This is a genomic window from Spirillospora sp. NPDC000708 (assembly GCF_040299565.1).
GTDB lineage: Bacteria > Actinomycetota > Actinomycetes > Streptosporangiales > Streptosporangiaceae > Spirillospora.
Window position 1 is genome coordinate 1 of the sequence record NZ_JBEPCJ010000003.1, and the last position, 56,835, is coordinate 56,835.

General features: G+C 72.4%; 51 protein-coding genes and 1 pseudogene (1 of these 52 only partly in view). 30 read left to right on the forward strand and 22 right to left on the reverse strand.

Annotation, left to right across the window (positions count from 1 at the left end; translation table 11 throughout):
- Nucleotides 1–93: 93 nt before the first annotated feature.
- A pseudogene (locus tag ABT299_RS02920) lies at nt 94–252 on the forward strand (transposase); the annotation flags it as partial.
- A gap of 64 nt (nt 253–316) precedes the next feature.
- On the opposite strand, the gene ABT299_RS02925 reads toward ABT299_RS02920, so the two are convergent.
- Nucleotides 317–538, reverse strand: a complete 222-nt coding sequence (locus ABT299_RS02925; protein ID WP_500249719.1) for a tyrosine-type recombinase/integrase — start codon at nt 536–538, stop codon at nt 317–319.
- Between the two features lie 115 nt (nt 539–653).
- Between ABT299_RS02925 and ABT299_RS02930 the strand changes: the two genes are divergently transcribed.
- Nucleotides 654–914, forward strand: a complete 261-nt coding sequence (locus ABT299_RS02930; protein ID WP_500249574.1) for a hypothetical protein — start codon at nt 654–656, stop codon at nt 912–914.
- Nucleotides 915–1,339: 425 nt separating this feature from the next.
- On the opposite strand, the gene ABT299_RS02935 is transcribed toward ABT299_RS02930, so the two are convergent.
- Together ABT299_RS02935 and ABT299_RS02940 are read right to left on the reverse strand one after the other, a co-directional pair.
- The gene (locus ABT299_RS02935; protein ID WP_500249575.1) at nt 1,340–4,054 is read right to left on the reverse strand and encodes an ATP-dependent DNA helicase; all 2,715 of its coding nucleotides are present in this window, start codon (nt 4,052–4,054) and stop codon (nt 1,340–1,342) included.
- Between the two features lie 133 nt (nt 4,055–4,187).
- Nucleotides 4,188–4,388, reverse strand: coding sequence for a helix-turn-helix domain-containing protein (locus ABT299_RS02940; RefSeq protein WP_500249576.1), 201 nt, complete (start codon nt 4,386–4,388; stop codon nt 4,188–4,190).
- 1,066 nt (nt 4,389–5,454) lie between these two features.
- Here ABT299_RS02940 and ABT299_RS02945 point away from each other — a divergent pair.
- The gene (locus ABT299_RS02945) at nt 5,455–5,994 is read left to right on the forward strand and encodes a hypothetical protein (protein WP_500249577.1); all 540 of its coding nucleotides are present in this window, start codon (nt 5,455–5,457) and stop codon (nt 5,992–5,994) included.
- A gap of 209 nt (nt 5,995–6,203) precedes the next feature.
- Here the strand turns inward: ABT299_RS02945 and ABT299_RS02950 are convergent, their stop codons facing one another.
- On the reverse strand, nt 6,204–7,514 hold the full coding sequence (locus tag ABT299_RS02950; protein WP_500249578.1) for a hypothetical protein: 1,311 nt from the start codon (nt 7,512–7,514) through the stop codon (nt 6,204–6,206).
- Nucleotides 7,515–7,964: 450 nt separating this feature from the next.
- Between ABT299_RS02950 and ABT299_RS02955 the strand changes: the two genes are divergently transcribed.
- A complete protein-coding gene (locus tag ABT299_RS02955; RefSeq protein ID WP_500249579.1) occupies nt 7,965–9,545 on the forward strand; it encodes a hypothetical protein in 1,581 nt (526 codons plus the stop codon).
- A 153-nt stretch (nt 9,546–9,698) separates the two neighbouring features.
- On the opposite strand, the gene ABT299_RS02960 is transcribed toward ABT299_RS02955, so the two are convergent.
- The 3 genes from ABT299_RS02960 to ABT299_RS02970 all read right to left on the reverse strand — a co-directional run bounded on the left by ABT299_RS02960 (nt 9,699) and on the right by ABT299_RS02970 (nt 14,119).
- A complete protein-coding gene (locus ABT299_RS02960) occupies nt 9,699–11,057 on the reverse strand; it encodes a tyrosine-type recombinase/integrase (protein ID WP_500249580.1) in 1,359 nt (452 codons plus the stop codon).
- 318 nt (nt 11,058–11,375) lie between these two features.
- Nucleotides 11,376–12,998, reverse strand: a complete 1,623-nt coding sequence (locus tag ABT299_RS02965) for a thiamine pyrophosphate-binding protein (protein WP_500249581.1) — start codon at nt 12,996–12,998, stop codon at nt 11,376–11,378.
- Entirely contained in the window at nt 12,995–14,119 is a 1,125-nt protein-coding gene (locus ABT299_RS02970; protein ID WP_500249582.1) for an FAD-dependent oxidoreductase, read from the reverse strand. The genes ABT299_RS02965 and ABT299_RS02970 overlap by 4 nt, the downstream gene beginning before the upstream one ends.
- Before the next feature lie 423 nt (nt 14,120–14,542).
- On the opposite strand from ABT299_RS02970, the gene ABT299_RS02975 reads away from it, so the two are divergent.
- Nucleotides 14,543–15,061, forward strand: coding sequence for a hypothetical protein (locus ABT299_RS02975; RefSeq protein ID WP_190856000.1), 519 nt, complete (start codon nt 14,543–14,545; stop codon nt 15,059–15,061).
- A 51-nt stretch (nt 15,062–15,112) separates the two neighbouring features.
- Here ABT299_RS02975 and ABT299_RS02980 read toward each other — a convergent pair whose 3' ends face one another.
- From ABT299_RS02980 to ABT299_RS02990, 3 genes are all read right to left on the reverse strand, one after another.
- Complete coding sequence (locus ABT299_RS02980) at nt 15,113–15,655, reverse strand: Pycsar system effector family protein (protein WP_500249583.1); 543 nt, start codon at nt 15,653–15,655, stop codon at nt 15,113–15,115.
- Nucleotides 15,656–15,805: 150 nt separating this feature from the next.
- Nucleotides 15,806–16,552, reverse strand: coding sequence for a hypothetical protein (locus ABT299_RS02985; RefSeq protein WP_500249584.1), 747 nt, complete (start codon nt 16,550–16,552; stop codon nt 15,806–15,808).
- On the reverse strand, nt 16,549–16,848 hold the full coding sequence (locus ABT299_RS02990) for a helix-turn-helix transcriptional regulator (RefSeq protein WP_190855998.1): 300 nt from the start codon (nt 16,846–16,848) through the stop codon (nt 16,549–16,551). The genes ABT299_RS02985 and ABT299_RS02990 overlap by 4 nt, the downstream gene beginning before the upstream one ends.
- A gap of 67 nt (nt 16,849–16,915) precedes the next feature.
- Here ABT299_RS02990 and ABT299_RS02995 point away from each other — a divergent pair, with 67 nt between their 5' ends.
- The 4 genes from ABT299_RS02995 to ABT299_RS03010 are packed head-to-tail and all read left to right on the forward strand — an operon-like array spanning nt 16,916 to nt 23,774.
- Nucleotides 16,916–17,839: a hypothetical protein gene (locus tag ABT299_RS02995; protein ID WP_500249585.1), complete on the forward strand. Its 924-nt coding sequence runs from the start codon at nt 16,916–16,918 to the stop codon at nt 17,837–17,839.
- Complete coding sequence (locus ABT299_RS03000) at nt 17,827–18,747, forward strand: ABC transporter ATP-binding protein (RefSeq protein WP_500249586.1); 921 nt, start codon at nt 17,827–17,829, stop codon at nt 18,745–18,747. Before ABT299_RS02995 ends, ABT299_RS03000 begins: the two co-directional genes overlap by 13 nt.
- Nucleotides 18,734–19,531: an ABC transporter permease subunit gene (locus ABT299_RS03005; protein ID WP_500249587.1), complete on the forward strand. Its 798-nt coding sequence runs from the start codon at nt 18,734–18,736 to the stop codon at nt 19,529–19,531. The genes ABT299_RS03000 and ABT299_RS03005 overlap by 14 nt, the downstream gene beginning before the upstream one ends.
- Nucleotides 19,532–19,565: 34 nt before the next feature.
- Entirely contained in the window at nt 19,566–23,774 is a 4,209-nt protein-coding gene (locus tag ABT299_RS03010) for a hypothetical protein (protein ID WP_500249588.1), read from the forward strand.
- On the opposite strand, the gene ABT299_RS03015 is transcribed toward ABT299_RS03010, so the two are convergent.
- Entirely contained in the window at nt 23,771–24,532 is a 762-nt protein-coding gene (locus ABT299_RS03015; protein ID WP_500249589.1) for an SDR family oxidoreductase, read from the reverse strand. The two genes, ABT299_RS03010 and ABT299_RS03015, sit on opposite strands and share 4 nt — an antisense overlap.
- A 132-nt stretch (nt 24,533–24,664) precedes the next feature.
- On the reverse strand, nt 24,665–25,222 hold the full coding sequence (locus ABT299_RS03020) for a hypothetical protein (protein WP_190855994.1): 558 nt from the start codon (nt 25,220–25,222) through the stop codon (nt 24,665–24,667).
- Between the two features lie 99 nt (nt 25,223–25,321).
- On the opposite strand from ABT299_RS03020, the gene ABT299_RS03025 reads away from it, so the two are divergent.
- The 6 genes from ABT299_RS03025 (at nt 25,322) to ABT299_RS03050 (ending at nt 32,622) form a co-directional block, all read left to right on the forward strand.
- Nucleotides 25,322–26,005, forward strand: a complete 684-nt coding sequence (locus ABT299_RS03025; protein ID WP_190855993.1) for a response regulator — start codon at nt 25,322–25,324, stop codon at nt 26,003–26,005.
- On the forward strand, nt 26,002–27,309 hold the full coding sequence (locus ABT299_RS03030) for a sensor histidine kinase (protein WP_387025582.1): 1,308 nt from the start codon (nt 26,002–26,004) through the stop codon (nt 27,307–27,309). Before ABT299_RS03025 ends, ABT299_RS03030 begins: the two co-directional genes overlap by 4 nt.
- A gap of 57 nt (nt 27,310–27,366) precedes the next feature.
- Entirely contained in the window at nt 27,367–28,509 is a 1,143-nt protein-coding gene (locus tag ABT299_RS03035) for a hypothetical protein (protein WP_500249590.1), read from the forward strand.
- Between the two features lie 13 nt (nt 28,510–28,522).
- Entirely contained in the window at nt 28,523–29,332 is an 810-nt protein-coding gene (locus ABT299_RS03040) for a hypothetical protein (protein ID WP_500249591.1), read from the forward strand.
- Entirely contained in the window at nt 29,329–30,825 is a 1,497-nt protein-coding gene (locus tag ABT299_RS03045) for an NADH-ubiquinone oxidoreductase-F iron-sulfur binding region domain-containing protein (RefSeq protein WP_500249592.1), read from the forward strand. Before ABT299_RS03040 ends, ABT299_RS03045 begins: the two co-directional genes overlap by 4 nt.
- A 123-nt stretch (nt 30,826–30,948) precedes the next feature.
- Complete coding sequence (locus ABT299_RS03050; protein ID WP_387025590.1) at nt 30,949–32,622, forward strand: catalase; 1,674 nt, start codon at nt 30,949–30,951, stop codon at nt 32,620–32,622.
- An 80-nt stretch (nt 32,623–32,702) separates the two neighbouring features.
- Here ABT299_RS03050 and ABT299_RS03055 read toward each other — a convergent pair whose 3' ends face one another.
- Both ABT299_RS03055 and ABT299_RS03060 read right to left on the reverse strand, forming a co-directional pair.
- Nucleotides 32,703–33,170 carry an RsbRD N-terminal domain-containing protein gene (locus tag ABT299_RS03055; protein WP_190855987.1) on the reverse strand — a complete coding sequence of 156 codons (468 nt, stop codon included), beginning with the start codon at nt 33,168–33,170 and terminating at the stop codon, nt 32,703–32,705.
- A 126-nt stretch (nt 33,171–33,296) separates the two neighbouring features.
- Nucleotides 33,297–34,271 (reverse strand): GlxA family transcriptional regulator, encoded by a 975-nt coding sequence (locus ABT299_RS03060; protein WP_500249593.1) that lies wholly within the window; start codon nt 34,269–34,271, stop codon nt 33,297–33,299.
- A 119-nt stretch (nt 34,272–34,390) separates the two neighbouring features.
- Here ABT299_RS03060 and ABT299_RS03065 point away from each other — a divergent pair, with 119 nt between their 5' ends.
- Nucleotides 34,391–35,293, forward strand: coding sequence for a helix-turn-helix domain-containing protein (locus tag ABT299_RS03065; RefSeq protein ID WP_387025596.1), 903 nt, complete (start codon nt 34,391–34,393; stop codon nt 35,291–35,293).
- A gap of 27 nt (nt 35,294–35,320) precedes the next feature.
- Here ABT299_RS03065 and ABT299_RS03070 read toward each other — a convergent pair whose 3' ends face one another.
- Nucleotides 35,321–36,436: a pyridoxal-phosphate dependent enzyme gene (locus ABT299_RS03070; protein WP_500249594.1), complete on the reverse strand. Its 1,116-nt coding sequence runs from the start codon at nt 36,434–36,436 to the stop codon at nt 35,321–35,323.
- 87 nt (nt 36,437–36,523) lie between these two features.
- Here ABT299_RS03070 and ABT299_RS03075 point away from each other — a divergent pair, with 87 nt between their 5' ends.
- From ABT299_RS03075 to ABT299_RS03085, 3 genes are all read left to right on the forward strand, one after another.
- Entirely contained in the window at nt 36,524–37,453 is a 930-nt protein-coding gene (locus ABT299_RS03075) for a LysR family transcriptional regulator (protein ID WP_500249595.1), read from the forward strand.
- A gap of 329 nt (nt 37,454–37,782) precedes the next feature.
- On the forward strand, nt 37,783–38,046 hold the full coding sequence (locus ABT299_RS03080; RefSeq protein ID WP_500249596.1) for a hypothetical protein: 264 nt from the start codon (nt 37,783–37,785) through the stop codon (nt 38,044–38,046).
- A 55-nt stretch (nt 38,047–38,101) separates the two neighbouring features.
- Complete coding sequence (locus ABT299_RS03085; protein WP_500249597.1) at nt 38,102–38,260, forward strand: hypothetical protein; 159 nt, start codon at nt 38,102–38,104, stop codon at nt 38,258–38,260.
- 19 nt (nt 38,261–38,279) lie between these two features.
- On the opposite strand, the gene ABT299_RS03090 is transcribed toward ABT299_RS03085, so the two are convergent.
- On the reverse strand, nt 38,280–39,242 hold the full coding sequence (locus ABT299_RS03090) for a helix-turn-helix domain-containing protein (RefSeq protein WP_500249598.1): 963 nt from the start codon (nt 39,240–39,242) through the stop codon (nt 38,280–38,282).
- A 106-nt stretch (nt 39,243–39,348) separates the two neighbouring features.
- Between ABT299_RS03090 and ABT299_RS03095 the strand changes: the two genes are divergently transcribed.
- The gene (locus tag ABT299_RS03095) at nt 39,349–40,362 is read left to right on the forward strand and encodes a saccharopine dehydrogenase family protein (protein ID WP_500249599.1); all 1,014 of its coding nucleotides are present in this window, start codon (nt 39,349–39,351) and stop codon (nt 40,360–40,362) included.
- A gap of 16 nt (nt 40,363–40,378) precedes the next feature.
- On the opposite strand, the gene ABT299_RS03100 is transcribed toward ABT299_RS03095, so the two are convergent.
- Nucleotides 40,379–40,537 carry a hypothetical protein gene (locus ABT299_RS03100; RefSeq protein WP_241755489.1) on the reverse strand — a complete coding sequence of 53 codons (159 nt, stop codon included), beginning with the start codon at nt 40,535–40,537 and terminating at the stop codon, nt 40,379–40,381.
- 126 nt (nt 40,538–40,663) lie between these two features.
- Between ABT299_RS03100 and ABT299_RS03105 the strand changes: the two genes are divergently transcribed.
- The 4 genes from ABT299_RS03105 (at nt 40,664) to ABT299_RS03120 (ending at nt 45,556) form a co-directional block, all read left to right on the forward strand.
- Complete coding sequence (locus ABT299_RS03105) at nt 40,664–41,425, forward strand: MerR family transcriptional regulator (protein ID WP_387025612.1); 762 nt, start codon at nt 40,664–40,666, stop codon at nt 41,423–41,425.
- Nucleotides 41,426–41,494: 69 nt separating this feature from the next.
- Nucleotides 41,495–42,475, forward strand: coding sequence for a serine hydrolase (locus ABT299_RS03110; protein WP_500249600.1), 981 nt, complete (start codon nt 41,495–41,497; stop codon nt 42,473–42,475).
- 33 nt (nt 42,476–42,508) lie between these two features.
- A complete protein-coding gene (locus ABT299_RS03115) occupies nt 42,509–44,272 on the forward strand; it encodes a S9 family peptidase (RefSeq protein ID WP_500249601.1) in 1,764 nt (587 codons plus the stop codon).
- A gap of 207 nt (nt 44,273–44,479) precedes the next feature.
- Nucleotides 44,480–45,556, forward strand: a complete 1,077-nt coding sequence (locus tag ABT299_RS03120; protein WP_500249602.1) for a hypothetical protein — start codon at nt 44,480–44,482, stop codon at nt 45,554–45,556.
- A gap of 68 nt (nt 45,557–45,624) precedes the next feature.
- On the opposite strand, the gene ABT299_RS03125 is transcribed toward ABT299_RS03120, so the two are convergent.
- Nucleotides 45,625–46,293, reverse strand: a complete 669-nt coding sequence (locus ABT299_RS03125; protein WP_151542571.1) for a TetR/AcrR family transcriptional regulator — start codon at nt 46,291–46,293, stop codon at nt 45,625–45,627.
- 93 nt (nt 46,294–46,386) lie between these two features.
- On the opposite strand from ABT299_RS03125, the gene ABT299_RS03130 reads away from it, so the two are divergent.
- A complete protein-coding gene (locus ABT299_RS03130; RefSeq protein ID WP_500249603.1) occupies nt 46,387–46,815 on the forward strand; it encodes a nuclear transport factor 2 family protein in 429 nt (142 codons plus the stop codon).
- Here the strand turns inward: ABT299_RS03130 and ABT299_RS03135 are convergent.
- Both ABT299_RS03135 and ABT299_RS03140 read right to left on the reverse strand, forming a co-directional pair.
- Nucleotides 46,805–47,905, reverse strand: coding sequence for an aspartate-semialdehyde dehydrogenase (locus ABT299_RS03135; RefSeq protein WP_500249604.1), 1,101 nt, complete (start codon nt 47,903–47,905; stop codon nt 46,805–46,807). The two genes, ABT299_RS03130 and ABT299_RS03135, sit on opposite strands and share 11 nt — an antisense overlap.
- A 260-nt stretch (nt 47,906–48,165) precedes the next feature.
- Nucleotides 48,166–49,440: an aspartate kinase gene (locus ABT299_RS03140; RefSeq protein ID WP_151542569.1), complete on the reverse strand. Its 1,275-nt coding sequence runs from the start codon at nt 49,438–49,440 to the stop codon at nt 48,166–48,168.
- Nucleotides 49,441–49,632: 192 nt separating this feature from the next.
- On the opposite strand from ABT299_RS03140, the gene ABT299_RS03145 reads away from it, so the two are divergent.
- Complete coding sequence (locus tag ABT299_RS03145) at nt 49,633–50,448, forward strand: alpha/beta fold hydrolase (protein ID WP_500249605.1); 816 nt, start codon at nt 49,633–49,635, stop codon at nt 50,446–50,448.
- A gap of 58 nt (nt 50,449–50,506) precedes the next feature.
- Here ABT299_RS03145 and ABT299_RS03150 read toward each other — a convergent pair whose 3' ends face one another.
- The gene (locus tag ABT299_RS03150; RefSeq protein ID WP_500249606.1) at nt 50,507–51,547 is read right to left on the reverse strand and encodes a LacI family DNA-binding transcriptional regulator; all 1,041 of its coding nucleotides are present in this window, start codon (nt 51,545–51,547) and stop codon (nt 50,507–50,509) included.
- Between the two features lie 187 nt (nt 51,548–51,734).
- Here ABT299_RS03150 and ABT299_RS03155 point away from each other — a divergent pair, with 187 nt between their 5' ends.
- The 4 genes from ABT299_RS03155 to ABT299_RS03170 are packed head-to-tail and all read left to right on the forward strand — an operon-like array spanning nt 51,735 to nt 56,337.
- Nucleotides 51,735–52,649, forward strand: coding sequence for a nitrilase family protein (locus tag ABT299_RS03155; protein ID WP_500249607.1), 915 nt, complete (start codon nt 51,735–51,737; stop codon nt 52,647–52,649).
- Nucleotides 52,650–52,659: 10 nt separating this feature from the next.
- The gene (locus ABT299_RS03160) at nt 52,660–53,862 is read left to right on the forward strand and encodes a hypothetical protein (RefSeq protein ID WP_500249608.1); all 1,203 of its coding nucleotides are present in this window, start codon (nt 52,660–52,662) and stop codon (nt 53,860–53,862) included.
- 29 nt (nt 53,863–53,891) lie between these two features.
- The gene (locus ABT299_RS03165; protein WP_500249609.1) at nt 53,892–55,301 is read left to right on the forward strand and encodes an amidase; all 1,410 of its coding nucleotides are present in this window, start codon (nt 53,892–53,894) and stop codon (nt 55,299–55,301) included.
- A gap of 10 nt (nt 55,302–55,311) precedes the next feature.
- Nucleotides 55,312–56,337 (forward strand): alpha/beta fold hydrolase, encoded by a 1,026-nt coding sequence (locus tag ABT299_RS03170; protein WP_500249610.1) that lies wholly within the window; start codon nt 55,312–55,314, stop codon nt 56,335–56,337.
- Between the two features lie 105 nt (nt 56,338–56,442).
- Here the strand turns inward: ABT299_RS03170 and ABT299_RS03175 are convergent, their stop codons facing one another.
- Nucleotides 56,443–56,835: the final stretch of a DUF4132 domain-containing protein gene (locus tag ABT299_RS03175; RefSeq protein ID WP_500249611.1), read on the reverse strand. Its footprint extends 2,883 nt past the window's final position; 393 of the gene's 3,276 nt are visible here — the last part of the coding sequence; the start codon falls outside the window, past its right edge — the gene reads right to left on this strand; the stop codon is at nt 56,443–56,445.

A 56,835-nucleotide genomic window follows, 5' to 3' on the forward strand; every position in this document is an offset into this window, starting at 1 on the left:
CGCAAGGCCCGCTGCTCACCAAGCCGCCTGACCGCCATCGTCCAGGCGATCCTCGCCCTGCACCATCACGCCAATTGAGGTTGGAAAGACCTCACGGGTGAGATCCGTGCGCACCTGGCCGAGATCTACCAGGTCCAGGTCTCGCGTGACCTGATCTCGCGGGTCACCGACAAAGTCGTGGAGGAGATGGAGGCCTGGCGGGCTCGGCCGCTCGATGCGGTGTATCTGGTCGTGCTGATCGACGCCCTCTACCGTTGTCCACGGCCATCGTGTTCTCTTCTCCTTCGGCCTTGGTCAGGATCACGCTATGGCCATCTCACGTCACGACGCCATACCATTTGACCAGGTCAAACTCATACACCACCTCCATGGACGCAACCAGATCGACTCCGGCATCCAGCTTGGTGGTCACGAAGGTGTGGCGGAGCATGTGCGGGTGCATCCGCGGCAGTCGGATGACGGATGCGGCGGCGAGCCGGCGCAGGCGGCGGGTGGCGGCGTGCCGATCCATCCGGGGCCCGCGGGTGTTGAGCAGGATCGACCCCGGCCGTCCGGTCGCAAATGGCGCGGTCGATCCCTCTGCCGACCGCCGGCGGGAGAGTTATCAGGACGATCCGTGTGCCCTTGCCGACGACGCGTAGGACCCAGTGGCCGTGTTCCTCGCCCAGATCGTCGATGTCGGCGCCGGTGGCCTCGAAGATCCGCAACCCGAGCAGCCCGAGCATCGCCACCAGCGCGAAATCGATGGAATGGGACGATGCGCGTGCGGCCGACAGCAAAGCCTCGAACTGCAGATGGAGAGTCCGAGCGTGGGGAAATTCGGGTGGGATGTTGGGGCGGCGGACGTGGTCGGGGGGCGAGTGCTCGAGAATCCCGTCGATCACGCAGGTGCGGTAGAAGCCCGCCACTACTGACAGGCGTCGGGACACGGTCGAAGGCCGGAGCCGGCGGACCTCCTGCAGCAACCGCACGTACATCTCCACCTGCGCGCGCCGTACTGCCAAAGGCTCCAGCCGCCGTTCGGCGCACCAGGCCAGGTAAATCCGCAGGTCCGACTCGGTGTGCATGCGTGAGTCGCCCTTGTAGCGGGCCAGGTAGGCGAGCATTGCTAGCCGCAGGACGTCCCACTCGCGGTTCCGGCACCGGGCGGCGTGCCCAGAAGCTCATCGAAGGAAGTCATACTTGCGACGCTGCGCCAGCATCAGACCCAAGACCAGACCAACCACACGCGGCATAAGCGGATGTTCCTGCTGGTGAACGTCGCTGGCCGTTCCCTTTCTAGGTTCCGTACCTCGTTCTCCCGGTTCCTACCTGTACCCCTGCCTGGGTGTTCCTCGACTCATGGAGAACGCCGGGGCCCACCGACGGGCGTAAGTCCACGGCGCTTCGACAGAATTGCGACGTCCTTTGGGCTTCTGCCTCGCTGAAGATTCTTCAGTACAGACTGCTGCGTCTCTGGTGTCCAGAAGATCTTGAGGCTCTCCCGTGCTCGAGTGACGGCCGTGTAGAAGATGCTGTGTGTGATGTCGTCCTCGTTGGCATCGGTGATGACGATCTTCACTGAGTCGTACTCGAGGCCCTGCGCCCTATGTATCGAGACCGCGTAGGCGACCTGGAACGGCACGGAGGTGTTGAGTGAATCGTCGTCCTCGTCGCTGATGTCGTGGTCGTAGACGGAGAAGCGGACGGTCGAGCCCTCCACCCACTCCAGATCTCCGCCGCCGACGTCGATTTCCTTGAGCGGCCGGTCCAAATCGACATCGAACTGGATCTGGCCTCGCGCGACGTTGATGTGGACGATCCGGCCCTTTAGATTGTTGGAAATCACCGGACGGAACCGCTCGGTCTCATGGAACAGGACAGGATCGCCGACCTTGTAGGTGGAGACACGCCAAGTCGTCGCCGGGTTCGGGTTGCTGCTCTGAAGGAAGCGGTTGACGTTGTTGATACCGTACAGCCCGTCGTAGTTCAGGCAGAGGATGATCTCATCGAGACGCTGAGGCTCGAACAGAGACTTGTTGAGCACGGTCGAGTAGCCGTTACGGGCGATGGCCTCGGCGATATCGTTCTCGAGGTTGCGCACCTTGCCCCAGAAACCCAGGAGCGACTCGCTGGTGGTTCGGAACGGAGTCGTTAGCTCGAACACCGAAGCGCTAGGGATGAACGAACGGATGATGCTGAACCAGTTGCCGAACTGGATTGACTCGATCTGGTAGACGTCGCCGACCAGGACGAGCAACTTAAAGGACGTCTTCTCCAACACCTTGAGCAGGTCAGCGTTGCTAACGGTGCTGCACTCGTCGATGACCAGAAGGTCGTACTCCAGATCCGAGGCAGCCTGGTAGATCTGGCTGCTGATCGTCCGGAAGGTCGAGCCCTCGGCAGTGACTCTGCGCTTTAAGTTGTCGATCGCCGGGTTGGTGTGAGCCAGGAAGAGCTTGGTCTGGTCGTTGAAGTAGTTCGCGATATGATCGACCATCGTTGACTTGCCCGTGCCAGCCGCGCCGTAGACCAAGGCCACCTTCGACTGGCTGAACAGACGTGTGAGCGCATCCCTCTTGGCCTCGTCATCGATGCCGCGAGGTGCCTCATTTAGCCAGCTTTCGACGGCTACCGTGTAGCCGTCGATCCCGGACGAGGCATACTTCTGTAGCTTCTCGACGATGGCGACAGTGTCGTCCTCGTATCCGCGGATGAAAACCTGGCCCTTGTCCTGCAGCAGCTGGCGCCCACGGTGCTTGTAGTAGAGCAAGCTGTTGTAGGTGGCGATCAGCTCGGCGGCGTCTCCGAACTCCTCGAGATCGGCGTTGGGCGTGTAGAGCATTCCGTGGCGGTCGACGTTGTTTCGCACTCGCCGAGCGAGCAACTCGTGGTTTCGGTCGGTCGTGTCGAGGCTCTCAACGAGGTCCCAGTAGCGCGGGTTGTGCCCCGGCAGTGAGGTGCAGAAGGGCATCTGGTCGAACGGGATGCAGCCGTAGAGCAGGTTCAGGCCGGACAGACGTTCACAACTCTCCCAGTTGTACTGCAACCTGAGAACCTGATTGTGCATCCGAAGCATGAGGTAGCGGATGACGTTGTGTCCCGGAGTGGCCGACCGCACGATGCGACGTGCCTCGTCCAGTACCGGGAAGATTTGCGCCTTGATGACACCGACCGTGCCCTCGGCCTTGATCGCCGTGTACTTGTCACCGGGCATGTCGATTAGATCGAGCAAGCTGTCCGAGCCCACGGTCAGAGCCCGCATCAGATAGCCGTACTCGGTGGAATTGGTCCGGACCTTGGTGGTGATGCCCAAGAGACGCGCGAAGTTGTCGAATTCGCAAGGCCGAATCGACACCTCCCATTCACTGATGAGCGTGATCGGCATCGTCTGGTCGAGGACGGTGATCGAGTCACGCTGGAGCGTCAGGATCGCCGAGTACTTATCGGTCATGTCGATGTCAGTGAACGCGATCATGCGGTCAAACTTGCTGACATGGTTGACAGCTCGGTAAAAGGTGACCTCGTAGTAGATACGTCCGCCAACGAAGAACGGGCGCGTCTTATGGATGTAGTAGCGATGCCGCGCTCCACTGCCTGACGCCGTCGAACGCAGTACCTCGATCCGAGCAGCGATCTTCTCGTGGTACTCGCGCAGCGACGGGTCGAGATCGACCGGGAACGACTCCAGGTTCGCCAGCACGGCAATCCTGCAGCTGTCCCATAGCAAGGTGCGGATGCGCAGGAGGTACTCGTAGTACTTGAGCATCAGGCGCTCGGAGGCATCCCCGTCCAGTGTGTAGTGCGACGCACTGATCTGGATGAGCTTGTGGAACTTCCCGAGGAAGTTCAGTTTCGCCTTGGCCTTGACGAAATCGAGTCCCGGATCGATTGCCGCGTAGTTGTACTCAGCGTCATCCGTGCCCGTGTGCAGACGGACGGCGGTGCCTTCGATCAAGTTTCGAAGCTGAGCAAGGACGTTCTGTGACAGTAGAGCGCGCTGATCCGGCAGCGAGTCGATGTTCCGACAGATCGCCGCATCTGTGCTCTGGATGTGCTCCACGACCGTGGTCATGAACCTTCACCTCTTTGCTTCGCCGACCGTCTCGTCGAATGCCTGCTGATCTGTTCCAACTCACGCCTGTTCAGCGCAGGGGCGGACAGCCCCTCGGCCGCCACTGCGAGCAGGTGGCCCGGACTCACGATGCTCACGCAGACGGAGCAGGGCGACGCAAGGCAGCACTGCCAGAACCGGAGGGGTTCGGGAGCGTCTGCCGGGCACCTACCGACAAGGCGCGATCCCACGCTGAGCGCACGAGGCGCGGCGCGAAGAACCCACATACGGCCATAACAACATCCGCATCGACGGTGCCCAGCACGCCCGCACGTGCTCCCACGTGAACGCCCACCGGCCCAGCCCGAACTTCCGTCCGGCCTCAGCGAATATCGCCTCGCCCCCAGAGCCGCAGCCAGGGCGATCGCCTCAGTAAAGCGCGCGCCCGTTCCTCAGGGGCAGCGCAGGATCATCAGCAATCGCCATGGCCAAGAGGCTGGCAGGCCACCCGCATGAGGTGCAACGCCATTTTACAGAGGGGGGGCCACTCCCCGGACCCAATCACAAGATGTTGCAGATCATCACTTTCTGTAACGCTGGCTCGTGGTACGACCGGAGGACACGGCATCAGGTGGACGGTCTGGCTGCATGAGAGTGCATCCGCCGGCTGCTATCAATGACAGCTGGCCGTCACCTACGGCGTCAGCCGCGAACTAGTGAACTCATTTCATCCTTGAGTGGTGTGGGTAGTGCGGTGGTTCTCTAGAACGGCGATGGCTTTGACGAGGTGGGGTGGCCAGCCTAGTTCGGGCGGCAGCGCAGTTTGCGTAGGATCCGCCATGAGTTGAGCTGGGCATTGCGTTCGAGGCCCGCGGGAGCTTGACGCGTGCCCGGTTCGCCCGCTGCTGCGACCTCGACCCGTCCTTGCCCTTTTGGTCGTGATCACCACCGACACCTCGGCTCCTTGGTAGGCATTGTCGGCCAGTATGAGGATGTCGGCCTTCTCCAGCTACCGCTGGATGCCCGGCTCGCGGGCGGCGGTCAGGTAGCGGGTGTAGTCGTGGTGATCAGCCTGTCTACCAGGGGTTCTTCTGCTTCGAGCGCTAACCTTCAGGCTGCTATTAGGGCCATGACCTCAACACGCCTTTACCAGGGGATGAGAGGGGTCTAGTGCGGCGGCCGGATTGGGATGCAAATCTCATCTCCCTCGGCTGTCCAACGCCGCACGGATGCATCGAGAATGTCCGCTCATCGGCATGAGCGGACGTTCCCCATCCGGAGTTCGTACGCGACGTTGATCTCGCTGGGGCTGGAGTTGCCGGAATCACGGTGACGACGGATGTCGGCCTGCACGCAATGACCGCATCTCTTCCAGAGCTGATTAGAGGCTGTCTACCTACGCGATGGGGCGGACCGGAGGAGTGAGCGCGGTGCTGATGGTTCGGGCGAAGCCGGCACGTCACCGGGCCGGCGTCATCGCGATGGTGACTGCCCGTGCCGCGTGGGGGCGCGAGCGGCAACTCCGAGTCTCCGACGATGTCGCCGCGACGCTGGCCAGCCAGCTCGGAGAAGCCGAGTGGCCGGTGTGGGTGCTGGAGGACGAAGGGACTGTGCTCGGCTGCACTACCGTGCTGGAGGAGTGCCCGGCATGGGCCTACACCGACGCCGAGCGCGCCGAGTCTTCGTACTTTCTGGCGTCGACCTGGACCCGGCCCACCGACGGTGCCCGGCTCGGGCACGTGATCGCACGATGGGCATTGGACCATGCCGCCCGGACTAGCCGGTCGCATGTGCGACGCGGTGCGTTTCATGCGCGGCTGGCGGACTACTACTGCCGGGAGCAAGGGTGGCGGCTGCTGCGCGAGGTCGAGCGGCGGGGCCGAACCGCCTACATCATGTCCAGGCCCGCGGAGCAGCAGCCGGACCTGCCGGTGCTGACCCAGACCGCCCAGACCGAGTGAGGGAACGCAATCCCGCCTCCAGCATCAGCGGTTGGTACAGACCAAATCGCTGACAAGTAGTGGAGGCGTGCCCGGCATCCTTAATTCTCTCAACCGGGCGGCTTATGCGCGCGAACAGCGGGACTCAAGGTCGCGAGGCTAGGAAGCGGGAGCAAGGAGGAATCGAGCGGTCTCACACGACGCACCAACTAAGCGCGAGCACGCCAAACCTATGCCGGCAGCGCCGGGAACACGACCACCGCGCCGTCCTTATCGCGAGCGATCTCTATCGCCACGTCCGTCGCGCGGCCGTCAAACGTAACGCCGTCGCCCAGCTTGCGAACCCTGTGCGCCGCGCGCATCAAGCGCTCGACTTCACTGGTCGTGAAGACGGGCCGCAGACCGGACGGGCGTGCCAGCTCCAACGCCGACAGGCGTACGAGGACACCGGCGATGCCCAACTCCAGGTCGTCGAGGCGCTGCTGGTGATCCCTGAGGTTGCGGATGAAGTTCTCGAACGGGTTGCCGGGGTCGCTCTGAGCATGCTCGACGGCCTGGAGGACGATGACTCGCCGCTCCAGCGCGATCGCGAGCGCGGCGAGTTCGAGGTGGGCGCGGAATATGCCGCCACGGTCGTCGGTGAGACCGGGGAACGACTTGGTCAGTGTGCCAATTTCGACGGGCGCGCCGTCGGGCAGCGCGTCGAGGGCGCTCCGCCACTTGGCGAGGCGGCGTTCGGCGGCGACCAGCGCCGTGCTGATGGCGTATGACGCGGAGTCCAGCCCCAGCGAGACACCGAGCTTGCCCTGGTCGAGCAGGATGGCGGTGGCTTTGTCGATGGCGTCGCGGCAGCCGTCGAGCTGGTTGCGTTCGTCCTCGAGCTTGTCTTCGTGCAGTTGCTCCAACAGTTCTGTGATGTGCTCGATGGCCTGCTGGCGTTTGTAGTCGGCGTGCGCGCTAATCCCCACCGCTACGGCCATAAGTACGAGCGGCGCAGCCACGGTGAACGCCGCGCTACCTCCGACCGCGACGCCGGCTGTGGTACCGGCTCCGCCGGCTGCGCCTGCTGCTGCCGCTTTACCGACTGGCACGAAAGTCGCGCCGCCGACGATGCCGGTTGAGTTCACGAGTGGACCACGGATTCCACCGGCCACCGCCTTGGATGCCATCGGGCGAACGATGCCCTGACCGAGCTGGGCGGCGAACTTCGCCGGAACCACCATGCGATACAAGGCCTCACCGGAGGCGGTCGCCGTGGCCGCCCCGGAGGAACGCTGCGCTGATTGCGTGATGAGCTGCGACAGGTGCTGCGCCAAGGGACTCGCTGCATCCAGCGGGATACCCGGGCCGCGGTCGAGCTTGTCAGGCAGCGGATGCACCTCGAGTGTGGCGATTGGCTCGTCGGCCAGGGCGGCCAGGACGCTGCGCAGTTCAGCCAGGCGCTCGGCCGTCATCGGCTCGTCTCCGGTCAGAGCGGGCACCCGGACGTCAGCAGTCGCCAGCGTCCACACCGGAACGTTTGCCGCGCGGTCGTCAGTCATCGTCTCCCCTTGTTCTCCATCGAGAGACTAATGCCCGTTCCGGCTGTTTTCAGGTGAGCAACCGATCCGGGTGGATCACTGGCCTAGACGGGCCAGGCGGGCAACCGTAGGACGGTGAGCAACCTCTGGACTCCAAGAAATCGGTGAGCTTGCTGCAATCAGCAGAGCGTCACCTATGCCGCGAGGTTCATGAGCCGCGCCCACACAACAAGGCAGAAGCCACTGACAAGGGCGTGGGCTGTCAGCGCCTCGATCGCTGGCGAAGTCACCGAGGAACACCGAGGCCCCGATCGCGTAACCTCGGCGACGGTTCCCGCGAGGGTGTCACCGACGCTTACGGTCGTCATGAACACGGCAAGAAATCAATCGCCCCTCGCAGTGCTGTGTGACCCGGGCTTACACAATGGAAAACCGGATGAGGCGACCAAAGGTAGCGTCTACGGTGGGTCGGTGTTGAAGATCCAGAGGGTCCTCGGTGGTGGGCCGTTCGCCGAGACGGGTGACCCCCGCGTGGTCGCCGTCGACGAGCGGCTCGGCGTCACGATCGTGGGCGGGGATGCAGGACGGCTGCAGTGGGCGGGTAACGGCACCGCTGACAGGCTGAGCGACGTCCTCCTCGGCGTTTATGACCTCGACGGCGCGACCTGCCGGCATTTGCACCGGCCACGATGGCCGGTGAACGCGATCGCGGTCCACCCGAGCCTGCCGCTCGCCGCCGTCGGCACCGGGTGTTACGACGGAGGCTACCTTTTCGAGGGGGAGCTCCTCCTTCTCGATCTGGCGGCGGGGACTGTCACCTCGCTCCTGCCCCATCCACGACAGGTTCTATCCCTGACATGGCGAGACGCCCGAACGCTGGACTTCGTCTTAGCACCTCCCGACGACGAGAACCCGGATGCTCACACTCAAGGGCACCGGTGCACCGCCATCCGTGACAACTGGATCGCCCCGGCGCCGCTGCGCCCGGAAGAGACCGCGGCCCCGGTCACGCTGCTCGCGCCGATTCCGGCCGGCCGGTCCCCTGAGCAAGTCCTCGATGATCTGTCAGACGGTCGCAGGGAGCCGCGGCGACAGGTCTGGGCTGTGGAGCCCTTGCCGGACGGCCGGATCCTGGCGGCGTCCGAGCGGATCGCATTGGAGTGCTGGGAGCCAACGGGCCGGCGCGCGTTCACTGTGTCGGACCCGGCAGGCGGCCGTCAGATCCACATGACGCCCGACGGTAAATCAGCATGGGTCGTGCTGGACTCCCCAACCCGGCACACCGAGGCCGGCTGGCAGCGCAGCCCTGGATCGGCTGTCCGCTTTTCCCTCGCCGACGGTGCCCGCACAGCCACCCTTGCGCCGAGTTTCCCGATAACACTCGCCGCTCGGACGGACGGCTGGATGGTGCTGCGCGACGTCGACTTCGCCTCGACCGCTGAGGAGTCTCTGCTGATCTCCCCCGAGGTCCAGGAGGCCGGGCGGGTAGGGCTGGGCAGGTTCGACCTGTTCAATCACCCGTTCGCGGTCCGGCACAGCCCCGAGCTGTTCTTCCTGCGGGGCGAGGGAAGGGGTGGCGCCGAGGAAAAGCAGGTGGCCCGGCTCGATCCGCTGACGCACACCGTCACGGACCTGTTTTCACTGGAGTGGGACACCGCCCGCAAGGGCCACCTGTTCGGTGGCCCCGTCGCCCATGTCCGAGATGCGGAGGGTGAGGCGCTGGTTCATGGCGGGGCCGTCCACAATGGACGGGGCCTGTTGCCAGGCAACGCCTTCGTTGCACGCCGCGCCCTGCCCAGCGGCAACGTCACTTGGGTTTTCACCGCCGACCACAACGTCACGTCCCTGGACATCTCGGACGGCACGGTCTATGCCGCCTTTACCTCCGGAACGGTCGTGGCACTGGACGCCGTGACGGGCGCGATGCGTTGGAGGCACTCGCTCCGAGTCGGCGCAACCCCAGCGGTTGCACTGTCGCTCACCGCGCCGTCTCCCAGCCGCCTCGTCCTGGGGACGACGGACGGCCGAATCCTCGACTGCACAGTGCCCTGAGCGCCTCGCTCAGATTCAGCCCCTCCAGTGGGAGCCACTTGTCCAGATCAGATCGTTCCTGGGAACACATCGCGCCCATGGAGGTCGTCCGGGTTCGCATGAACTCGTGATCGAGGAGGGCCGGGTTATCCGGCTCTCCTCGATCACTCTCGGCTATCGGGTGGTTGAGCGGTTGCGGGTTTTGGCTAGGGCTTCTAGGGCTGTTTCGTCGGCGTCGGGGAGGGTGTGTAGGTAGCGCTCTGTGGTGGCGATGGAGGCGTGGCCTAGGCGTTCCTTCACCACCTGGAGGTCGGCGCCGCCGTTGAGGAGCCAGGAGGCGTGGGCGTGGCGTAGGTCGCGCATGGTGGGTCTGAAGTTGAGGCCGGCGGCGGCCAGGGCGGGGTGCCAGATCTTGCGACGGAACCAGTCGTTGGGGATGTGGCCGTCGGTCTCGCGGACGCGGCGGGGGCGTGGGTTGTCCTTGCCGTTCGCGCGGCGGGCGGCTCGGTAGAGGGTGAAGGCGCCTCGGCAGTAGTCGCAGCGGCAGCGGCCGGCGGTGTAGCCGCTGAGGGTGCCGTGGTTGTAGGTGCGGCCCTTCTCGTTCGGTTCCGTGCGGCCGAGGGTGGCTGGGTCTGGGATCTCGGTGATGCGGGCTCGGGGCTTGTCCTGGGGTGGCATCTGGAAGAGGAGGTCGTCTTGGGTGAGGCTCGCTGACCTGATGTGGGCTTCCAGCTTCTCGGTGATCTGGGTGCTGAGCTTGAAGCGGCGGTACTCCTTGTCCTTCGGGTAGTCCTTGACGAGGAAGTGGCGGCCTTCCGGGTGGAACTTCGGGTTCAGCTCGACGACGGTGCGGCTGACCGTGAGGATGCGGGACCTGAGGTTGAGGTCCTTCACGCGCAGCTCGCTGAGCTCGCCCCAGCGGAGGCCACTCTCGATCTCGGTTTCGGCAAGAAGCCGGAAGGAGCCCTCGGGGAGTGCGTGGTAGACGTCGTCGAACTGCTCGGGGGTGATGATCTCGAGGGGCTTGCGGACGACCGGAGGCGTGCGTACTCCGCGGCAGGGATGGATGAAGGTGACCTGGTCGTCCATCGCCGTGGTGAAGATGGCGCTGAGGATGATCTTGTTGTGGCGGATGGACACCGGCTTCATGCCCTGGTTCTTGAGGGCCGTGATCCACGCGCGGACGTGCTCGGGAAGGATGTCGATCATCCGCATCGAGCCGAACGTCGGCATGATGTTCCTGTAGATCGCGTACGTGTAGCCCTCACGGGTGGTGGCCTCGACCTGGTGGTTCGGGAGCCAGGTCTCTTCCACGTAGTCCTTGAAGCGTTGTCTTCCTCGGCCAGGGTCTCCCGTGCGGCCTCTGGAGACTTCGACCTCCGCTCGTTGCCATGCTTTGTCGGCGTCCTTTTTGTTGGAGTATGTCCCGGCTGACCGCAGCCGACCTCTGATGTCGACGTAGCAGGCCGTGTAGCGGTACTTTCCGTTGTTGCCCTTGCGCTTCTTCGCGTATCCCAAGGCGCGATCCTCCATGATCGTCCGTCCGTGATTTGTCCGTGGACGGTGGCGGACGGGCCATCCTTGTCCGTGAATGGCTGACACCGCCACAGGCTGTCTACCTGGGATTTTAACGCGGATCACCTTTACCTGCACGACCCCCGAATGGGCAGAATTTGGAGTTCGGGACTAAGTTGTCGTGGGTTCAAAATCGTTGCTGTTGCAGGGTGGAAAATTCTGTCGGGCCGCTGGTCGAGCCGCTAATTGATTGCGCATGCTGAAGGGCAATGAGGGGGCGATATCATCTCGCACGTGGGGGTACGTGGTGGTTATGGTTTTGTTTGGTCGGGGTGGTTAGGGGAGTTCTTGGGGGAGGTCGTGGGGGTTGGTTTGGGCGATTATCAGGGTCGTGGTGGTCGAGGATTTTGCGGTGGTCAGGGCTGTGTCCAGGGCTGTGGCGGTGGTGGCCGTGTGGGTGGATTGGATGCCCAGGGCGTTCGCGAATTTGGTGAAGTCCCAGCGGTTGAGGGTGACGTAGGGCTTCGGCTGGGCGTTGGGGTCGGTGAAGTAGCTCCTGTTGAGGAGGAACTGCTCGTACGCGTAGATGCCGTTGTCGATCACGATGACGACCGGGTCGCGGCCGTAGCGCGCCATGGTGGACAGCGCTTGCGCCGTCATGTGGAAGCCGCCGTCGCCGCAGATGACCAGGGGGCGGCGGGACGAGCCGAACGAGGCGCCGACGGCGGCGGCGACGGAATGGCCGATGGAGGCCCAGACGCCGCTGCACATGAACGCGTCCCGGCCCTTCACGGGCAGGTTCGCGGCCGAGACGACGCCTAGGAGCGTGTCGGAGATGACGAGCCAGGACTCGTCCAGGGCGGCGCCGACGCGCTCGTAGACCTGGCGGTAGGTCAGGGCGCCGGTGGCGGGGGCGGGGGTGGTGGGCTGTACGCCGGCGGGGACGGGGCGGGGCGGCGCCTTCGCCGCTTCGGTGACGAGTTCCGTTACGAGGGCGGCGAGCTCGGCGTTCTGTTTGGGGGCTCCCTTGATCCTCACCTTGCCGTCGTAGGCGGTGACGATGCGTCCGATGCCGCTGGTCACGAGCGGTGCGTAGCCGTTGGGGAGGACGCAGCCGAGCATCACGAGCAGGTCGGCGTCCCGGACGGCGTGCGCGGCGGCCGGGGCCGAGTGCGGCGGGTCGTAGACCCCCACCCAACCGTTGCCCTGCTCGGGCAGGACCGACTTGGCGAGCAGGGCGGTCGACCAGCGCGTCCCGAGCTTGGCGATCAGGTCGGCGGCCTTGTCGGCGAGGCCGTACCGCTGGATCTCTGTGCCGACGAGGACGAGCGGCGAGGTCGCGGCCCGGATCAGGCCGACGATCGTGGCCGCGAGCTGCTTCTCGGTGCCGGCCGGCGGGTCGGTGAGGGGGAGCGGTCCGGTCGGCGCCGGGCAGGGCTTGTCCCAGAGGTCCAGGTTGATCTCGATGTAGACCGGCCGTTTCCGCTTGAGGGCGGTCGCGATCGCGTTGTCGACCACGGCGGGCACGTCGGCGGCGGTGACGGCCCGGGCCGCGCTCGCGGTGACGAGTGCGTAGGCGCTCAGGTCGGTGTCGGGGCGGCCGATCGAATGGGAGAAGACGATGTCGAGGTTCTTCTGGGATTCGATGCTGTGGGGGCTCGGGCCGCCGTTGACGACGACGACCGGGCTGCGTTCGACGTACGCCCCGGCAAGAGCGTTGATCATGCTGAGCGTGCCGACGCCGTAGGCGACCGCGACAGCGCCGAGGCCTTTCGCGCGCGCGTACCCGTCGGCCGCGTACCCGGCTTCGAGATCGCTCGCCGTGACCACGGTTTTGATGGCGTGCGCGCCGGCCGCGTCGAAGAGGTCCGAGCAGTAGGCGGCGGGGACGCCGAACAGCGTGTCCACGTGCTGCTCGGCGAGGCGCCTCAGGACGTAGTCGGCGACGGTGGAGGTCATACCGGGTTGCAGGGCGGGTCGCAGGGTGTGTCCGCGGGGGCCAGGCGGCGCTGCCTCAGCCACTCGGTGATCCGCGGATGCTGGATGAAGTTCTCGGGGATCGCCATCGGCGGTGCGAGGCCGAAGTTCATGGCGATCGCTCTCACGAGCTTCTTGCACTCCGCCTTGCTCGGTTGCTCGTTCTCGGTGCAGTCGAAGTTCCCGCCGATGACGACGTGGTCGCTGCGGGGGAACATGTAGCCGTTCTGGCTGTAGAGGTACTGCAGGTTCAGTTGGGGCCGCAGCATCGCCAGGTCGCCGCGGATGGGGTGCATGGCCGTGTCGTTCCAGAGCTTCTTCGCGCCGTAGCCGGTGCAGTTGACGATGACCTTCTGCGTCACCGTGCGGAACACGTGCGCCTGGTCGGCGAAGTTCTGCTGCACGAACCGGACGCCGCGCGCCTTGAGGTCGTCCACCAGCCGTTTCAGGAAGGTCGGCGGTTCGATCAGCAGGGTTTGGTACAGGTGCCCCGGGTTGTGGTGCCCGTGGAACGGCATCCGCGGGAGGTCCACACGGGGCGGGATCAGGGAGGGCGCGATACGCAGCACCTCCTCCAGGTTGTGGGTCTTCTTCGAGGCGTAATTGGGGCGCTCGGAGACGCCGAAGCCCTGGCCGATGCCGCACTTGAAGGTCGTGTACGCCGTGGTGAGGATGTCCTTGAGCTCGCTGTCCTTGCCCTGGTATTCGACCAATGACAGCGCCCATTGGCCGCCGGCCTTATGGGACGTGGTGTCGGCGAACATGCGGTCGGCGTAGATCGTGACGGTGAGGCCGAGGTCGAGCAGGCGCGTCGCCGCCGTCAGGCCCATGACGCCCGAGCCGAGCACCGCGACCTCCGTCTCGTGCGACGTGGCGATCCGCGCCTGGACGAAGTCCCGCACCTTGGCCGCGCATCCCCAGCTCAGCGTGATGCCGGCACCGCCGTGGCCGTAGTTGTGGACGACGAACCTGCCGGACACCGTCTTCGGCTCCAGGCGGTAGGAGCCGCAGCGGTAGGGCCTGATCCCCGCGACGCAGGCGCCCTGCGCGTCGGCGTCGAAGGTGAAGTCCGGCGTCGGCAGCTCGGCGTCATCGGACGGCATCGCGGTTCCCCTTCCGGTGCTCCCACCGGCACTGTCCTTCCCTTTCCCCGGCTGCCTTCCTGCCCTTCCGGGGCCGCCCTCAAGACGGCATACCTCGGAGCTTGACCTTGAGAAGATATGACCTATACGGAGTCGCCCGAAAAGGGGGCGATCGGGAGCAATGTGCAAGGCGCGACGCTTAGTGCGGGTGAGCGGGTCCACGGCGGTGGAGGCCGCTCGCGCATCCTCGGAAAAGATTCCGGGGATGCGCGAACTTCTGTGTGCTCTCTGGACATCCAGACGCCCGCGGCGGGGCGCGGGTTCGGGCCGCGGCGGGTCGGATTGATCACGTCCGGCGGCGCCAACCCCGCGGGGACGGGTCCGCATCTCACCCTGCACAGCGCGACCACGGAGGCCGCGCACCGAGAGAGGGAGCGGCGACCCATGCGGAAGATCGTGATCGGCGGAGTGGCGGCGGCACTGGCGCTCGGCCTGACGGCCTGCGGCGGCAACGGCGGCGGCAAGACCGCGGCGGCGCCGTCCTCGACGCCCGGCGGCTCCACGCAGGCACCGAGCGAGACCCCGGCGCCGGGCGGCTCCTCCACGCCGTCCACGCCGTCCACCCCGGGCGCCTCCACCCCGCAGGGCTCGGGCGGTCAGGGCGCCCCGGTCGTCCAGCACACCCCGCCCGCGCCGCAGGGCGGCCAGCAGATCACCACCAAGTGGGGGCGGCTGCGCTACCTGGCCCCGGGCAAGTTCCTCGTCGGCAACGTCGCCTTCTTCACCGCCGACGACACCGTCCTGTACGTCGCCGGCGGCACCTGCCCCGACGGCTCCCCCACCCCGCCCGACGTCATGAAGTGCTCGCTCGACGGGTTCGACCAGTGGGTGCAGGCCGCGCCGCACAACGCCAGCGTCCGCTTCTCCGGCCAGGCCGCCGTCCGCATCACCGAGACCCAGTAGTCCACCGAGGGCGCGCGCGGGCTCCGATCGGCGCGCCGTGCGGCTCCCGGCTCAGGAGAGCAGGAGCGGGAGCCAGACGCCGATGTTGCCGAGGATCACCGTGACCATGGAGTACTGCAGGAACGAGTGCTTGCGCCAGACGATCTTGGACAGGGCGACCAACTGGGTGCTGAGCACCAGGCGGTTGCGCCGGCCGACGCCGTGTTCGAGCGCGGTGACGAGTTCGGCCGGGTCCCAGCGGCGCAGGTGGCCGAAGTAGACGTAGCCTCGCCGCCAGTTCCTCCGCGCCTCCAGGCGGTTGAGCTGAGGGAAGACGGCGGCTCCGGCGAGCACGATGGCGCCGACCAGGAGCGCGACGCCGATGCCGAAGGTCCAGGTCTCGAGGCCGGACAGGTGCCGCAGCCGCTTTCCGGACTGCGCGAAGACGACGATCATGCCGAGGATCGCCGTTTCCAGGGTGAGGACGACGGAGGCCTTCGCGTCGACCTTGGCGGTCCAGTCGTGCAGGGCCTGGTGGACGCGCCAGGCGTAGGTCTCGAAGGACTCGTCCCCGGCCCCGGACCGCCGGTCGGAATGGTTCGAGGTCTGTGTCATCGTTCCCCCTCCGCTGTCGCCGGCTCCTTCTTTTGGACGCGGTGAGGAGAACGGTGAGGTCCGGTGGAACCGGAATATGTCCCGGGGGTAACCGGAGAGGCGAGGATTTCCCGGAGTCCGGTGTCCGCCGGATGGTGAGGAAGGCCGCGGCTAAAGGCGGCCGAAAGGCGTCCCGGCGGATTTGGCGAGGTCGTGGGCGGTGAGGAGGGTGGGGAGGGCGAGGGCGGTCAGGGCGAGGGTCGCGGGGACGGCGGTCGTGGCGCTCTGGGCCGCGGCGGCGGCGAGGCCGGTGCCGGTGAGGGCGAGGGCGGCGGTCAGGCGGCGGGTGGAGGGGAGCGCGGCGGTGCGGGCGGCACGCGCGATGAGGGTGCAGAGGCGGTAGGCGGTGAAGGCGAGCGTCGTCCAGTAGTAGCCGAACAGGGCCGCGTCGAGGGGTGCGGGCGGGTGCTTCAGCGCGCCGGTCCGGGCGATGAGGAGCATGGCGAGGACGGCCAGGCCGGGGGCCGCGAGGGTGCGGACGGCCTGGACGGCCAGGTCGCGGAGGACCGTCCGGCGGAAGAGGGGCGGGAGCGGGGCGGCGAGGGCGGCGCCGAGGAGGACCGGGGCGAGCCAGAGGCTGGTCGCGGGGTGGGCCGGGTCGGCGGTCAGGGTGCTGGACGGCTCCACGGCGCGCAGCAGCAGCGTCGACAGGGCGAGGACCGCGAAGAGGGCGACGGCGACGGTGCGGCGGGTCTGGCCGGTGCCGGACTCGGGCCAGTCGGTGGGGTGCAGCCAGAGGCGGGCGGCGCCGGCGAGGGTGTCGGGCCAGGCGCGCGGGCCGGCGTCGCGGAGCGCGCCGTCGATCTCGGCGCCCCAGCGTTCGCGGACGGGCGGCGGGTAGAGCGCGGACGCCCTCATGCCGGGCCCAGGGCGCGGAGGCCGGCCTGGGAGACGCGGGCCATCTGCTCCAGCTCGACGCGGAGCGCGGCGCGGCCGGCGTCGGTGATCCGCATGGTGCGGTGGCGGGCGTCGGACGCGTCGTCGGACGGGCGGATCAGCTCGCGGGCCTCGAGGCGGGACAGCGCGCCGTAGAGGCTGCCGGGGCCGAGCTTACGGCCGGTGAGCTCCTCGATCGCGGTGTTGATGGCGTAGCCGTGCAGGGGTCCCTCGGCGAGGACGGTTAGGACGAGCATCTGGGCGTCGTTGCTGTGCACGCCCCCGAGTGTAGTACGAGGCACGATGCTACTTGCCACGTAGTACGAGGCGCGTACTATGGCGGCCATGGAACGGACGGAACGGCTGCGGGCCGTGCTGGCGGGCCTCGCCCTGGCCTGCCTTTTCGAGGCGCTGACGGTGTTCGCCACGCAGGACAAGGCGGTCCGGGCGGAGAGCCCGTGGCAGGACGACCCCTACGACGTGGCCGTGTCGCTGGCCCAGTTCGCGGTGCCGATGCTCGGCGCGGTGATCGCGCTGCGGCTGCTCGCGTGGCGGGCGCCGGGCGGCCCCGATCGGGAGAGCCAGATGGTGCGGGCGGCGGGGGCGATGACCTCGCTCGTCGGGATCACGCTGGCGTTCGAGTGGGCCGCCGTCGGGGCGGTGCGGCGGTCGTGGGGCGCGTGGACGTGGGTCCTGGTCGCCGGGCTCGCCGTGACGTCGGTGTGCGCGGCGGTCGTGGCGGTGATGCTGGCGCGGTGCCGGGGCCCCCGGGTGCGGTGGCGGCACGACTGGCTCGGGGACGTCCTGCTGGTCGCGAGCCGGACGCCGGTGGTGCGGCGATGGGCCGCACCGGGCGCCGCGGACTGGGTGCGCAGGCACGCGATGAGCGTGTTCGTGCTGGCCAGCGCGCTCGCCGCGGTGGGGATCGTCGGCGCGATGGTCGTCGGCGAGCACTGGACGGACCCGGCGCTCATCGCGTGGGTGCTCGCCGTCGAGTTCACGTCCCACCTGGCGTTCTGCCTGATCGCCAACGCGGTCGCCGGGATCGTCGCGCGTCCGGAGCGGCCGTGGACGCGGCGCGCCGGCGAGGCGTCGGTCGTGGCGGGGTGCGTCGCGGTCCAGCTCGCGGTGGCGTTCCGCGACGCGCTCTGGCCGGGGACGGTGACGTCGGTGGCGGACGCCGCCGTCCTCACGTTCGGGGCCGGGGCGGCCACCACGGCCGTCGCCGGGGTGCTGCTCATGACGAAGGGGAGGCAATGGCAGCGGTGATCGGTGCGAGCGGGCTGTCCAAGCGGTACGGGCGGCGGCAGGCGGTGCGCGGGCTCGGCTTCACGGTCGGGGCCGGGCAGGTCTGCGCGCTGCTCGGGCCGAACGGGGCGGGCAAGACCTCGACCATCCGGATGCTGGTCGGGCTGTCCCGGCCGGACGAGGGGGAGGCGAGGATCCTCGGCGAGCCGGTCCGGCTCGGCGCCCCGGTGCTGCGGCGGGCGGGGGTGCTCATCGACGGCCCGGCGTTCGTCCCGCACCTGTCCGGAACGGCGAACCTCAGGCTGCTGTGGGCGGCGACGGGACGGGAGTGGCCGCCGCCCGCGCTGGACGACGCCCTCGACCTCGCGGGCCTGGGAGCGGCGGTGAACCGGAAGGTCAAGGGCTACTCGATGGGCATGAAGCAGCGGCTGATGCTGGCGCAGGCGCTGATGCGCGCGCCGGACGTGCTGATCCTCGACGAACCGGCGAACGGCCTGGACCCGGCGGAGGTGCGGGCGCTGCGCGAGCGGCTCGGGGAGCTGGCGCGGGGCGGCGCGGCGGTGCTGGTGTCGAGCCATCAGCTGGCGGAGGTGCAGCAGCTCGCGACGCACGCCGTGGTGATGAACCGGGGGCGGCTCGTCGCGTCGGGCCCGCTGGACGAGCTGCTCGGCGGCGAGGACGCCTACCGCGTCGAGGTGGACGACACCGGGCGGGCCGCGGCCGTGCTGCGGGAGGCGCGGAGCGTCGCGTCGGTCGCCGTGCGGGACGGGCATCTGGTCGTGACCGCGCCGGGGACGCCGCCGGCGGAACTCGTGCAGGCGCTGGTCACGGCGGGTGTGGGCGTCATGTCGGTGACCCGGGCGGACCGGTCGCTGGAGGAGGCGTTCCTGACGATGACCGAAGGGGAGGGCGAGCGTGCTGCGCGTTGAACTGAGGACCCAGCTGCTGCGGATCCGCACGCTGGTGGCGCTGGCGTGCCTGGCCGCCGTGCCGGTCATCGCGGGGCTGGCGACCGCGTCGCATGCCGGGCACCGCAACGGCGACCAGGGCGGGCTGTACGGCGCGTCGCCGTTCTCCGCGCTCAACCACGCGATGGCGAGCCTGGAGTTCGTCGGCCCGCTGCTGCTGCCGGTCGTCGTGGCGCTGCTGGCGAGCGCGATCGGCTCGTCCGACCGGGACTGGGGGACGCTGCGGTACCTGTACGTCGCGCCGGTCGGCCGGGGACGGCTGCTGGCGGGCAAGCTCGGCGCCGTCGCGGTCGTCACCGCCGCGGCGACCCTGTTCGTGCTGGCCGGAGGCGTCGGCGCCGGGCTGGTGCTGTTCGGCTGGCACCCGTTCCGTGTCATCGGCGCGGCCGACCTGTCCACCGGGGACGCGATCGGGCGGGTGCTCGCGGCGTCCGGCTACACGCTGCTGTGCATGCTCAGCATCGCCGGGATCGCGTTCGCGCTGGGGCTGCTGCTGCCGCGCGGCGCCGAGGCGCTCGGCGCGGCCGTCGGGTTCGTGGTCGCGGCGAGCATCCTGAACGGGTCGCCGGTGCTGCGCGCCGTCCAGGTCGTCCTGCCGGTGCACTACTGGCAGGACTGGACGCACCTGTTCGACCCCGGCGGGACGGCGCGCCTCGGCACCGGGATCGCGTGCCAGCTCGCCACGACCGTCCTGGCGGCGGGGGTGTCCGTGCTCGTCCTCCTGCGCCGGGATCCGGCGGCGTGACTCCTTGGCGGCGATCACCCGGAATGTCGGCGGAATGTCGGCGCGGGACGGCACCCTGTCGGGCATGCCGATCATGCCGCCCGCCGATGCGCCGTCCTCGAACGTGTACGTGGAATGGGTGCGGGCCAACGATCCCGCCGAGGCCGCGACGGCGCGGGAGCGGATGGACGCCCTGCGCCGGTTCGTCGGGGGGATGCGCCCCGGCCAGGAGATCGGGGACTTCGTCCGGGAGCGGCGCCGCGAACTGCCCCCGGCGCATCTGGCCTGGTACCTCGACACCCTCGGGCACCTGCTGTGCGAGCGCCATCCGCGGCAGGCGGAGGAGGCCCACAGCAGCGCCCGTGCGGCGGGCGCGCGGTTCGGCGGACCCGGCGTCGCGTACCAGGTGGCGGACGATCTGCTGTTCGCGCGGTACGGGGTGTTCGACGGGGCGCGGATCGCGGAGCATCGGCGGTGGCTCGACGGGGAGCTGCCGCCGGGGGCGGCGCACGCGGAGTTCGCCCGGTTCGCGTGCGCGGTGGCGGGCGGGGGCGCGAAGCTGCCGGCCGACCTGCACGGCCAGGTACGGGACTCGGCGCGGGCCGCGGGCCTCGGCGCGGACGAGGAGGCGCGCGTGCTCGGGAACGTCCTGGCGGCGTCGGCCGCCTCGGACCCGGCGCCGCCGAAGAGGAGGATGGCCGGCGCGGTCTTCGGACCGGTGGTGCCGGGCGCCGTGCTGAAGGCGGCCGCGAAGGTCTTCCAGGGCCGACCGCTGGAGGACGCGGCGCTGCGCGGGATGGCGGAGCTGTTCCCGCTGGCCGGGGACGGCGGCGGGTGGCTGCGGATGCTCGCGGCGGCGCGCGCGCTCGACGCGATGGCGGACGGGCGGATCGTCCCGTGCGGGTCGCTCGGGGCGTGGCTGGAGCGGTACTCGTGGCACTACAGCGAGCCCGGCCTGCTCCGCCGCAGGGCGAAGAGCCGCCAGGCACTGCCGGACGAGCTGTACGACCTGCTGCCGCGGATCGCGCCGCGCATCGCGGCGGAGGGGCGCCCGCTGCTGCTGCACGGCCGGGTCGGGTTCGGCTACATGGACGCCGACCTCGCCGACGCGTGCCTCGCGGAGGGGATCGAGCTGGAGGCGGGGGACTACAGGCCGCAGATCGCGGGCGACCGGCCTCGCCGGGACCTGCGGGCGCTGGCCGCCCATCCCGTCCTCGGCAAGCTGCTGGAGGAGCACGGCGCGGGCCTGGCGAGGCAGGGCGGCACGGCGGTCAGCGCGCTGCCGGAGAGCGCCGACCTGCGGCGGCACGTCCTGGCGCGGATCCATGAACTGGTGGAGCGGTCGGCGGGCGCGGGGCTGCCGAAGGCGGAGGACGCCATCGCGGAGCTGGACAGGCTCCTCGACGTGCGCACCTCGGCCGCCCTGGAGGGCGCCGCCGACGAGCTCGCCGCCGTCGACGTCGCCGAGCCGCTGCTGCGGACGCTGCGCACCGGAATCCCGGCGGAGCTGGGGTGGCCGGTCTACGACACGGCACTGGAGGAGATCGGCCGCCTCGACGGGGTCACGTCCGTCCGGGGCGTGCTGACCGTGTTCGGGAACGGGCGCGCGGTCGCGTTCGACCGGGAAGGTCGGCGCGGGACGTGCACGTACACCGTCCCTCAGGACGAGAAGGTGCACGACCTGCGCGTCTGCCATGTCGACGGCCGGTTCCTGGTGGCGTGGCGCGGCTCGTGGTACGGGCCGCACGGGCGCGGATACTGGGCGGACCGTCCCGGCGAGGTGCTCGCACCGCAGGACCCCGGTACGGAGGACCTCGCGGGGCCGGACGTCACCGTCAGGATGCCCGGCGCGGCCGAGGACGTCGTCGTCGCGGCGGAGCGGGACGGGCTGCTGCGCGGTCGGGCCGGATCCGACGGGGCGGTGCTCTGGACGGTCGCGCACTCCCCCGCGAGGCGCCAGGACGCCGGCGGGCACCCGTTCGTGCCGCCGATCGCGTTCTGGGACCGCTTCGTCCCGCGTGACGAGCCCTCCTCGCGAGCGCTGCGGAACGTGACGCGGGAGGCCGTCGAGGAACTGCTCGGGGGCGCCGGCGTCGGGGCGGTGCTCCCGGACGTCACCGACCCGCGGATCGCGGACGGCGTCGCCGCCACCGTGCAGTGGGCCCGGCGCATCCAGCGGCACCGCGAGACGATCCGCGAACGGGTCGCGTTCCGGCGCTCCGGCGTGCGCGTCGAACCGGTGGGCGACGCGCGCGACGCAGACCTGTACGAGCTGCTGTGGGGGCTGCTCCACGCCCGGACGGACGGGCACCCGCGCGAGGAGCCATCCGACCAGCCGGCCATGGTCACCTCGATCGCCGCGGCCGGAGCGTACCTGCGCGGCGAGGTCGGCGAGCGGGGCCGCGCCGACAGCGTCCCGGAGCGGCCCCTCGACTGGGCGCCGCTGCTCGGGAGCATCGGCGCGGTGGCGTGGCGGGTCGTGGGCCGCCCGCTGCCGGAGCCGCTGCGGGACGCGGGCGTCGTGCTGCTGCGGGAATGGGCGCGGAGCCCGTTCGCGCGGCCGGGCCGGTGGCGGCGCGGCACCGCGCCCGGCGCGGCGCTGGTGCCGCTCCGCGAGGCGGGGCGGACGCTCGTCACCGGCGACGCGTCCGGCGCGCTGCGCGACCTGCGCGCTCTCGCCCCGGAGGCCGCCTACCGGTTCGTCCAGCCGGAGGACGCGCCAGCGCCGGCGGGCGCGGAGGACGTCGAGACCGTCGCGATCGCCTCCGACGACGCGGCCCGGCTGGCCCGGCTGCTGGACGCGTTCGCCGAGCACGGCCCCCTGAAGCTCGACAAGGCCGCCGTCGCCGCGTTCGCTGCCCGGACCGGCGCGCGGCACGCGCACGCGGCGCTGCTGCTGACCGGGCTGCCGATGAGCCCGTACGTCGGCGAGGAGAAGACGTACCGCGGCGCCCCGTACAAGATCGGGACGGCGTTCTACCGGGAGACCCGGAAGCTGGTGCACGGCTTCGGCCACGGCGACCGGCTGCGGCTGCTGGCGGCCGGGCTGCCAGACGACCCCGCGACGCTGTGGGACAGGCGCGGGACCGTCCGCGCCGCCGAGGGCATGGCGGAGGTGTGGGCGGACCTCGTCGGCGTGAGGGCCCCGGTGGCGGAGGACGCGGCGGCCGAGCTGGAGGCCAGGCTCGTCCAGGGCGACGCGGAGGCGGCCACGCTGGCCGACCCGTCGACCGCGACCGCGCTGGCCGAGGACCTGCACTGCCGGGCCCGTTTCGCGAAGAGCGGGTTCCGGAGCGGGGCCGCGCTGCGCATCGACACCGGCAGGCCGGGCGTGTACGCGACGTCCGGCCTGCCCGACGTCTACACCAGGGCGGCGGCCAGGGTGGCGTGGGCGCTGACCGAGCGCCCCGTCGGCGACCCGGCCGCCGCCGGGGCGGCGGAGCTGTACGAGCTGCTGCGGGCCCGGCTGGACGCGCCGGATCTGGTGGTGCCGCTGTGGGGCCGCACCCCGCTGAAGGACCCGGAGACCGCGCTCGGCCCCGGCACCTTCCCGGTGGAGGCCGACGAAGGGCTGGAGCCCCCGGTCATCCACGACAACGGGCTGCTGCTGTACACGCCCTGGAAGGACGAGAACCGCGTCTCCGGCTTCGACGAGTACTACCTGCGCCCGGCCGCGCTCGCCGACGACGACCTGTACGCGGAGATGGAGCGGCTGTGCGCGGCCAGGGACCTGGCACGGCTGCGGGAGGACATCCGCGACATCGAGGTCCTGCGGGCCGGCGGCGGCCTGCACCGGATCGTCGAGCGGTCGGCGTGCACGCCCGTCCCGCCCGGCGAGTACGAGGCGAACCCCGTCCTGAGCGTCCCCGCCCTGGTGGAGGAGGTCGCCGGCGTGCTCGGCCTGGACGGGGACGCCGCCGCGCTCTACCTCCAGTTGCTCGCCCTGCCCCAGCCCACGGACCGGAACGTCCGGCGGTGGAACCGCTGGGACGCGTCCCGGCACAAGGCCGCGCAGGACGGCCTCGCCGCCGCCGGGCTGGTCGAGCGGGACAAGCGCGCCCGCGCCGGGCGCTCGGTCTTCCTCCCCGGAAGGTGGCGCGAGATCGACGCGCCGGGGCTGCCGCTGGAGTCGGCGAAGTACGACGCCTACAGGGCGCGCGGCGCGCACGCCTACCACTACGGCGCGTACCGGTTCGTCCTGCCGCCCGTCCCGCTGCACGAGCTGTTCGCCGACCTCTGGCGCGAGCGGGGAGCGGACGCCTAGCCGACGTGGGCGGCCAGGTAGTCCTCCCATGTCAGGGCGCCCTTGTCGGCGTTCTCCAGCGAGAGGTTCGCGGCGTCGCGGTAGGCGCGGCCGGCCTTGCCGGGCACGCGGACGGGCAGCATCGGCCGGCGCTTGCCCGCCGCGTCCAGGTAGCCGCGGACGAGCTCGTCGATCCGGTACACCTTCGGGCCGGCGAGGTCGGGCACGCGGCCGGCGGGGCCGCCGAGCGCCAGCTCCACCAGGCGGGCGGCCACCTCGCGCGAGTCGACCGGCTGGAAGCGCAGGCCGCCCGGCTTCGGGACGACCGGCAGCTTCGCCATCTTCCGCGCCATCGTGAACACCAGGTCGTGGAACTGGGCGGCGCGCAGGATCGTCCACGGCACGCCCGACTCGATCAGCGCCTCCTCGGCGCGCAGCTGCGTGCGCAGGTAGCCGATCGGGACGCGGTCCGCGCCGATGACCGAGATCAGCACGAAGTGCCGCACGCCCGCGCGCGCGGCGGCCCGGGCGAGGTTGCGGGTCGCCTCGTCGTCGCCCTTGGCGCCGCCCGCGAGGTGCAAAACGGTCTCGACGCCGTCCACCGCCGCCTCGACGCCCTCGTCCTTGAGGAGGTCGCCGGTCACGTACTCGACGCCGGCGGCGTTCTCGTGCGGGCGGCGGCTGAGCACCCGGACGTCGCGCCCGGCGTCCCGCAGCAGGGGCAGGACGTGCCCGCCGAGGGTGCCGGTGCCGCCGGTGAGCAGGATCTGCGCGCTCATGTCGTCCTCCTAGGCCGTTCTCATTGCGATCGACCACCTAGACGGGGCCTTCCGCCGGGAACGTGACATGCCGCGCGGGGTGATCCGCGTCACCGGGAGGGGAGCGCAGGGGCTAGCGAGTCGGGGGCCTCGCTAGCCCCTGCCGGGGAAATGGCGATGGGGGTACTGGGAGCGGGGGTCCCCGTCGCGGCGGTCCACGCTGACGGCGGCGGACGGGCGGTCCGCGCGGCAGGTGACGGTCATCGTGACGAACCGGGTGGACGACTGGAACCGGACGAAGACGGCCCCCGGGGGCGTGCGGTTGCTCGCGCCGACGCTGAAGTTCTGCGCGGGCGTCCAGGAGACGAGGAAGGCGGCGCCGCGGTCGCAGCGGGCGACGATGTCGCCGGCCTCGGAGGCCAGGTTGGTGATGGCGGTGGTGACCTGGCGGGTGACGGTGACGGTCGGGCCGGGACGGGGCGGGTCGCGCCGCGGCGGCGCGGACGGCGAGGGCGCGGCGGCGGACGGCGGCGGGCCCGGCGGGGTGGCCGGGACGGCGAGCGCGGCGTCCACCTCGCCGGGCGTCATCGGCTTGACGCCGCGTTCGGTGATGCCGGTGCCGACGGCGGAGATCGCGGCCATGCCGGCGCCGACTCCGAGCACCGCGGCCGCCGACCACACCGTGGCGGCGAGCGCGCTGTGCTTGGACATGCGCGAACTGTTCCACATTCATGGCTAAGGTTCGGTTAAGCAGCCATTAAGGCGTCTATAGGACCTTTCCCGGCAGCGTTCCCGGTCTAGCGTGGCGCCGTGGCGCAACTGTTGCTGGTGGAAGACGACGCCGAGGTGCGCAGCAGGCTCGTCCGCGCGCTGGGCGAGCGCGGGCACGCGGTCGCGTCGGCGCCCACGGGCATGGACGGCATCCGGCGGGCGGTGAGCGCCCGGCCGGACCTGGTGATCCTCGATCTCGGGCTGCCCGACCTGGACGGCGCGGAGGTGCTGCGGATGCTGCGCGCGGTCAGCTCCGTCCCGGTGATCGTGGCGACGGCCCGCGACGACGAGCGGGAGATCGAGCGGATCCTGAACGCGGGCGCGGACGACTACCTGGTGAAGCCGTTCGGGGCGGGGCAGCTGGACGCGCGGGTCCGGGCGGTGCTGCGGCGGGCGGAGGACCCCGGCGGCGCGGCCCGGGAGGTGCGGGTGGGCGGGCTGCGGATGAACGCGGCGGCGCGGGAGGCGTCGCTGGACGGGCGGCCGCTGGAGCTGTCGCCGAAGGAGTTCGACCTGCTGCTCTACCTGGCGTCGCGGCCGGGGCAGGTGGTGTCGAAGCGGGAGCTGCTCACCGAGGTGTGGCACGTGCCGCTCGGCGGGGCGAACAAGACGATCGACGTGCACGTGGCGTGGCTGCGGCGCAAGCTGGGCGAGTCGGCGTCGCGGCCGCGGTACCTGCGGTCGGTGCGCGGGTCCGGCATCAAGATCGTCGACCCGTCGTGAGGCGGCACATCACGCTGCTGGTGGCGTCGACGGTGGTGCTGGTGCTGGTGGCGTTCCTCGTCCCGCTGTCGCTGCTGGTGCGGGACGTGGCGCGGACGCGGACGCTCGCGGCGGCGAACGTGCGGGCGCAGGCGCTGGCGCCGGTGGTGGCGGCGGGCGACCGCGCGACGGTCGAGGTGGCGCTGCAGCAGACGGCGTCGAGCGGCTACCCGATGACGGTGCTGTGGCCGGACGGGCGGTTCAGCGGCGCGCCCGCCGAGCGGGACGCCGGGGTGCGGCTCGCGGAGCGGGGCCGGAGCCTGACGGTGGACACGCCGGGCGGGCGGGAGATCCTCGTGGCGGTGCTCGGCGGCCGCGGCGGGACGGCGGTGATCCGCGCGTTCGTCACGGACCGGCAGATGTTCGCGGGCGTCGGCCGGGCGTGGGCGATCCTGGCGGGGCTCGCGGCGGGCCTGCTGGCGGTGAGCGTGCTGGTGGCGGACCGGCTGGCGCGGTCGCTGGTGCGGCGGATCACGAAGCTGGCGGCGCTGGCGAAGGGCATCTCCACCGGGGACCTGGACGCGCGGGTCGAGCCGGGCGGGCCGCCGGAGATCCGCGACGTGACGGTGGGGCTGAACGAGCTGGCGGGGCAGATCGGCGCGCTGCTGTCGCGGGAGCGGGAGCAGGCCGCGGACCTGTCGCACCGGCTCCGCACGCCGCTGACGGTGCTGCGGCTGGAGGCGGAGACGTTGCGGGACCCGGCGGAGGCGGGCCGGATCGGCGAGCAGGTCGACGTGCTGGAGCGGACCGTCACCGAGCTGATCAACACGACGCGGCGGCCGGTGCGGGCGGAGGCGCCGTGCACCGACGCGACCGCGGTCGTGGCGGAGCGGGTGCGGTTCTGGTCGGTGCTGGCCGACGAGCAGGACCGGCGGATGGACCTGCGCATCCCGTCGGGACCGCTGCTGGTCCGTGTGCGCGCGGAGGACCTGTCGGCGTGCCTGGACGCGCTGCTCGGGAACGTCTTCGCGCACACGCCGGAGGGCGGCGCGATGGGCGTGGCGCTGGAGGCGCGCAGCGGCGCGGTGTACCTGACGGTGGACGACGCGGGCCCCGGTTTCGGAGGCCGGCATCTGCTGCGGCGCGGGGTCAGCACCGCGTCGTCGACGGGCCTCGGGCTGGACATCGTGCGGCGCACGGCGGAGGCGAGCCACGGCAGCCTCCAGCTCGGCGAGTCACCGGCCGGGGGCGCGCGGGTGATGGTCCGTTTCGGTATCCCGCCGCGCGACGGCGTCCCGCCGCGCGATGGGGATCACGCGCCTTAGCCGACTCTTAACCCGTCCGAAGCGCCGCCTTATCGGGTGAGCCGCGACTCTGGCGGGGTGATGTCCCCACCGCGGTCCGGCGGCGGATCCGTACTGCCGCTGGCCAACCGCATCGTGCGGCTCGGCGGCGCCGGCGCGGGCGCCGTCCTGCTGGTGCTGTGCGCCGTGGTGGCCCAGGCGACGCAGGCGCCGCGGGGCCGCCCGGCGGCGGTGCCCGAGCCCGCGTCCCAGCGGACCCGCCCGGCGCACGCGTCGCGGGGCTCCAAGGCCGCGGAGACGACCGCGAAGACCGCCCCGCTGGTCCGGACGGTGCGCACCGCGGTGCTCCGCCAGCGCTCGACGATCGCGCGCCGCGAGTTCGGCGGGCGCGCGCCGAAGGCGCCGACCGTGCTGCTGTCCCGGTCGGACGCCGCGAAGGGCTGGGCGTTCGGCTCGTCGGTCATCGCGCCGCCGGACGGCGTGGACGCGCCGCCCGACGCGTCGCTGTTCATCGCCCGCCGCCTCACGACGGGCTGGCAGGTGGCGGTGACCGGCGCGCCGACCTTCGGGTCGTTCGCGAAGCAGGCCCCGTCCGACGTCGTGCCGGACGGCGAACGCGCGCTCCTCGCCCGCTACGGGAAGGCCGCCGTGAGCGGGGCGGCCACCGGGCTGGAGCTGCCCTGGGGTCCCGGCGGGTCGTGGACGATGCGGCCCGCCGGCGACCCGAGGGCGATCGCGTTCGCGGGAGGGGACGGCCGGGTCCTGGCACCCGGGCCCGGCCGCCTCTACCGGCTGTGCGGCCGGACGTCCGGGCACGCGATGCTGCTGCTGATCCACCCCAACGGGCTCGCGTCGACGTTCTCCCGGCTGACCGCGCCCGCCGCGGTGAAGGACGGCGGCGCCGTCCGGACGGGCGCCTACCTCGGGACGACCGGGCGCGGCCTGCCGTGCTCGACCGGGCAGGCCGCCGGGCCTCCGTCCGTGGTGTTCGGGGTGCTGTCGGGCGGACGGCCCGCGGCGCTCGACGGGTTGCGGATCGGCGGCTGGACGTTGCGGGTCGCCGCGTCCGGCCGGGCGGTCGCGGCGACGCGGGGCGGCGTCCGCGTCGGCCAGGGCGACCCGCTGCTCAACCTCGGCGACGGTGTGGTCCCCACCCCCGCACCGTCGCCGACCCTTACCTCGTCGCCCGCGACGTCCCCGACGACGGCGGCGTCGTCATGACGGGGAGGCGCGCGTGAACACGGCCTCGTCCCCGCCCGTCCGGGCCCCGGCGCGCCGGCGGACGCTCAAGATCGCGCTGATGGCGGCGGGGCTCGTCGCCGCCGCGGTCGCCGGGCGGACCGGGCGCGCCGCGCACCTCCTCACCGCCGCGCACGCGTTCCTGGAGTTCTTCTCCGGCGTGTTCACGCTGGTCGGGCTGACCGGCGCGGTCGTGTTCGGGCTGCTCGCCGCGAGCCGGTCCACGCCGATCCGGCTGCGGATCCTCGCCCAGTCCGGGCACCGCGCCGCCGCCGCGCTCTCGCTCAGCTTCCTCGCCGTCCACATCGTCCTGAAGGTGCTGGAGAAGCACGCGTCCGCGCTCGACGCCGCGCTCCCGGCCGCCGGGTTCCGGGGCCACGGGCTGATGGTGAGCCTCGGGCCCGTCGCCGGCGACCTGATGGTCCTCGCCGCGCTCACCGGCGTCGCCCGCGGCCGGTTCATCGGCGCCGGGCGCGCCTGGACGTGGCGGATGCTGCACCTCGCCGTGTACGCGTGCTGGCCGGTCGCGCTCGTCCACGGCCTCCAGGCCGGGCGCGCCGCCAAGAGCTGGGTGGTCTACAGCTACCTGCTGTGCGCCGCGGCGGTCGTCCTGCTGGTGCTGGTGCGGCTGGCGGTCGCGTCCCGGCACCGCCGCACGACGGGGCCCCGGCCGGTCCGCCCCGCCGCGGCGGCGCGTCCCCCGGCCCGGCGGCCCGCGCCCGCCGCCGAGGCCCGCGTCCCCGACGAGCAGTTCTGGGCGGACCTCAAGGACGAGGCGAAACGCTGGTCGAGGAGCCGCCCGTGAGCACCGCCTCCGCGACCGGCCGCGCGTTCCGCCTCACCACCATCGGGCCGCCGCGCCTGTTCTCCGGCCTCGACCGCACGTCCCGGCTGGACGCGGCGGCGCACCGGCTCGTCCACCCCGTGCCGCGCGGCCTGCCGCTCCGCGAGCTCGCGGCGCTCGCCGAGAGCGTCGACCTGCGCGGGCGCGGCGGCGCCGCGTTCCCGTTCGCCCGCAAGCTCGCCGCCGTGCACCGGTCGGCGCGGCGCACCGGCCGCGACCCCGTCGTCCTCGTCAACGCCACCGAGGGCGAGCCCGCCAGCTCCAAGGACAAGGCCCTCCTCGCGCACGTGCCGCACCTCGTGCTGAACGGCGCGGTCCTCGCCGTCAAGGCGCTCGGCGCGCGGGAGCTCGTCATCGGCGTCACCGACGACGGCCTCGCCGCGCGGTCGCTGCGGCTCGCCGTCGCCGAGACCCGGCTCCGCGACCGCGCCCGCGTCGTCCGGCTCCCCGAGCGGTTCATCACCGGGGAGGGCGGCGCGCTCGTCCGGGGCGTCAACGGCGAGACGCCGATCCCGCCCGGGCAGAAGGTCCGCGCCGCCGACAGCGGCGTCGACCGGCTCCCCACCCTGCTGTCCAACGCGGAGACGTTCGCGCAGCTCGCCGTGCTCGCCGAACTCGGCGCCGACGGGTACCGCGCCGCCGGCACCCCCCGCGAACCCGGGACCGTCCTGCTCACCGTCACCCTCCCCGACGGCGGGCACATGGTCGTCGAGACCCCCGCCGGCGTCCCGCTCGCCGACGTGCTCCGGCACTGCGGCACCGACGCCGGGCAGGGCGTCATCGTCGGCGGCTACCACGGCGCGTGCCTCACCCCCGCGCAGGCCGCGCGGGTCACGGTGTCGCGGGAGGCGATGGCGGCGGCCGGCGGCGCGCTCGGCGCCGGGATCGTCGTCCCGCTGCCCCGCGACACCTGCCCGCTCGGCGAGATCGCCCGCGTCGCCGGGTACATGGGCGCCGAATCCGCCGGGCAGTGCGGCCCCTGCCGGCTCGGCCTGCCCGCGATCGCGCGGTCCGTCGCCGCGCTCGCCGCCGGGACCGCCGGGGACGAGGCCGTCGCCGCCGTCCGCCGCGGCAGCGCCACCGTCCGCGGCCGCGGCGCCTGCAAGCACCCCGACGGGACGACCCGCTTCCTGCTGTCCGCGCTCCGCGCCTTCGGCGACGACGTCGCCGCGCACCTCGACCGGGGCGGCTGCGGCCGGCCGGTCCGCCGGTTCCTGCCCGTCCACGGCGAGGAGCCCGAGGAGGCCGAGGCGTCCCCGCACCGGCTCGCGATCGACTGGTCCCGCTGCGCCGGGCACGGCCTCTGCCGCCACCTGCTGCCCGACCTCGTCCGGCTCGACGAGTTCGGCTACCCCGTCATCGCCGGCGCCGCCGTCCCCGCGCGGCTGCTGCGCGACGCCGTCCAGGCCGCCGAGATGTGCCCCGCCCTCGCGCTGTCCGTGCGGAACGCCTGACCCCGCGCGCGGCCGGAGCCACCGGTCATGAGGGCTTTACCGGCGCCGGACCTTCCGGGGCGCGGCTTGCGGGTAGTGCCATCCCGCCGACCGGCCACGAGCAGAACGAGGGGGAGAGCCGGCGTGACCGACGTTGCGAGCATGGGTTCCGAGCCGGGGGACGAGCGCCCGGTCCTGACGAACCGGCAGGGCCATCCGGTCTACGACAACCAGAACCAGCGGACCGTCGGGGCGCGCGGCCCCGCCACCCTGGAGAACTACCAGTTCCTGGAGAAGATCAGCCACTTCGACCGGGAACGCATCCCCGAGCGGGTCGTGCACGCGCGCGGCGCCACCGCCTTCGGCTACTTCGAGGCGTACGGCTCCTGGGGCGACGAGCCCATCTCCCGCTACACGCGCGCGAAGCTGTTCCAGGAGCGCGGGAAGCGGACCCCGGTCGCGCTGCGGTTCTCCACCGTCATCGGCGGCCGGGACTCCGCCGAGACCGCCCGCGACCCCCGCGGGTTCGCGATCAAGTTCTACACCGAGGACGGCAACTGGGACCTCGTCGGCAACAACCTCGCGGTGTTCTTCATCCGGGACGCCATCAAGTTCCCCGACGTCATCCACGCCCTCAAGCCCGACCCCGTGACGTTCCGGCAGGAGCCGAACCGGATCTTCGACTTCATGTCGCAGACGCCCGAGGCGATGCACATGCTCGTCAACCTGTTCAGCCCGCGCGGCATCCCCGCCGACTACCGGCACCAGCAGGGCTTCGGCGTCAACACCTACAAGTGGGTGAACGACGACGGGGACACCGTCCTGGTCAAGTACCACTGGATGCCGAAGCAGGGCGTCCGCAGCATGACCGGCGCCGACGCCGCGGCCGTGCAGGCGAACGACCTCGGCCACGCCACCAGGGACCTCCACGACGCCATCGACCGCGGCGAGTACCCCGAGTGGGAGCTGCTCGTCCAGATGATGAGCGACGACGACCACCCCGAGCTGGACTTCGACCCGCTCGACGACACGAAGGTGTGGCCGGAGAACGACTTCCCGCCGAAGCCCGTCGGCCGGATCGTCCTCGACCGCAACGTCGCGAACCACTTCGCGGAGAACGAGCAGATCGCGTTCGGCACGGGCGTGCTGGTCGACGGCCTCGACTTCTCCGACGACAAGATGCTCGTCGGCCGGACGTTCTCCTACAGCGACACCCAGCGGCACCGGGTCGGGCCGAACTACCTGCAGCTGCCCGTCAACCAGGCGAAGGAGGCGCGGGTCGCCACCAACCAGCGCGACGGGCAGATGACCTACTACGTCGACGGCTACGGCGAGAACCCGCACGTCAACTACGAGCCGTCCATCACCGGCGGGCTCCGGGAGGCGCAGTACCCGACGCACGACGAGCAGGGCCCGGAGATCCGCGGCCGGCTGACCCGCATGCGGATCCCGCGCGCCAACGACTACGAGCAGGCCGGGCAGCGCTACCTGCTGATGGAGGACTGGGAGCGCGACGACCTGGTGGCCAACCTCGTCGACCAGCTGTCGCAGTGCGTGCGGGCCGTCCAGGAGCGGATGGTGTGGCACTTCCTGCTGGTCGAGGACGACCTGGGGCTGCGCGTCGGCAAGGGCCTCGGCATCGCGCCGGAGGACGTCGCGCATCTGAAGCCGCTGCAGGGCCAGGACCTCACCGACGAGGACCGGCGGCGGCTCGACGACCTCGGCAGGAACGGTCCCCGCGACGTGAACGGCCTCAAGATGACGCACTGCGTGCCGAACGAGCGCGCCGTCCACATCCCGTCCGGCCCGAACGGCTGAGGCACGGGCGCGCCGAGCGGGAGGGCGCACCGGGTTCGGGACGAGGTCCGAATGGCCTTACGCGGCCATCCGGCTCGCGGTCAGTTCGGGGAATAGCGCTGGCCGCGTGCCACGAGGGGGTAGAGGCGGGAGCCGTTGCGGGGGCGCGCGGCGCGGTGGTGGCCGTCGACCGCGGCCTCGACGATCTGGTCCTCCGCGCTGAACGCGCTCTCCATCACCGCGATGAACTCGGTGTTCGGCGGGTGGACGCGGGCGGCGGCGTTGGCGGTGCGGCGGATGAGCACGCGCGCCCCGCTGCGCAGCGCCGACTCCAGGTGCCGGACGTCCTGGCCCGCGCGGGCCTCGTGGGCGCCGAGGCGGCGGAAGTGGTCGAGCGCGGCGCCGCGGTCCTGCGCGCCGGTGTAGACGGTCAGCGCGTCCCGGACGAGGGTGAGGATCATCGCCGCGCTCAGGCCCGTGTACGCGGGGACGCGGCCGGCGATCTCGCCGACGATCTCGGCGGTGATCTCGTCCAGCCGTTCGGCGAGCAGTTCGGTCACGGGGTTCATGGCGGCGTCCCTCATGCTCCGTCGTCGCGTCGATCCGTCCCGCGCGTCCGCGGTGGCAATATGTTACTCACGCGTAGGCCGGATGTACCGCCCTAAAAAGGAGATCTCTCGCCAACTCGCTCCCGATCAGTGCGCGGGGGCGTGCGTGCGCGCGGTGCGGAAGGTGTGCCGGTAGGCGGACGGGGGGACGCCGATCGAGGCGACCAGGTGCTGGCGCAGCGACGCCGAGGTGCCGAAGCCCGCCTGCTCGGCGATGCGGTCGACGGGCAGGTCCGTGGTCTCCAGCAGGCGGCGGGCCAGGTCGACGCGCTGCCGGGCCAGCCACTGCCCCGGCGTCATCCCGACCTCGTCGCGGAACCGGCGGGAGAACGTGCGGACGCTCATCCGCGCGTGCCGCGCCATCTCGGCGAGCGGGATCGGCCGGTGCAGCTCGCCGAGCGCCCAGGCGCGGGTCGCGGACGTGGCGGCCGCGTCCGGCTCGGGCACGGGACGCTCGATGAACTGGGCCTGGCCGCCCTCCCGCCACGGCGGCACGACGCAGCGGCGGGCGACCCGGTTGGCGACCTCGCTGCCGTGGTCGCGGCGGACGAGGTGCATGCACAGGTCGATCCCGGCGGCGACGCCCGCGGAGGTGAGCACGTCGCCGTCGTCCACGAACAGCACGTCGGCGTTCACGTCGACCTCGGGGAACAGCGCCTTGAAGCGCTCGGCCTCGGCCCAGTGCGTGGTGGCGGGCCGGCCGTCGAGGAGGCCGGCGGCGGCGAGCAGGTAGGACGCGGTGCAGATCGACACGATCCGGGCGCCGGGTCGGAGCCGGGAGAGCGCGTCGGCGATCGGCGGCGGGCACCCGGGCGGCACGGCGGGGCCGCAGCCGAACGGCGGGATGACGAGCGTGCCGGCGGTCTCGATGATCTCGTGGCCGTGCTCGACGGCGATCGCGAAGTCGGCGCTGCTGCGCACCGGGCGGCCGTCGATCCCGCAGGTCAGCACCTCGTAGAGGGGGGCGCCGCCGGGGCCGGTGGCCGAGCCGAAGATCCGGACCGGGATGCCGAGCTCGAACGGGTACACGCCGTCGAGCGCGAGGACCACGACACGGTGCATGGCCGGAGTCTTTCATGCGGCAGGATCTGGCCACAATGCGACTCCGCCGTCTGCTGCACGTGCATATGCACTTGCCACTACTATCCCGCTAGCAGGATCCCCACCCCCGAGGAGCGGTGTTGAGCGCAGGGCAGGAGCCGGGGGCGGCCGGGCCGGGGACCGGGACCGTGCACGGCCCGACGGCGCGCCGCATGCTCGTCGGCGCCCGGCTGCGCGGCCTGCGGGAACGCAGCGGGCTGAGCCGCGACCAGGCCGGCTACGCGATCCGCGGCAGCGCGTCCAAGATCAGCCGGATCGAGCTCGGCCGCACCTCGTTCGCCCGCCGCGACGTGGCCGACCTGCTCACCCTCTACGGGGTGCCGGACGGCGCCGAGCGCGAGGAGCTGCTCCGCCTCGCGCGGGAGGCCAACGAGCGGGCCTGGTGGCACCGGTACGGCGAGCTGATCCCGCCCTGGACGCACCGGTTCCTCGACCTGGAGGGGACCGCCCGCGAGGTCCGCGCCTACGAGCCGTGCCAGATCCCCGAGCTGCTCCAGACCGAGGAGTACACGCGCGCCTGCCTCGCGATCCGGGACGGGATCCGGGAGGGCGACCGGCGCATCGAGATCGACGAGCGGGCCGCCGTCCGCCGGCTGCGCCGCCGCCGGTTCGCCGACGGCCCCGGCCGCACGCTCGCCGCCGTCGTGGACGAGGCGGCGCTGCGCCGCTTCGTCGGCGGGCCCGAGCTGATCCGCGGCCAGCTCGGGCACCTGGCCGCGCTCGCCGACAGCGGCCGGGTCGAGCTGCGGATCATCCCGGTCGGCGGGCGCCCGCTGCCGCTCGCGCACGGCTTCTCCATCCTGAGCTTCGCGGGAGGGGCGCTCCCCGACGTCGTCTACCTCGAGTTCCTCACGACCGCGCTGTACCTGGACAAGCCCGCCGACGTCGCCGCCTACACGGCCGCCTGGGACCGCCTGTCGGCCGCCGCGCTGCCGCCGGACGAGGGCCGCGCCCTCCTCGCCCGCCTGCTCGACCGGCTGTGACGGCCGCCCCGCCGGATCCGGCGCGGGTCAGGCGGGCGGCGGGTTCGCGGCCGCGCCCTCGGTGCTCAGCAGGACGACCGTGTCCCCGGGCCCGACGCCGAGGCCGGGCAGCGCGGCCCGCACCCCCGCCAGGGCCGCGGCACCGCACGGACCGGCGGAAACGCCCAGCGCGGCCAGCTCGCGCGCGGCGTCCGCGACGGCCGCGTCCGCGACGCTGACGGCCGCGTCCACGCCCGCCCGCAGGTACGGCCAGGCCGACGAGGACGGCGTGGCGCAGTTCAGGCCCGCCATGGACGTCGCCCCCGTCTCCACGGTGACCAGGCGGTCGCCGAGCAGGCTCGCCAGCACGCACGGCGCCGCGTCCGGCTCCACGGCGAGCAGTTTCGGCGCGGACGCGCCCGACCGGTAGTGCACCACCGCCGCCTGCGCCAGCGACCCCACCCCCACCGGGACCGCCACGATGTCCGCTGATCCCGCGCCGGCCGCGCGCAACTGCGCGTCGATCTCGGTGAAGAGCGTCGAGTAGCCCTCCACGATCCACCCGGGCACGCGCTCGTAGCCGGGCCAGGCCGTGTCCTGGACGAGCAGCGCCGACGCGTCCCCCTCGGCGGACTCGGACGCCCTGCGCACCGCCGCGTCGTACGGCGCGCCGACCCGCACGACCCGGGCGCCCTCGTCCTCGATCGCGGCGAGCGCCGCCGGGTGGACGCCATCCGGCACGAACACCTCCGCCCGCGTCCCGAGCATCCGCGCCATCGCGGCGACGGCCCGCCCGTGGTTGCCGTCCGTCGCGGTGACCAGCCGGAACGCCCCGGCGCGGGCCCGCAGCGCGCCGATCGGGTCGGCCGCCGGGACGGGGACGCCGAGCCGGTCGCACAGCGCGCGGCACACCCCCCACGACGCGCCGAGGATCTTGAAGGCGGGCAGCCCGAGGCGGGACGACTCGTCCTTGACGAACACCCGCCCGGCGCCGAGGCCGGCGGCCGGCGCGGGCGTCTCGACCAGCGGCGTCGGCGCGTATCCGGGCAGTGCGGCGTGGAAGGCGGCGACCTCGCGGGAGGCGGGCGGGCACCTCCAGTCCCGGGCGGCGGGACGGGAGAACCAGGAGGTCCGGGCGAGGGAGGCGGGAGAGGCGGGAGCCATGGGACCACGTTTCCGCACCCGCGATCCATCGGTCCAGCGAATCTTTCCGAGCGATAATCATCGGAAGAATCGACGGATGGGGGCGCCATGCTCGACCTGCACCGGCTGCGGCTCCTGCGCGAGCTCAAGCACCGGGGGACCCTCGCCGCCGTCGCCGAGGCGCTCTCCTACAGCCCGTCGTCGATCTCGCAGCAGCTGTCGGTCCTGGAGCGGGAGGCCGGTGTGCGGCTGCTGGAACCCGTCGGGCGGCGCGTCCGGCTGACCGCGCAGGCCGAGATCCTCGTCGCGCACACCGAGGCCGTGCTGGAGCGCCTCGAACGGGCGGAGGCCGACCTCGCCGCGTCCCTGCGCGACATCACCGGCGTGCTGCACGTCGCCGCGTTCCAGACCGCCGCGCTCGCGCTCGTCCCCGGCGCGCTCAGCGCGCTCCGCGACGCCCATCCCGGCCTCCGCGTCGAGATCACCCAGCGGGAGCCCGAGAGCGCCCTGCCCGCGCTGCTCGCCCGCGACTTCGACGTGGTCGTCACCGAGGAGTACCCGGGCGACCCGCACCCCCGGCCGTCCGGGGTCGAGTACGAGGAGCTGGGCGAGGACGAGATCCGCCTCGCCCTGCCCGGCACCGTTGCGGAGAACACCGTCCCGGAGAACACCGTCCCGGCGGACGTGGCGCTCGCCGACCTCGCCGGCGTGCCGTGGGTGATGGAGCCCGCCGGGACCGCCGCCCGCGCCTGGGCCACCCGGCTGTGCCGCGACGCCGGGTTCGAACCCGACGTTCGGTTCGAGTCCAGCGACCTGCTGCTGCACCTGCGGCTCGCCGAGCGCGGCCACGCCGCCGCCCTCCTCCCCGGCCTCGTCTGGACGGACCGCCCGCCGACGGTCGCGATGGCGCCGCTGCCCGCCGGGCGGCGCGTCCGGCGGCTGTTCACCGCGACCCGCCGGGGCGGCGGCGCGCACCCCGCCGTCAGGGCCTTCCGGGACGCCCTCGCAGGGGGTACGGGATTTGCGGGCTCCGACTAGCCTGGATGTGTGCATAACGCGCCGTGCTAGGGAAAGGCTCCTGGTACGCGGAGCTCAGCGCGCACGACGGCGCCGGCCGGCCGGCGCCGTGACGACCGAAACGAAGCGTCCGGCGGCGCGGGCCCGGCACAGGGCCGCGCCACGCCGGCTCCCTGAAGATTCCTGAACCCCGATCCCGGAACGCCGTCGCCTACGGGTGTTCCGGGGGTGACCCGCACCTCCGAATGGGTGTTCTCCCCGATGGCGATGATTCCGCCTTTCCGGCAGAGTCGTAGTCGGCAGCAGGGGGACGAGGCCCCCTCGTAGGAAGAAGGCACACGATGTCGAACATGCCGCCCAATCCCTCGATGACCGCCACCGAACTCGCCGGGATCCTCTTCAGCTCCGGCCTGCAGGCCTCCGACCACCCGACTCCCGAGCAGGTCCGCACCGTGGTCGCGGCCCTGTCGCGCAGGTGCGGTGACGACCCGTCCGCCTGCGCCGCCCGCGTCGCCCAGGAGGCCGGCGACCACCCCGACACGTTCGCGGTCCGGATGCGGTGGGCGCTCGACACCGTCCACGACGCCTACGGCGACATCACCGCCGCGGCCTGACCACCGAGCCCGGCACCGGGCCGGGGACCCGCACCGACAGCAGGGAGGGACCGCCATGCGCTCCACCGCCCCGCGCACCCGCTTCGCCGAGAAGCGGGAGGACATCGTCCCGCGCACGCTCCGTGACCTGATCGCCGCCGACGCGCAGCGCCTCGACGAGGACGGCCGCCGGCACCGCAAACGGCGAATCATGCCCGTCCGCCGCGTCACCTAGCCCCGCGCACGACCGATGATCATGCGCCGGAGAGCGGGCGCTCCCCGGTGCGCGAGCGGAAGGTGCGGCGGTAGGTGTCCGGGGGAACGCCCACCGTGCGGTTGAAGTGCCGGCGCAGCGTCGTGGCGGTGCCCATGCCGGTGGCCGCGGCGATGGCGTCGATCCCGTCGTCGGTCGTCTCCAGAAGCTGCTGGGCGTGGCGGATCCGCTGGGCCAGCAGCCATTGCAGCGGCGTGGTGCCGGTCGCCGCGCGGAAGTGGCGGCCCAGGTTGCGCTCGCTCATCCGCGCCCGGCGCGCCAGGTCGGCGACGGTCAGCGGCCGGTGCAGCCGCTCGATCGCCCAGGGGAGCAGGCCGGCGAGCGGGTGGTCGCCCGGATCGGGGACCGGAGCGGTGACGAACTGGGCCTGCCCGCCGTCCCGGTGCGGCGGCACGACCAGGCGGCGGGCGACCGTGTTCGCGACCGCGGAGCCGCGGTCGAGGCGGACGAGGTGCAGGCACAGGTCCATGGCGGCGGCCTTGCCCGCCGAGGTCAGCACGCTGCCGTTGTCCACGTAGAGGACGTCCGGGTCCACCTCCACGCGCGGGTAGCGCTCGGCCAGGGTCCGGGTGTGCGCCCAGTGGGTGGTCGCGCGGCGCCCGTCCAGCAGGCCCGCCGCTGCCAGCACGAACGCGCCCGTGCAGAGGGAGGCCACGCGCGCGCCCGCCTCGTGCGCGGCGCGCACCGCGCCGACCAGGTCGGCGGGCGGATCGACGTCGGTGTCCCAGCCCGGGACGATCACGGTGCCGGCGTCCGGCAGCCGGTCGAGGCCGTGGTCGGGCTCCAGCCGGAACCGGCCGGTCCGCACGGGCTCCGCCCCGCAGACGACGAGGTCGTACCAGGGGCCGGGCACGCTCGGCGGTGCCGAGCCGAAGACCTCGTAGGCCAGGGACAGCTCGAAGTGCAGCATCCCCTCGGCGGCGGCCAGCGCGACGGTGGTCATGGCCGGAATTGTATGGGTAATGGCGTTCCGGACACTCACACCGGGACGGCCGCGCTCGCCAGGATGGTCCACGACGGATCGCAGCAGATCACGAGGTGGACGAACGATGGACAAGGTCGCGGTGTTCGGTGCGTACGGGCACACCGGACGGTTCGTGGTGGACGAGCTCCAGGCCCGCGGGTTCGTCCCGATCCCGTCCGGCCGCGACGCCGGCAGGCTGGCGCCGCTGGCCGCCGCGTCCGGGTTGGAGGCCCGGCCCGCCTCGGTGGACGACCCGGCCTCGCTCGACCGCGCGCTGGCCGGTGCGGCGGCCGTGGTGAACTGCGCCGGGCCCTTCGCCGCGACGGCGGCGCCGGTGATCGAGGCGGCCCTGCGCGCCGGGATCCCGTACGTGGACGTGGCGGCCGAGATCGAGGCCAACGCCGACACGTTCGCCCACTTCGCGGGGCGCGCCGGCGGGACGCCGGTCGTCCCGGCCATGGCCTTCTTCGGGGGTTTCGGCGACCTGCTGGCCACCGCCGCCCTGGACGGCCGGACGGAGGCCGACGAGGTGCACGTCGCCTACGGCCTGAGCGGATGGCACCCCACCCGCGGGACGCGGGCCGCAGGTGCGGTCTCCCGGCGCCGCCGCGACGGTCGGCGCGTCCGCTACTCGGGCGGGCGCCTGGAGTACCGCGACGACGAGCCGCCGACCCTGGAGTGGCCCTTCCCCGCCCCGATGGGGTCCAGGACCGTCATCGGGGAGTACGCCATGGCCGACGTCGTCACCGTGCCCAGCCACCTGGCCGTCCCCGAGGTCACCACCTACATGACGGCCGAGGCGGCCAGGGACATCGCGGACCCGGACACCCCGGCCCCCGCCCCGGCCGACGAGCGCGGCCGGTCCGCGCAGACCTTCCTCGTCGACGTGATCGTGCGTTCGGGCGGCACCGAACGGCGCGCCGTGGCGCGGGGCCGCGACATCTACGCCGTGACCGCGCCTCTCGCCGTGGAGGCCGTCCACCGCCTGCTCACCGGGCAGGTCAGGACGGCGGGCGTGGCCTCCGCCGGCGCGATCTTCGACGCGCCGGGCTTCCTCCGCGCCCTGTCCTCCCACATCTCCGTCGACCTGCCCGCGTAGCGCGCGCTAGTAGCGCCTAGTGGTGCTTCACCTTCACCTTGGTCTTGTGCTTCACCGTCGTGTGGTGGTGGTGCACGACCGTGGTGTGGTGATGGTGGCCGCCGCCGCAGGCGGTCAGCCCGAGGCCGGCGAGCAGGACGGTCGCCGCCAGCACGGCGGGACGGGTCTTCGACATGGGAGGCCTTTCGCTCCGGGGGTCCGACGGCGGATCAGACGCGGGCCGCGCCGCGCCCGTTCCGCCCGCGCGGCGGCCCTGGCGGGCCGGAACCGGTCGCGTGTCGTAGCGAACTATGCTTCTCCCGTGACCGAACAGCCTGCGGACGACCAGGGCGCCCCCTCCGCGGACGCGGGCCGGGAGTACCGGATCGGCGACCTCGCGCGCGCCGCCGGCGTCCCCGTCCGGACCCTGCGCTACTACCAGGAACGCAAGCTGCTCCCGCCGCCCCGGCGGGAGGGCCGCGTCGGCCTGTACTCCGACGAGCACCTCGCCCGCCTCCGCATGATCGGCAACCTGCTGGAGCGCGGCCACACCCTGGAGGGCATCCGCGAGCTGCTGTCGGCGTGGGAGCAGGGCCGCGACATCGGCACCGTGCTGGGCGTCGAGAAGGTCGCCACCGCGCCGTGGTCCAACGAGGTCCCCGTCACGATGACGCTGGACGAGCTGGCCGCGCTGTTCCCGGGCGAGGTCGGCCCCGAGTCGGTCGAGCGGGCGCTGGCGTCCGGGGTGATCGAGATCGACGGCGACCGCGTCACCCACTGGAGCCGCCGCCAGCTGGAGGCGACCGTCACGCTGGTGCGCGCCGGGGTGCCGCTCGCGGAGGTCCTGTCGGCGGGGCAGCGGCTCCAGGAGAGCATGGACGAGCTGGCCGCGATGTTCGTCCGGCTGATCGCCGACCACGTCGTCGGCGACGTCGGCGAGCAGGACCTCGGCGACCTCACCGAGACCCTCGCCCGGCTGCGGCCCGGCGCGCAGGTCACCGTGGAGGCCGGGTTCGCCCGTGCCATGGACCGGCAGGTCCGCGCCGTGATCGACCAGCTCCTCGGCCGCCTCGCCTCGCCCTGACGACACTCCGTCGCCCTTCCGTCGCGTGTCGTGACCGGCTCGGCGCTTCTTGATCATTAGCGTGGGCGGGTGCCTGGACTCCTTCCGCGGACCCTGGCGGCGGGACCGGCCGCCGCGCTCACCACCACCGCGCTCACCACCACCGCGCTCACCACCGCCGCACTCGCCGCCACCGTGCTCGCCGCCGGTTCCGTGCCGTTCGCCGCCGCTCCCGCCCGCGCGTCGGACGCCCCGGTGTGCGTCTCGGCCCGGCATCCGGTGCTCGCGAAGCGGCTCGGCCGCCGCATCACCGCCGCGCTGGCGGGCCGCACCGGAACCGAGTCCGTCGCCGTCTACGACCGGGAGCGCGGCGTCCGCTGCGGCGTCCTCGCCGGCCGGCGCTACGACTCGGCGAGCGTCGTCAAGACCGCGATCCTCGCCGCGCTGCTGCGCGAGGCCGCCGCCGCGCACCGCCCGCTCACCGCGTCCGAGGACGCCCTCGCCACCAGGATGATCACCAGGTCCGACAACCGCGCCGCGTCCGCGCTGTGGCGCTCCGTCGGCCCCGGCCGCCTGGACCGGTTCCTCCGGAAGGCCGGGATGGCGCACACCGGCCTCGACCCCGCCGGGCACTGGGGACTCACCCGGACCACCGCCGCCGACCAGATCACCCTCCTGCGGCGCCTCACCGAGCACAACGCCCTGCTCACCGACGTCGCCCGCGCCTACGAGCTGGGCCTCATGCACCGCGTCATCGCGTCCCAGCGCTGGGGCGCCACCGCCGGGACGCCCGCCGGGATCACCTGGCACGTCAAGAACGGCTGGCTGCCCCGGCATGGCAAGGAGTGGCGCGTGCACAGCGTCGGCGCGTTCACCGGCCGCGGCGAGCACTACCTGATCGCCGTCCTCACCCAGGGCGCGCCGACCATGGCGTACGGCGTCGAGACCATCGAGCGCGTCGCCCGCGCCGTGCACGGCGACCTCGCCCCCGGCAGCCGCGCCGCGATCCCCGGCGGCGTCCCGGACGGCGTTCCGGAGACCTCCGACGGCTCCGTCCCGCCCGGCGCCTGACGCCGGCGGCCGGGGCGCCGCGATACTGGGGGGATGGTCGACGACGAACGCTGGAAGGCGCGGTTCCGCGCCGCACGCATCAGCCTCCCCCGCTGGGCGCGCGACGCCCCGGACCGCAGCATCTACCGCTCCAACGCCACCGGCACCTGGGAGATCTACGCCTGGGACCGCGGCACCGGCGAGCAGCGGCAGATGACGGACCGGCCCAACGGCACGTGGATCGGCACCGTCGACCCCACCGGGGAGTGGGTGTGGTGGTTCGCCGACACCGACGGCGACGAGTTCGGCGTCTGGCGGCGCGTGCCGTTCGGCGGCGGCGAGGACGCCCCCGCCGTTCCCGGGCTCGAGCCGTCCTACCCCGCCGGGCTGTCCCTCGGCGCGAGCGGGCTCGCCGTCGTCGGGCGCACCGGCGAGGACGGCAACACCGTCCACTTCTGCCGTCCCGGCGCCGCGCCGGAGGTCCTCTACCACCACGCCGAGGACGCGCACGTCGCCGCGCTGTCCCGGGACGAGTCGCTGGTCGCGATCGGGCACAGCGAGCACGGCGACAGCCGCCACATGGCGCTGCGGGTCCTCCGCCCGGACGGCTCCGCCGTCGCCGACCTGTGGGACGGCCCCGGCAAGGGCGTCTACGGCATGGGCTTCGCGCCCGTCGACGGGGACACCCGCCTGCTCGTGGGCCACGAGCGCCGCGGCCGCGACGAGATCCTCATCTGGGACCCGGTCGCCGGCACCGAGCGGGAGATCGTCCTCGACCTGCCCGGCGAGATCGGCGCCGGCTGGTACCCGGACGGGACCGCGCTGCTGATCTCCCACAACCACGAGGCGCGCGACGAGCTGTACCGCTACGACCTCGGCGACGGGTCGCTGTCCCGCGTCGAGACGCCGCGCGGCGTGATCGGCGGCGCCGACGTGCGGCCCGACGGCACCGTGGAGTTCTCCTGGTCGTCGGCCGCCGAGCCGCCGGTGATCCGGTCGTCGTCGGGCGCGGTCGTCCTCACCCCGCCCGGCCCCGCCGCCCCGCCGTCGGTCCCGGTGGAGGACGCCTGGGTGGACGGCCCCGGCGGCCGCATCCACGCCCTGGTCAGCAAGCCGGAGGGGGACCGGCCGTTCCCGACCGTGTTCGACGTCCACGGCGGTCCGACCGCGCAGGACGACGACTCGTTCGCCCCCGCCGCCGCCGCGTGGGTCGACCACGGGTTCGCCGTCGTCCGCGTCAACTACCGCGGCTCCACCGGCTACGGCTCGCGGTGGCGCGACGCGATCGAGGGACGGGTCGGGCTCACCGAGCTGGAGGACATCAAGGCCGTCCGGGACTGGGCCGTCGCCACCGGCCTCGCCGACCCGGACCGGCTCGTGCTGACCGGCGGGTCGTGGGGCGGGTTCCTCACCCTGCTCGGCATCGGCACCCAGCCGGACGACTGGAGCGTCGGCGTCGCGTCCGTGCCCGTCGCCGACTACGTCGCCGCCTACGAGGACGAGATGGAGGGGCTCCAGGCGTTCGACCGGTCGCTGTTCGGCGGGTCGCCCGAGGAGGTCCCCGACCGGTACCGCGAGTCGTCGCCGATCACCTACGTCGAGCGGGTGAGGGCGCCGGTGCTGATCCTCGCGGGCGAGAACGACCCGCGCTGCCCCATCCGGCAGATCGACAACTACCTCGCCCGCCTCGCCGAGCTGGGCCTGCCGCACGAGACGTACCGCTACGACGCGGGCCACGGCTCCCTCGTCGTCGAGGAACGCATCACGCAAATGTCGGCGGAAATGGACTTCGCCAGGAAACATCTGGGTATGTCGTAACACAGTCGCGGGGACGGGCGTCGCCCCGCCCGCCCCCGCGTTTACAAGATCCAGGACCCGGGCATTCCTCCGATCGGCCGCCACCGAGCGCTGCCGACAAGAGAGAGGGCCGGTCATCGACCGGCGGCCCCCCCGGGCGCCGCCGCCCCGTGCGGCGGCGCGCTCACCGCCGCTCTCCGCGCGGAGAGCCGAACCGGGGGGATCTCCATGAACCGGCCGCATGCCGTCCGCACACCCGCGCCCTGCTCGCGCCCGCGCCGAAAACCCGCGTGCACCGCGCTGACCACCCTGCTCGCGACGGCCGCCGCGCTCGTCGCCACGGCCCAGGCCGCTCCGGCGGGCGCCACCGCCCCGCCTCCCGTCCCGTCCCCCGTCGCGGCGCCTCCGCCGCCCGACCCCATTGCGGCAGGGGTACCTGCCCGCCCGCCCGACGTCTCCGCGCCCGCCCTGTCGCCGACGGCCGCCGGCGGCGTCCCGCCGGTCACGATGGCGTCCGCCGGGGTCATCGCGCCCGCGTCCCGTCCGCCGCTCGCGCCCGGCCGCCCGTCCGTCTCGCATCCGGCCGGCGGAGCCCAGACGCGGCCCCGCGTCCCGTCCCCCGCGTCGGCCGGCGCCGCGCCGGCGTCCGCCGCGCGACCGGCGAACGGCGCGCCGGCCGGCCCGCTGCCCGGGACGCTCGCCGGCCTGGCGCCGTCCGCCGCCACCACCGGAGTGGGCGGCGTCCTGTCCCCGGCGGACTCCCCGGCGTCCCCGCCTCCGCAGGCCGCTCCGAGGCCGAGGCGCGCGCCATCCGCCGTCGACGATGAGGCTCCGCAGGCCGACACCGTCCCGGACGAGGCGGCGGGCGCGGTCACGAACCTCCTCAAGGCGGCCCTTCCCGACCTCCCGAAGTCGGTGCGGCTGCACCAGGAGGACGCGGCGGCGTTCCTGCGCGCGAGCGGGATCCGGTGGCGGTCGACCGGCGGCTGCTCGGACCGCGGCCGCACGTCCTGCACGTCCTTCGACGGCCTGCGCTGGGGGACGCTGAAAGGGCTGCTGGACTTCCGGGCGGAGAGCGGCTGCCCGATCACGGTCACCGGCGGGACGGAGCGCGGCCACGCGGGCGGCCCCCGCAGCCACGCCACCGGCCACAAGCTCGACATCGCGCCGAGCCCGTGCGTCGACGCGGCGATCAGGCGCTACCCGTACCAGGGGGTGCGCGGCGACGGCGCGCGCCTGTACCGCTCGCCGGACGGCACGCTGTTCGCCCGCGAGCGCGACCACTGGGACATCACCTTCGGCTAGGCACGCCCTCCGGCCGGACGCGCCTTCCGACCGGGCGCCCGGTCAGGCGCGTCGGTCAGGCGCGTCGGTCAGGCGCGGACCTCGCGGATGATGCCGACGAGCTCCCGGGTGACCGACTTGAAGCCGGGCAGCCGGGACATCGACACCATCCGGTTGACGAGCGGGACGGTCCGCTCGACCAGCAGGTACGTCTTGCGGCAGCCGGGGGAGCTGTCGTGCACCCAGTACAGGACGATGCCCATCGAGTAGATCCACAGCAGCTCCGGCAGCTCCTTGCGGAACTCCTTGTCGATCTTCAGGTCGGAGCCCTCGACGACCTCCCGGTAGATCGCGACCGCGGAGTCGCGGGCGGGGCCGGACTCGGCGCTGAACGGGTTGAGCGGGCTGGTGGGCTCGGCGGCGAACTTGAAGAACTTCCCGGCGAACTCGTGGTAGGGGACCATCGTGTCGACACGGGCCTTCAGGACGCCGAGGAGGCGGGGGGCGAACTCGGTCTCGGCGTCGAGGACGGCGCGGCAGGCGGCGAGGTGCTCGTCCTGCAGCTCGTCGTAGTACGCCTGGATCAGTTCTTCCTTGGACCCGTAGTAGTAGTAGGCGTTGCCGACCGAGACCCCGGCCTCCTTGGCGATCGCGCGCATCGTCGTCGCCTCGTAGCCGCGCTCGCGGAAAAGCCGCAGCGCGGTCTGGACGATCAGGGCCCGGGTCTGCTCGGACTTCACCGCCTTCGTCTCGGTCACGCATGCCACCCTACGGCCCCGATCGGACGTCCTGCAGGCGCCGCGATCCGCACGCGCCCGCAACCGGCGCGGCGATGCCGGTGTTACCCCACCATGATCGACACATGGGACGCGCTCGAGCGCTTCTACGCCGCCGAGGCGGACTACCTGGCCGCGGGCGGCCCCGGCAAGGCCGACTTCTCCGGGATGGCCGCCCACCTGGCGCCCGACGTGGTGATGTACCAGGCGGAGAGCCTGCCCTACGGCGGGACGTGGCGCGGGCACGACGGGATGGAGCGGTTCATGGCCGCGATGAGCGAGGCGTGGACGGGCCTGACGTTCCTCGAACGCCGCTATGCCGTGGACGGCGAGACGGTCGCCGTCCACAACCGGGGTGTGCTCACGTCGCGCGCGACCGGGCGGGAGCTGGAGACGTCCGTCCTGCAGTGGATCACGGTGCGGGACGGGCTGGTCCACGAGTTCCGGCCGTTCTACCTGGACACGGCGGCCGTGCTCGAAGCGCTGGGGGCCGTCACGGGGTGAGCTCGGCGGCGACGAGCTCGGCGATCTGCGCGGTGTTGAGCGCGGCGCCCTTGCGCAGGTTGTCGCCGCACAGGAACAGGTCGAGCGCGCGCGGGTCGTCGAGGGAGCGGCGGACCCGCCCGGCCCACGTCGGGTCGGTGCCGACGGCGTCTGACGGGGTCGGGAACTCCAGCATCTCGGGGTTGTCGCACAGCACCACGCCGGGCGAGCGGGCCAGCACGTCCTGCGCCTCGCGCTGGTCGACGCGCTCGCCGAAGACGGCGTGGACGGCGACGGAGTGCGCGGTGACGACGGGGACCCGCACGCACGTCGCCGCGACCCTCAGCTCCGGCAGGCCGAGGACCTTGCGGCACTCGTCCCGGATGCTCAGCTCTTCCGAGCCCCAGCCGTCCTCGGCCGGGTCGCCGGTCCACGGGACGACGTTGAGCGCGAGCGGCGCCGGGAACGGGCCGAGGTCGCCGACGACGCCGCGCACGTCGCCGGCGCGGTGGCCGAGCGCCCGGTCGCCACCGACCTTCTCCATCTGCGCGTACAGGGTGTCGGCGCCCTCGCGGCCCGCGCCGGACGCGGCCTGGTACGACGCGACGACCAGCTCCCGCAGCCCGTACCGCTCGTGCAGCGCGCCGAGCGCCACGATCATCGACAGGGTGGTGCAACCGGGGCCCGCGAGGACGCCGCGCGGGCGGTCCCGGACGAGGCCCGGGTTCACCTCGGGCACGATCAGCGGGACGTCCGGCGCCCCGCGGAACGCCGGGGACCCGTCCACGGCGACCGCGCCTCGGGCGACGGCTGCGGGCGCCCATTCGGCGGCGACGGCGGCGGGCACGGCGAACATCGCGATGTCGGCGCCGTCGAACACCTCGGGGGCGAGCGCGGCGACGTCGACGTCCTCGCCGCGCACGCGGAGCGTCCGTCCCGCCGAGCGGGGCGAGGCGGCGAGCCGAATCTCCCCGTACACGTCGCGGCGGGTCGACAGCAGGTCCAGCATCACGGTGCCGACCGCGCCGGTGGCGCCGACCACGGCCAGCGTGGGCGCCCACCGCCCGTCGCGTCCGGTCCTCGGCCCGGCGGTCGAACCCATGGTCGCCATCACCCTCTCGTCGTCGGTCGGGTCGTCCGCGGCGTGCCCCCGCACTGTGAACTTCCGCGGCGGGCGGCCGGTTCCCGGTCGAGCGTGCCACGGCGCGCCGGACGGGTCTGCGCCACACGCCCCAGAACGCGTGCACGCCCGCGCAGGCGGCTCGCCCCGCGCGGGTCGGCTCGTCCCGCGAGGGCGGCGCACGCCGGAAAAGCGGCGCGGGCCGTACGGGGCGTCCCGTACGGCCCGCGGCCGGGCGTCGAAGGGCGGCGTCAGCGGCCGGTGCCGCCGTAGACGACGGCCTCGACCTGGTCGACGTCCAGGTCGAACGCGTGGTGCGCGGCGGCGACCGCGGTGTCCACGTCGTCCTGGGCGACCACGACGGAGATCCGGATCTCCGAGGTGGAGATCATCTCGATGTTCACCCCGGCATCGGCGATCGCGGCGAAGAACGTCGCGGTGACGCCCGGGTGCGAGCGCATCCCGGCGCCGATCAGCGACACCTTGCCGATCCGGTCGTCGTAGCGCAGCGACTCGAACCCGATCCGCTCCTTCAGCTTGTTCAGCGCGGTCAACGCGGACTGCCCGTCGCTCGCCGGCAGCGTGAAGGAGATGTCGGTGCGCCCGGTGGACGCCGCCGACACGTTCTGCACGATCATGTCGATGTTGATCTCGGCCTCGGACAGCACCGTGAAGATCGTCGCGGCCTCACCGACCTTGTCGGGCACCCCGACCACGGTGATCTTGGCCTCGCTCCGGTCGTGCGCGACCCCGGAGATGATCGCCTGCTCCATGTCCTGTCCTTCGATCTCGCTGCTGTCGACGACCCACGTCCCCTCCTTCTGGGAGAACGAGGACCGCACGTGGATCGGGATGTTGTACCGGCGCGCGTACTCCACGCAGCGCAGATGCAGGATCTTCGCACCGGTCGCCGCCATCTCGAGCATCTCCTCGTAGGAGATCTTCGGGATCTTGCGGGCCTGCGGGACGATGCGCGGGTCGGCGGTGAAGACCCCGTCCACGTCGGAGTAGATCTCGCAGACGTCGGCGTCCAGCGCCGCGGCCAGGGCGACCGCCGTGGTGTCGGAGCCGCCGCGGCCGAGCGTGGTGATGTCCTTCGTGCCCTGCGAGACGCCCTGGAAACCGGCGACGATGCAGACCGCGTTCTCGTCGAGCGCGCTGCGGATGCGGCCCGGCGTCACGTCGATGATCTTGGCTTTCCCGTGGGTGCCGTCGGTGATGACCCCCGCCTGGGAGCCGGTGAACGAGCGGGCCTCGTGGCCCAGGTTCGCGATGGCCATGGCCAGCAGGGCCATCGACATCCGCTCGCCCGCGGTGAGCAGCATGTCCAGCTCGCGGGCCGGCGGGAGGGGACTGACCTGCTTGGCCATGTCGATGAGATCATCCGTCGTGTCGCCCATGGCGGAGACCACGACGACGACGTCGTTCCCCGCCTTCTTCGTCGCGATGATGCGCTGGGCGACCCGCTTGACGCACTCGGCGTCGGCGACGGAGGAGCCACCGTACTTCTGCACGACAAGAGCCACGGGTGGGCGCTCCTCGAATCGGGGTCAGGCGTACTGACCGATGAGTCTACCGAGGCGCCGCCAATGGATTACGAGCAGGTAACTGCGCACGCCCTCCGCGGCCCCATGTCATCGCCCGCATTACCTCCCACGTCATCGACCCGCGCCCCCGCCGCCCGCCATGATCGTCTCAACGCCGAACAAGGAGCCGAGATGTTCTTCGAGACCCACGACGGGACCCGCCTCTCCTACGAGGAGTACGGGCAGGGCAGCCCGGTCGTCTTCGTCAACAGCGCCATGCTCAACACCGGCATGTGGGAGTACCAGATCCCGTTCTTCATCGAGAACGGCTACCGGTGCCTGACCTTCGACCGGCGCGGGCACGGCCGGTCGGACCGCCCGTCGGGCGGGTACGACCTCGACTCGCTCGCCGACGACCTCGCCGCGTTCCTGGAGCACCTGGACCTGCGCGACGTCATCCTGGTCGGGCACTCGACCGGCGGCTCCGAGATCGCCCGCTACCTCGCCCGGCACGGCGAGGAGCGCGTCCAGCGCGTCGCGTTCCTCTCCGCGATCCTGCCGTACCTCCGGCAGACCGAGGACAACCCCGAGGGGATCCCGCAGCAGCTGTTCGACGGCATGATCGCGATGATCCGCGCGGAGCGGCCCAAGTGGCTCGCCACGCAGTCGCAGGCGTTCTTCGCGACGCATCTCGGCAACGAGGTCCACCCCGCCACCATCGAGTGGATGATCCGGATGTGCCTGGACGCCACGCCCTGGGCCGTCCTGGAGGTGCAGAAGACGATCTACTACGCCGACAACCGCGAGGCGCTGCGCAACATCACGGTGCCGGCCCTGGTAGTGCACGGCGACGCCGACTTCTCCGCCCCCGTGGAGATCACCGGCCGCCGCACCGCCGCCCTGGTCCCGGGCGCCGTCTACAAGGAGTACCCCGCCGCCGGGCACGGGCTGTTCGTCACCCACAAGGACCAGCTGAACGACGACCTGCTCGCGTTCTTCAAGTCCTGACCCCGCCCGGCGGCCGGAGGCCGCCTCCCGGAGCCCGCCGACCGGGCCACGCCGACGATCAATCAGCGGCGTATTCCGGCCGTCCCCCAGTGGAGGCGCGGGGGTGTAGTTCCGGAGCCAGACGTTCGGACTCGACCGGCTGTCCCTGCAGCACGGACGAGAGCAACTCCATGGCGCGCCGGCCGATCTCGCGCATCGGGACGGCGACGCTGGTCAGGGGAATGGGCAGTTCCGCCGCCAGGGGCGTGTCGTTGTAGCCCATGATCGCCAGGTCGGAGCCCGCCCGCAGGCCGTGGTCGCGGGCGGCGCCGAGGGCGCCGATGGCGGCGAAGTCGTTGACGGCGAAGATCGCCGTCGGGCGGTGGGGGCCGGTGAGCAGCCGTTCGGCGGCGGCGCGTCCTCCCGCGGTGTCGAAGGACGAGTGCACGACCGCGTCCGGGGGGACGCCGACACCCCGTTCCCGGCAGTGGTCGAGGAAGCCCGCGGTCCGGTCGGCGCCGGTGCTGGCGTACGGCTCGCCCGCGATGACGGCGACGCGGGTGTGTCCCAGGTCGAGCAGGTGCTCGGCGGCCAGCCGGCCGCCGAGCACGTCGTCGGGTGTCACCGAGGGGTGGTCGCCGGCCCGGCGGTTGGCCAGGACGAAGCGCACGCCGTCGGCGGCCAGTTCGTCCAGGAACGCGTCGTCGAGGCGGGCGTCGCCGAAGACGAGCCCGTCGACGCGGCGGGCGAGGAGCAGCCGGGTGCGCAGCCGGCGGGTGGCGTCGTCGTCGAGGGTGTTGGCGGTGATCGTGGTGATCCCGTGCCGTCCGGCGGCCTCGTCGATGCCCTCGTAGATCGTCGCGAGGACGAGGTCGGACAGGCGCGGGATCAGCACTCCGACCAGCCCGCTGCGTCCCGTGCGCAGGCCGGAGCCGTGGGGGTCGGGCTGGTAGCCGAGCTCGGCCGCGCGCCGCCGGATGCGGGTGGCGGTCTCGCTGGAGGCGGCTCGGCCGCGGTCGTCGCCGCGCCCGTTCAGGACGCGGGAGACGGTCGAGATGTGGAGCCCGAGCTCGTCGGCGATGTACCGCAGCGTCACCGGGCGTTCTTTGCGCTCGGCCACCGGCGTCTCCCTTCCCCGAAGTCTCGAACCGGGCCGACGAGACGATATCGCCCCGGCCCGGATCGGTGCCGCCGCCGGCGGCGGGCCCGGATGGCGTGGAGAGGGCTCTTGACGGCGCCGGGGTCACGCGTCCATGCTAACCCAAACGTTTGGCGCAAACGTTTGGGTTCCAGGGGAAGGGCACTTCATGACACCGTCCGACGCAGCTCAGGCGCAGAAACACCCGGTCAGCCCGGTCCGGATCGCCGTGGTGCAGTCCGCCCCCCGGGCGGGCCTGCACCATCGCGCCGCCAACTCCGAACGGGCGCTCGACCTGGCCGAACGAGCCGTCCGGGACGGAGCGACCCTGGTCGTCCTTCCCGAGCTGGCGAGCACCGGCTACAGCTTCCGCGACCGCGCGGAGGCCTACGCCCACGCCGAAGACGTCCCGGGCGGGGAGACGGTCAGGCGCTGGGAGGACTTCGCCCGCCGGCACGGCGTGCACCTCGTCGGCGGCCTGGCCGAGCGCGAGGGCGTGCGGCTCTTCGACACCGCGGTCCTCGTCGGACCGGACGGCTATGTGGGCCGCTACCGCAAGGCCCACCTGTGGAACCGGGAGAAGCTGTGGTTCACCCCGGGCGACGAGGGCTTCCCGGTCTTCGAGACCCCGATCGGGCGGATCGGCCTGCTGATCTGCTGGGACATCTGGTTCCCCGAGGTCCCCCGGCTGCTCGCCCAGCAGGGCGCCGACATCATCTGCAGTGTCAACAACTGGGTGTGGACCCCGCCGCCGATCTTCGACGAGGCCGGCCGGTGCATGGCCGCGTACCTGACGATGACCGCGGCGCACGTCAACAACGTCTTCATCGCCGCCGCCAACCGGGTGGGCACCGACCGCGACGCCCGGTTCCTCGGCTGCTCCCTCATCGCCGGGACCAACGGCTGGCCCATCGGCGGTGTCGCCGGGTCGGAGGACGAGACCGTCCTGACGGCCGACGTGGACCTCGTCTCGGCGCGCAGCGCCCCGATCTGGAACCCGCTCAACGACCTGGTCCGGGACCGGCGCACCGACCTCTACGATCCGCTGCTCGGCTACCGCCTCGGCCAAGCGTTCCCGCGCTGAGGGGACGGCGATGACCAGCACGAGCATCCGCGCCCGGCTCGGCCGGCCCGGCTCGATCCTTCCGTGGGGCGCCGCGGCCTGCACCGTCACCGCGGCGGCGCTGCTGGCGGCCGTCCTGTCCGCCCTGCGTCCCGCACTGCCCGCGATCGGCAAGGGCTACGCGTCCTGGCACCTCGGTTACACCGACCCGGACTGGTACCTCTACTGGATCCTCGGGGACGCGACCGAGGCCACGATGGCCAAGTCGGCGCTCGGCGCGGTCCTCATGGTCGCCGGCGCGGCCTTCGCCCACGCGTCCCGCCGCCGGGACGGCGGTCCGCGCGGGTTCGCCCAGGCGTGCGGGACCGGGCTGTGGCCGTGGGTCGCCGTGAGCGCCGGCCTGGGCATGCTGGTCAGCAACCTGATGTGGGGGTGGACGCTGCATGCCTCGGGGACCTGGCAGCCGACCTTCGCGCCCTTCGTCTCCGTCCCGCCCGCCGTCGTGGTGCTGTACGGGGCGGGCTGGCCGGTGGCCGTGACGGGCGCCGTGCTGGGCGCCCTGCTGGTGACGCCCATCGCGCTGGTGCTGGTCGACCAGGTCTGCGTCCCGCTGGACGTCTCACCCGTGGTGGGCAGCGTCCTCGCCATGAGCCTCGGCGGGATCACCGCCTTCACGGTCTGCCGCAGGCTCCCCTGGCTCCGGCCGGTGAGCGGCGTCGCGGCCGGCCCCGCCGAGGCGGGCCGCGACCGGACCGCGACGCTCTTCTGGGTGCCGCGCCGGATCCTGGCCGACTTCACCGAAGCGCATTTCTACGGCAGCGAATGGGCCGGGGCCGGCCTGCTGATCGGATGCGTCCTGCAGTTCCTGCTCAACCCGGCCGGGCCGGCGTACGGCAGCGGCCTGCTGCCGCAGATGATCGCGGTCCAGGTACTGACCGCCGCCTGCGGTGTGACGCTGTGGCGGGCGCGGTGGTCCGCGGCCGGCTGGTATCCGACCTTCGTCCCCGTGGTCTCCGTCGCGCCCGCCACGGTCACGGCGTTCGGCGGCACGCTCCTTCCGTCCGTGGCCGGGGCACTGCTCGGCGCCATCGCCGCTCCGCCGCTCGCCGCCGCGCTGGCCCGGTGGCTGCCTGAACACGTCCATCCGATGGTCGCCTACACCGCTTCCATGGGCATCTGCACCGCCGCGGTCATCCCGCTGGTCGACCTGCTGCCCGGCTGCCACCTGTCCTGATGACCACGACGAGAACACCGAAGGCGACCATGCATCCGACCTCTTCCCCCATCGCCTCCGCGTCCGGCGAACCCTTCGGCGGCGCTCCGCCCGGCGGCCCGCCGACGATCTCGGACCTGGCCCGGGCCCTCCGCGACGGGAGCACGACCGCCACCGAACTGCTCCGAAGGACGCTGGACACGATCGCTGCGCTCGATCCCCTGCTGAACGCCTTCGTCACGGTGGACACCGCCGGAGCCGAGACGGCGGCGCGGCGGGCCGACCGCGAGCTCGCCGGCGGCGCCGACCGGGGCCCGCTGCACGGCGTCCCGGTCGCGGTGAAGGACATCGTTCCGGTCGCGGGCCTGCCGTCGACCATGGGATCGCGGCACTTCACCGGCCGCGTCGCGCCCGACGACGCCGCGTGCGTACGGCTTCTGCGCCAGGCCGGCGCGGTCGTGGTCGGCACGACCACCACCCACGAGTTCGCCTACGGTCCGACCGGCGACCGCTCGGCGAACGGGGCGTCCCGCAATCCGCACGATCCGGCCCGGATGTCGGGAGGCTCCAGCGGCGGGAGCGCGACCGCCGTCGCCGCCGGCATGGTGCCGCTGGCGATCGGCACCGACACCGGGGGATCGGTCCGCATCCCGGCGGCACTGTGCGGAGTGGCGGGCTTCAAACCCGCGTACGCGGCGATCCCCGCCGACGGCGTCTTCCCGCTGTCGAGGACGCTCGACCATGTCGGCCTCCTCGCCCGGACGGCGCAGGACTGCCTGACCGCCTACCGTGCCCTGGTCCCGGCCGGTCGGTCCTCCCGCGACGGCACGGCACGCGTCGGGTGGCTCGCCGCCCCCGCGTCCGCGGGCTGCGATCCGCAGGTCGCCCGTGCCGCCCGCGACGCGCTGGAAGCGGGGATCGGCCCGGTCGGCGACGTCCGCACGCCTCCGTGGGACGACCGCTCCACCTGGGCCCGGCTCCGCGCCGCGTTCTCCGCCGTCCAGGGCTGCGAAGCCGCGGCCGTCCACGCCGACCGGATGGCCGGCGATCCGGGCCTGTTCGACCCCGAGGTGCTCGCCCGGCTCCAGGACGCCGCCGCGGTCCCCGGCTGGAAGTACGTCCGCTCCATGGCCGCTCGCGAACGGTTCATCGCGCAGACCGGCGCGCTGTTCGGGCGGTACGACGTCCTCGCACTGCCCACCGTCCCGATCACCGCACCGCGCCTGGGCGAGCGCACGGTCCAGGTGGACGGCGCTCCCGCACGCCTGCGGGACGTCCTGCTGTCATTGACCAGCCCCTGGAACCTGCTGGGACTCCCCGCCCTCAGCGTGCCCGCCGCACCGGTCGGCGGCCTGCCGACCGGACTCCAGCTCGTCACCCGCCCCGGCTCCGAGCACCTGCTCTTCACCACCGCCGCTTCCATCACCGCATCGACGTCCGAACACAAGAGAGACGACTGAGGAGCATCGAATGCCGACCCCCGCCCATCAGACCCTTGAACTCCGCGACTTCCGACTCGAACGCGGCGCCGTCCTGCCCACGGCACGGCTCGCCTACCAGACCTACGGGGCGCTGAACGAGACCAAGAGCAACGCCGTCCTGTTCCCCACCTGGTTCGCCGGGGACCACACCTCCAACGAGTGGCTGATCGGCCCGGACCGGGCCCTCGACCCGCGCGAGTACTTCGTCATCGTGCCCGACCTCTTCGGCAACGGGGTCTCCTCGTCGCCGTCCAACACGCCCCCGCCGCACGCCGGCCCCGACTTCCCCGAGGTCACCGTCCGCGACAACGTCCGCGCCCAGCACGTCCTGGTCACCGAGCACTTCGGCATCGAGCGGCTGGAACTGGTCATCGGCTGCTCCATGGGCGCCCTACAGACCTACCAGTGGGCCGTCAGCCATCCCGGCATGGTGGCCCGCGCCCTCCCCTTCTGCGGCGCGCCGAAGACCTCACCCCACAACGCGGTGTTCCTCGAAAGCCTCCGTGCCACCCTCACCCTGGACGCCGCCTTCCAGAACGGCCGCTACCAGACCCCACCCGTCGCGGGACTGCGTGCCTTCTCCCGCGTCTACGCGGCATGGGGCTTCTCCCAGGCCTTCTACCGGGAAGGCGCCTACCGGCGGCTCGGCTTCACCGGCCTGGAAGACTTCCTCGCCGGCTTCTGGGAGCCCAACTTCGCCGACCAGGACGCCAACGACCTCCTCGCGATGCTGTGGACCTGGCAGAACGCCGACGTCTCCACCACCCCCGGCATGGACGGCGACCTCCCCCGCGCCCTCGGCTCCATCACGGCCGACCTGCTCGCCATGCCCGCCGAGAAGGACCTCTACTTCACACCCGAGGACGAGGAGAACACCGTCCGGCACGTCCCGAACGCAAGGCTGCGCACGATCCCGGGAATCTGGGGCCATCTGTCCGGCGGCGGCGCCAACCCCGACGACGCCGCCTTCATCAACGCGGCCGTACACGACCTCCTGACAGGAAAGGCACGCTGACAAGCCCGAGGCGGTTCACGGCCTCCCGGCCCACCCGCCGCGCACGAACGAGCCCGGCCGGCTTCGGCGGCCGGGCTCGGGCGCATTCCGGCCGCCCCCTCTGAGTCAGGACGCGACGCCCGCCAGCTCCGCCAGCACCTCCGACGCGGACACCGGGTCCAGGTCGCCGATCGGCCGCCGCCCCTCGCGGGCGCACCAGTCGCCGGTCTCCGGGCGGTCGTCCACCCAGATGACCTCGAGCCGCTGCGCACCGGCGAAGTCCATGCCGATGTCGATCCCGGGGTTCAGGTGGACGTTGACGTACAGGCCGCCCGGCACCGCCCGGTACATGCTGTGCTGGATTCCGGCGTCCATGGGGCTCCCGCGCCGCCAGCCGCGCCGTTCCAGCCCGAGCACGTCCGCCGGGTCGACGGAGGAGCCCTCGAACCGCGCCAGCCGCCGGGCGGCGCGCTCGGCGTCCGTCAGCGTGTGCACCTCCCTGCCGAGCTGCGGGAACGG

Excerpts from the sequence above, each read along its gene's own strand:
- ABT299_RS02935 (WP_500249575.1), bottom strand. The coding sequence starts at position 4,054 with ATGACCACGGTCGTGGAGCACATCCAGAGCACAGATGCGGCGATCTGT.
- ABT299_RS02950 (WP_500249578.1), bottom strand. The coding sequence starts at position 7,514 with ATGACTGACGACCGCGCGGCAAACGTTCCGGTGTGGACGCTGGCGACT.
- ABT299_RS02960 (WP_500249580.1), bottom strand. The coding sequence starts at position 11,057 with ATGGAGGATCGCGCCTTGGGATACGCGAAGAAGCGCAAGGGCAACAAC.
- ABT299_RS02965 (WP_500249581.1), bottom strand. The coding sequence starts at position 12,998 with ATGACCTCCACCGTCGCCGACTACGTCCTGAGGCGCCTCGCCGAGCAG.
- ABT299_RS02970 (WP_500249582.1), bottom strand. The coding sequence starts at position 14,119 with ATGCCGTCCGATGACGCCGAGCTGCCGACGCCGGACTTCACCTTCGAC.
- ABT299_RS02975 (WP_190856000.1), top strand. The coding sequence starts at position 14,543 with ATGCGGAAGATCGTGATCGGCGGAGTGGCGGCGGCACTGGCGCTCGGC.
- ABT299_RS02980 (WP_500249583.1), bottom strand. The coding sequence starts at position 15,655 with ATGACACAGACCTCGAACCATTCCGACCGGCGGTCCGGGGCCGGGGAC.
- ABT299_RS02985 (WP_500249584.1), bottom strand. The coding sequence starts at position 16,552 with ATGAGGGCGTCCGCGCTCTACCCGCCGCCCGTCCGCGAACGCTGGGGC.
- ABT299_RS02995 (WP_500249585.1), top strand. The coding sequence starts at position 16,916 with ATGGAACGGACGGAACGGCTGCGGGCCGTGCTGGCGGGCCTCGCCCTG.
- ABT299_RS03000 (WP_500249586.1), top strand. The coding sequence starts at position 17,827 with ATGGCAGCGGTGATCGGTGCGAGCGGGCTGTCCAAGCGGTACGGGCGG.
- ABT299_RS03010 (WP_500249588.1), top strand. The coding sequence starts at position 19,566 with ATGTCGGCGCGGGACGGCACCCTGTCGGGCATGCCGATCATGCCGCCC.
- ABT299_RS03015 (WP_500249589.1), bottom strand. The coding sequence starts at position 24,532 with ATGAGCGCGCAGATCCTGCTCACCGGCGGCACCGGCACCCTCGGCGGG.
- ABT299_RS03020 (WP_190855994.1), bottom strand. The coding sequence starts at position 25,222 with ATGTCCAAGCACAGCGCGCTCGCCGCCACGGTGTGGTCGGCGGCCGCG.
- ABT299_RS03055 (WP_190855987.1), bottom strand. The coding sequence starts at position 33,170 with ATGAACCCCGTGACCGAACTGCTCGCCGAACGGCTGGACGAGATCACC.
- ABT299_RS03060 (WP_500249593.1), bottom strand. The coding sequence starts at position 34,271 with ATGCACCGTGTCGTGGTCCTCGCGCTCGACGGCGTGTACCCGTTCGAG.
- ABT299_RS03070 (WP_500249594.1), bottom strand. The coding sequence starts at position 36,436 with ATGGCTCCCGCCTCTCCCGCCTCCCTCGCCCGGACCTCCTGGTTCTCC.
- ABT299_RS03075 (WP_500249595.1), top strand. The coding sequence starts at position 36,524 with ATGCTCGACCTGCACCGGCTGCGGCTCCTGCGCGAGCTCAAGCACCGG.
- ABT299_RS03080 (WP_500249596.1), top strand. The coding sequence starts at position 37,783 with ATGCCGCCCAATCCCTCGATGACCGCCACCGAACTCGCCGGGATCCTC.
- ABT299_RS03085 (WP_500249597.1), top strand. The coding sequence starts at position 38,102 with ATGCGCTCCACCGCCCCGCGCACCCGCTTCGCCGAGAAGCGGGAGGAC.
- ABT299_RS03090 (WP_500249598.1), bottom strand. The coding sequence starts at position 39,242 with ATGACCACCGTCGCGCTGGCCGCCGCCGAGGGGATGCTGCACTTCGAG.
- ABT299_RS03095 (WP_500249599.1), top strand. The coding sequence starts at position 39,349 with ATGGACAAGGTCGCGGTGTTCGGTGCGTACGGGCACACCGGACGGTTC.
- ABT299_RS03100 (WP_241755489.1), bottom strand. The coding sequence starts at position 40,537 with ATGTCGAAGACCCGTCCCGCCGTGCTGGCGGCGACCGTCCTGCTCGCC.
- ABT299_RS03115 (WP_500249601.1), top strand. The coding sequence starts at position 42,509 with ATGGTCGACGACGAACGCTGGAAGGCGCGGTTCCGCGCCGCACGCATC.
- ABT299_RS03120 (WP_500249602.1), top strand. The coding sequence starts at position 44,480 with ATGAACCGGCCGCATGCCGTCCGCACACCCGCGCCCTGCTCGCGCCCG.
- ABT299_RS03130 (WP_500249603.1), top strand. The coding sequence starts at position 46,387 with ATGATCGACACATGGGACGCGCTCGAGCGCTTCTACGCCGCCGAGGCG.
- ABT299_RS03135 (WP_500249604.1), bottom strand. The coding sequence starts at position 47,905 with ATGGCGACCATGGGTTCGACCGCCGGGCCGAGGACCGGACGCGACGGG.
- ABT299_RS03145 (WP_500249605.1), top strand. The coding sequence starts at position 49,633 with ATGTTCTTCGAGACCCACGACGGGACCCGCCTCTCCTACGAGGAGTAC.
- ABT299_RS03155 (WP_500249607.1), top strand. The coding sequence starts at position 51,735 with ATGACACCGTCCGACGCAGCTCAGGCGCAGAAACACCCGGTCAGCCCG.
- ABT299_RS03160 (WP_500249608.1), top strand. The coding sequence starts at position 52,660 with ATGACCAGCACGAGCATCCGCGCCCGGCTCGGCCGGCCCGGCTCGATC.
- ABT299_RS03165 (WP_500249609.1), top strand. The coding sequence starts at position 53,892 with ATGCATCCGACCTCTTCCCCCATCGCCTCCGCGTCCGGCGAACCCTTC.
- ABT299_RS03170 (WP_500249610.1), top strand. The coding sequence starts at position 55,312 with ATGCCGACCCCCGCCCATCAGACCCTTGAACTCCGCGACTTCCGACTC.